Below are 57671 nucleotides of genomic sequence, written 5' to 3'. Positions count from 1 at the left end.
TCGAACTTGCGGATGTTGCCGGGGTTCACGCGCACCGCGCCGACACCGGCGTCGATGGCCGTGAAGACGTAGCGGGGCTGGAAGTGGATGTCCGCGATGATCGGGATCTGGCTCTTCTTCGCCAGGATGTGCAGCACGTCCGCGTCGTCCTGGTGCGGCACCGCCACCCGCACGATGTCGCAGCCGGTGGCCGTGAGCTCGGCGATCTGCTGGAGCGTCGCGTTGATGTTGGTGGTCTGCGTCGTCGTCATCGACTGGACGCTGACCTGGGCGTTCCCGCCCACCTTGACCTTGCCGACGCTGATCTGACGGGTCTTGCGGCGGGGCGCGAGGACCTCAGGGACCTTCGGCATTCCGAGATTGACTGCTGGCACGGGAAGAGCCTACGTCCGATTCCTGCGCGCCCGGTGCGTCGGGGGCGCGGACGGGTCAGGCGGTGGGCGGCGTCGGGCGCTGGGCGCAGTCAGGTGAGGCGGACGGGGTTCACCAGGTCGGCGAAGATCAGCAGGGCGCTCATGGCGCCGAAGACGATCACGACCACGAACGTCAACGGCATGAGCTTCGCGACGTCGACGGGTCCCGGGTCGCGCCGGCCGAAGGCCTTGGCGGACGCCCGGCGGATGCCCTCCACGATCGCGCCGAGCACGTGTCCGCCGTCGAGCGGGAGCAGCGGCAGGAGGTTGATCATCCCGAGCGCCACGTTGAGCGAGGCGACCAGGCCGATCATGGCCGAGGCGCGCGCGGCGACGGGCGTCTGGTCGAGGCTCGCGATCTCGCCCGCGACGCGGCCCACGCCGACGACGCTCATGGGGCCGTTCGGGTCGCGCTCGCCGCCGCCGAACGCGGCACGGCCGACGTCGACCAGGCGCTGCGGCAGGTGGAGGATCAGGTTGCCGACCGCGGCCATGTTCTCGCCCGTCGTCGTGAAGGCGGCGGAGAGCGGCTGCTGCTGCACGGCCTGGGTGGGGCTGAAACCGATGAGGCCGACCTCGCGCGTGACGGGCATCCCCTGCGCGTCGACCTCGGGCGCGCCGCGCTGGCCGATGACCGCCTGCTGCGTGAGCACGGGCGTGATGGCGAGCGTCTGGCGGGCGCCGTCGCGCTCCACGACGACGTCGAGCTCCGTGCCCGCGGAGACCTGGACCGTGCCCGTGACCTGGTCCCACGCGGTGATCGGCGTGCCGTCGATGCTCACGATCGTGTCGCCGGGCTGGAGGCCGGCCGCGGCGCCCGGTGCCTCGGGGGCGCCGGCGGGGCAGGTGGCGGCGTCGGCCGACGCGGTGGATCCGGCGGGCACGATGCACGCGTTCACCTGGCCGACCGTGGTGGTGGGCGTCGTGACGCCGAAGCCGCAGAGCACGATCGCGAACAGCACGATCGCCAGGAGGAAGTTCATCGCCGGCCCGCCGAGCATGATGACCATGCGCTTGAGCACGGGCAGCTTGTAGAAGGCGCGGTCCTCGTCGTCGCCGACGCTCTCGGCGCTGGCCTGGCGGGCGTCCTGCACGAGGAGGTCGAAGAAGCCGCGGCCGGCGCGGTCGTCGCCGTCGGGGGCGGCCGGGGATCCGGCGGCGTCGGCGCCGCGGCGGGCGTCGGGCCCGACGAGCTGCGCGATCCCCGTGCTGCTGGTGCCGGCGCGCGAGCTCTGCGGCGGGAACATGCCGATCATCGAGATGTAGCCGCCCAGCGGGATGGCCTTCACGCCGTACTCGGTCTCGCCCTTGCGGCGGCTGAAGACGGTCGGCCCGAAGCCGATCATGTACTGCGTGACGCGCACGCCGAAGAGCTTCGCGGGCACCAGGTGCCCGACCTCGTGGAGGCCGATGGACACGGCGACGCCGACCACGATGATGAGCACCCCGAGGATGTAGAGGAAGACGCCGTCCATGGTGGGAGAGGCTACCTCCCGCACCCTGGGCGGACGCCGCCGTGGCGCGGATCCGGAGGCGACGGGGGCGCGGCGCGTACGGAGGCGGGCGGGCCCCGCCCAGGAGCCCCGGGCTAGTCTGGGAGACCGTGACGAGAGGTGCGCCCATGCCCGGAGAACGGCCCGACCCGCTCGCCGGCACCCTGCTGGCCGGCCGCTACCGCATCAGCGGCCTGCTCGGACGCGGCGGCATGGCCACCGTGTACCGCGCATCCGACGAGACGCTCGGCCGCGAGGTGGCCGTCAAGGTCTTCGCGACCGACTCCGCCGACCCCGCCGAGGTCGAGCGCCAGGAGGGCGAGGTGCGCATGCTCGCGGGCCTCAGCCACCCGGGTCTCGTGACCCTCTTCGACGTGGGCGACGACCTGGTCGGCGACCGCGCGCTCGCCTTCATCGTGATGGAGATCGTCGACGGCACCACGCTCGCCGAGCGCATGGCGCAGGGTCCGCTGCCCGGTCCCGAGGTCGCGCGCATCGGCGGGATCCTCAGCGACGCGCTCGGCTACATCCACCGCCGCGGCGTCGTGCACCGCGACGTGAAGCCCGCCAACGTGCTGCTCGCGCGCCCCGAGGAGGACGACGAGCCGGCCGCCGCCAAGCTCACCGACTTCGGCATCGCGCGCCTCGTGGACGGCACGCGCCTCACGTCGACGGGATCCATCGTCGGCACCGTCAGCTACCTCAGCCCCGAGCAGGCGCTCGGCGAGGACGTGGGCGCGCCGACCGATGTGTACGCGCTCGGCCTCGTGCTCCTCGAGTGCCTCACCGGCCGCCGCACCTTCCCGGGCACGGCCGCCGAGTCCACCATGGCGCGCGTGGTGCGCGACCCGGAGATCCCCGCGCGCCTCGGCGCCTCGTGGGTGGACCTCCTCGGCCGCATGACCCGACGGGATCCGGCGACGCGGCCCACCGCGCGCGAGGTCGCCGCGGAGCTGCGGACCGGGCGCGCGCCCGGGTCCGCGGTGGAGGCGCCGACGGCCACGTCGACGCGCGTGATGCCGGCGACCGCGGCGGCCGGCGCGGCCGGCGCGGGTGCGGCCGCCGCGGCCCTCGCGCCGTCCGCGGATCGGGACGCCCGGACCGAGCGGTTCGCCGCCGCGTCGACGCCTCCCGCGCGCGGCGCCGACCCCACGGCGGTGGCCTCCCCCGCCGCCGGCTCCCCCGCGGATCGCGTCCCGGCGAAGCGCCGCGGCAGCCGGGCCCTCAGCATCGCCGTCGTGTCCGTGCTCATCGCGGCAGCCGCCGTCGTGGGCGTCGTGACCATCCCCCTGCTGTCCGACCGCGACACGTCGTACCCGTCCGTCCCCGGACCCCTCGGCGCCAGCCTCGAGGAGCTGCAGAAGAGCGTGGAGGACGCCCCGTGATCCGCACATCGACCCGCCGGACGCCCGGTCCCGGACGCCGCGCGCTCCGCGGGCGCGCCGCCCTCGGCCTCGCGACCGTGACCACCGCCGTGCTCCTCCTCGCCGGCTGCGCGGGATCGTCGACGCCGGCGGACCGCGCCCTCGACGACCTGCAGCAGCGCACGCAGTCGGTCACGCAGTCGTCCGCCGACGGCGACTACGCCAAGGCGCTCGCGCAGCTCGAGGAGCTGCGGGCGGCCGTCGAGGCCGACCTCGCCGACGGATCCATCGACCAGGCACGGCACGACGAGGTCATCGCGCGCATCGACGAGGTGCGCACGCAGCTCGAGGCGGCCCGGGACGCGGCGACGACCCCGACGCCCTCGCCCTCGCCGTCCGTGAGCCCGTCGCCGTCGCCGTCCCCCTCGCGGACGCCGACGCCGTCGCCCACCCCGAGCCCGACGCGGACCACGTCGCCCACCCCCTCCCCCAGCGCGAGCCCGACGCCGGGCGACGACGGACCGGGCGCCCCTGGCGCCGGGAACGGCGGCCCCGGCAACCCGGGGAACGGCAACGGCGGGGCCGGCAAGCCGGGGAACGGCTGAGCCGGGGATCATCGGACCCGGGCTCCGCGTGCGGTGCAGCCCGGGATCGCGGGCCGGATCCGGGGGATCCGCGGAGCCCGCGTGCGAGGTGGCGCCCTCGGATCGGGCGGGGCCCTCGGATCGGGCGGTGCCCTCGGGCGGGTCGGGTCAGACCCCGAGCACGCGGTCGGCCTCGGCGCGCGCCCACCGCTCCGCCTCGGCCAGCGACCCGCGCGTGAGCGGGCCGGACGCCGGCGCGTGGGCGTCGACGACGCGGCGGATGGTGTCGACGATGTCGAGGAAGCCCGCCCGCCCCGCGTGGAACGCCTGCACGGCCTGCTCGTTGGCCGCGTTGTAGACGGCCGGGTACGTGGATCCGGCCGCTCCCACCTGCTTGGCGAGCAGCACGGCGGGGAACGCCTCGTCGTCGAGCGGCTCGAAGGTCCACGTCGCGGCGCGGGTCCAGTCGATCGGCACGCCGACGTCGTGCATGCGGTGCGGCCAGTTCAGGCCGAGCGCGATGGGGAGGCGCATGTCCGGCGGGGACGCCTGCGCGAGCGTCGAGCCGTCGATGAACTCGACCATGGAGTGCACGAGCGACTGCGGGTGCACGACCACGTCGATCCGCTCGTAGGGCACGTCGAACAGGAGGTGCGCCTCGATGACCTCGAGGCCCTTGTTGACGAGCGTCGACGAGTTCGTCGTGATGACGAGGCCCATGTCCCACGTGGGGTGCGCGAGCGCCTCACGCGGGGTGACGTGCTCGAGCTCGGCGCGCGAGCGGCCGCGGAACGGGCCGCCGGACGCCGTGACGACGAGGCGCCTGACCTCCTCCGCCGTGCCTCCGCGGAGGGCCTGCGCGATGGCCGAGTGCTCCGAGTCGACGGGGACCAGCTGGCCCGGCGCCGCGAGGGAGCGCACCAGCTCGCCGCCGACGATGAGCGACTCCTTGTTGGCGAGGGCGAGGGTGCGGCCCTCCTCCAGCGCGGCGAGGGTGGGGCCGAGCCCCACGGATCCGGTGATGCCGTTGATCACCACGTCGGCGTCGACCGAGCGGATGAGCTGCTCCGCCTCGTCCGCGCCGAGGGCCGTGTGCTCGACGCCTGCGACGCGCGCCTGCTCGGCGAGCGCCTCGCGCTTGCTGCCGGCGCCGAGCCCCACCACCTCGAACAGCTCCGGGTGCCGCGCGACGACCTCGAGGGCCTGCACGCCGATGGAGCCCGTGGATCCGAGGATGATGACGCGGCGCACGGCTCCTCCTACTGGGCCGGAGCGGACTGGGTGCCGAGGATGTCGACGACGAACACGATGGTGTCGGTGCCGCCGATGTCCTCGCCGGAGCCCTTCTCGCCGTAGCCGTCGGCGGGCGGGATGATCGCGATGACCTGCGAGCCGACCTTCTGCCCGACGAGCGCCTTCGTGAAGCCGGGGATGACGCCGCTCGTCTGGAACGAGACCGGCTTGGCGCCCTTGTCCCAGCTCGAGTCGAAGACCTTCTTGGTGTTCCAGTTGATGCCCGTGTACTGCACCGTGACGTTGGCGCCGTCCGTGACCTCTGCGCCGTCGCCGACCTTGAGGTTCGCGATCTTCGTCTCGGTGGGCGGTGCGGCGTCCGGGATGGTGATGGTGGGCGCCCCGTTGTCCGCGAGGGTGACCGTCGGGAAGCCATCGGGTGCCGGCTGGTCCGCGCCGTCTGCGCGCGTGGGGACCTGGCTCAGCACGTCCACCACGATGACGATGGGGTCGTCGGCGCCGAGGCCGAGCGTGGTGGCCTGCTCGGCGGCGAAGCCGTCCGCAGCGGGGACCACCGCGACGATGCGCGATCCGACCGTGGTGCACTCGACCGCCCGGACGACGCCGGGGACCAGCGCGCTGTCGTCCAGCGTGGCCGGGAGCGGGGAGTCCGCGTTGTAGGCGAGCTGCGGGATGGCGTCGCCGGTCTTGCCGTTGTACGCGGCGAGCGCGATGTTCGCGGTGGCGCCGGCGGCGATCTCCGCGCCGTCGCCCTGGGTGACGACCGTGCGCTCGGTCGTGTCGACCGTGAGCGGGCCGTCCACCTTCACGTCCGGGGCCTTCCCGAAGTCCCCGGAGACCTTCACCGACTTCGACGCGTCGCCCGAGGGGGTGTCGATGCAGGAGGCCCCCGCGGTGCGGGCGCCGGCCGTCGGGCTCGCGGACGGATCCGCTACCGGCGTGCCGCTGCTGGAGCAGGCGGACAGCGCGAGGATGGCGGCCGCGGCCAGGGTGAGGGGGATGCGTCGCTTCACGTGAGTCGCTTTCATCGGCGCGCCGGACGCACCAGGTTTGTGGGAGGGACTCGCACAGTCTGCCCGACGCGGCCGGGGTCCGCCTGACAGGGCGCGATCAGGGCGGTGCGGTTCCGCCCCGCCGGGTGCGCGCCGCCGGGTGCGCTCCGCCGGGTCCGCGCCGCCGTGTGCGCTCCGCCGGGTGCGCTCCGCCGCGTGCGCGAGGAGACGCGTCCGGTCAGGCGCCCGCGTCGGCCGCGAGCACCGTGCGCGGCTCGTGGTGCACGGGGAAGTTGACGCTGGACGCGATGAAGCACCGTGCGGAGGCGCCCGGGTGCAGCGAGGTCGCGAGCTCGACGTGCGCGGGATCCCGCACGGTGACGACGGGCCGCAGGGTGACCTCGACGAAGTGCCCGCCGCCGTCGTCCGTCTGCCGCATGGTGCCGGTGGGCTCGTCCCGGTAGCCGACGACGACCACGCCCGCCATCGCGGCCGCGTGCAGGTAGCTGAGCAGGTGGCACTGGGCGAGCGCGGAGATGAGCGTCTCCTCGGGGTTCCAGCGGTCGACGTCGCCGCGGAACGGGCGGTCGGCGGACCCGAGCAGGTCGGGCTTCCCCGCGGCGCGCACGACGTGGTCGCGACCGTAGGAGCGGTGGTCGGACGTGCCGGATCCACGGTCGCCCGTCCACTCGAGGGACAGCGCGTACCGGTGCTCGATCTGCATGGGATCACGGTAGCGAACCGGGCCGCGGCCCTCCTGGTCGCGGGCGTCCGCGCGGGTAAACTCGCCGGATCATGACAGACACCCTGGACTCCGCCCGCGTCGGCACTCCTGCCGGCTCCGCCTCCGACTCCCCCGCCGCGTCCGCCCGCGACGCGCGCCCGCAGGTGCCGCAGGAGCGACGCATCGTGACGGAGATCCCCGGCCCGCTCTCGCGCGAGCTGCACGAGCGCCGGAAGCGCGTGGTGCCGCCCGGCGTCTCCTCCCTCCTCCCCGTCTACATCGCCCGCGCCCACGGCGCGATCGTGGAGGACGTGGACGGCAACCGCTTCATCGACCTGGGCGCCGGCATCGGCGTGACCACCGTCGGCCACACCCGCCAGGAGGTCGTGGACGCCGCGACCGCCCAGCTCGGCGACGTGATCCACACGCTCTTCACCGTGACGCCGTACGAGGAGTACGTGCGCGTGGCGGAGCTGCTGGCGGAGCACACGCCCGGCACGCACGAGAAGCGCACGGTGCTCGTGAACTCGGGCGCGGAGGCCGTGGAGAACGGCGTGAAGATCGCCCGGAAGCACACGGGCCGCCGCGCGGTGGCCGTGCTCGACCACGGGTACCACGGCCGCACTAACCTCACCATGGCGATGAACTACAAGGCGTCGCCCTACGGCACGGGCTTCGGCCCCTTCGCGGGCGACGTCTACCACGCGCCGAGCTCGTACCCGTATCACGACGGCCTCACCGGCGCCGAGGCCGCGGCCCGCACCATCTCGTACCTCGAGAAGCGCATCGGCGCGACCGACCTCGCGTGCGTCGTCGCGGAGCCCATCCAGGGCGAGGGCGGCTTCATGGTCCCCGCCGACGGCTTCCTGCCGGCGCTCCAGGAGTGGTGCACGGCGAACGGCGTCGTCTTCATCGCGGACGAGATCCAGTCGGGGCTCGCGCGCACCGGCCGCTTCTTCGCGAGCGAGCACCTCGGGCTCGTGCCCGACCTCGTGCTCACGGCCAAGGGCATCGCGGGCGGCCTGCCGCTCGCCGGCGTGACCGGCCGCGCCGAGATCATGGACTCGGCCCTCCCGGGCGGGCTCGGCGGCACGTTCGGCGGCAACCCCGTGGCCGCGGCCGCCGCCGTGGCCGTCTTCGAGGCGATCGAGACGCACGGCCTGCTCGCCGAGGCCACCCGCATCGGCGACCACCTGCACCGCGCCCTCACGGAGCTGCAGCAGGAGCACGACATCATCGGCGACGTGCGCGGCATCGGCGCGATGATCGCGATCGAGCTCGTGCAGCCGGGCACCGGATCCACCACCAAGGAGCCGAACGCGGACGCGGTCGCGGCGATCGCGGCGCACTGCCACGCGCACGGCGTGATCATCCTCACCGCCGGCACGTACGGCAACGTGCTGCGCTTCCTCCCGAGCCTCGCGATCTCCGACGAGCTGCTCGACGACGCCCTCGGCGTGATCGCCGACGCGTTCCGGGCGCTCTGATGGCGACGGCCGTCGAGACGATCCCCGTGCAGGGCGCCGTGGAGCTCGCGGTGCTCGAGCGCAGCGGCTTCGTGGAGTCGCGCCACATCGGCGCGGCCGTCGTGCTGTCGCCTGCGGGCGAGGTGCTGCGCGAGGTCGGCGACGCGACCACGCCCGTGTTCCCGCGCTCGAGCATGAAGCCGTTCCAGGCCCTCGCCGTGCTGGCGAGCGGCGCGGAGCTCACCGAGGAGGAGCACGTGCTCGCCACCGCGAGCCACGCGGCGACCGCGCGGCACGTGGAGGTCGTGCGCGGGATCCTCGCGAAGGCCGGGCTCGACGAGTCCGCGCTGCGCTGCCCCGCCGACTGGCCGCTCGACCGGGCTGCGCGCGACGAGCTCGTGCGTGCCGGGATCCCCGCGTCGCCGATCTACATGAACTGCTCCGGCAAGCACGCCGCGATGCTGCTGGCCTGCGTGACCAACGGCTGGCCGACCGACGACTACCTGCACCCGGACCACCCCCTGCAGGTGCGGATCCGCGACGTGGTCGAGCGCTTCACGGGCGAGCGGATCGCCACGACGGGCGTCGACGGGTGCGGCGCGCCCGTGCACGCGATGTCGCTGACGGCCCTCGCGCGCGGGATCCACCGCATCGCGACCTCCGCGCCCGGCTCGCCGTTCGCGCTGTACCGGCACGCGGCGGCGCTGACCGCGGCGGTGCGCGCCCAGGGCTGGGCCATCGACGGACCCGGCCGCGCGAACACCGTCGTGATCGAGCGGCTCGGCCTGTTCGCCAAGGGCGGGGCCGAGGGGATCATGATCATGACCGCTCCCGACGGCACGACGGTGGCCTCCAAGACCCTGGACGGCAGCCTCCGGGCGTCCACCATCGTGGCGCTCGAGCTGCTGGCGCAGACGGGCGCGATCGCGCGGGACGACGTGGAGCGCGTGCGCCCCGAGCTCGACCTCCAGGTGCTCGGCGGCGGCGTGCCGGTGGGCGAGATCCGCGTGTCGCCCGCGCTCATCGGCTGATCCCGGCGGGGCGCGCGGGGTCGTCGCGGGCCGCTGCTCCCGCCATCCGTGCGACGGGCGCCCCGGTCGTCGCCGGGGGCCACGAGCAGCGGCGGACGTCGCCGTCGGGGGTGATCCGCCAGGCCCGTCCGTGGACCGGAGCGAGCGGCGGCGGGACCACGCGGATGCGGAGGAGCGTGCGCGCGTCCCGCGGGGCGCAGCCCTCCAGGACGACGTCGCCCGTGCGGCGGAGGTCCGCGAGGAGCGGGCCGCGCAGCAGCCAGGCGTCGGGGTCCCCGACCACGACCCGGGGGTGCGGACCGCGGACGCCGCCGTCGTGCGCGCCGGGGCCGATCCCGTCGCGCGCGCCGACGCCGTCCGCGGCGGCAGCGGGGAATGCCTGATCCGACGACCAGCCCGGAGGGAGCCGAGCCGCCTCGACGGCGTCGATCCCGCTCTCCCGGAGTCGCGCGACCGCGCTGGCGGGTGACGACGTGACGAGCGCGTGGACGACACCGGCGGCGAGGACCACGCGGGGCGCGGGATCGGCGAGCCACGGAGGACCGGAGGCCTCGGCGGGCCGGCCCGATGCCTCCTCGACCGCGGGCGGCCGGGCGACCTGGATGCGCTCGCCGCGCCACTCCCCCGCACCGGGCGTCGCACGGGCGTCGAAGAGGCGGCTGTCGCCGCCCGCCAGCACGTGCTCCTGCCTGGTCGGGAGCGGCAGGACCACGGGCGGCCCCGCGGCAGCCGCCACCACCTGGAGCGGCCCGCCCGCGCGACGACCCGAGGCGGCGAGCGCCACCCCGGCATGCGGCCCCTCCCGGACGACGGCAGCCAGCCCCTCGAGGAGCGCGGCCTGGTGCTCGGGCTCCAGGCGGGAGACGGCGACGTCGAGGTCGTCTGCCAGCACGAGGAGGTGGTCGCGCGGGGCGCGCGGATCGCGGATGCGGGTGACGACGGCGGTGACCGCGTCCCAGCAGCCCTCCGCGTCCGCGGGCACCCGGAGCACCTCGACGCCGGCGGCCGCGGCCGACGCCCGGATGGTGCGCAGGCACGTGCTGCGGCCGGATCCGGGACCGCCGACGACGAGCAGGTGGCCGTCCGTCGCCGGGCACCACACGGCCGTGGCCCGCCGCTGCTCCGCGGGCAGGTCGACGAGGGCGAACGGGACGGCGGGCGCGGCGGCGTCGGGCGCGGCGGCGTCGGGCGCGGCCGTCGCGCGCCGCACGAGGGGCGGCACCGCGGCGAGGGCGGCGAGCGGGACCGCCGCGGGCAGCGGATCCAGCCACGGTCGCCGCACGGGCGCGGCCGTCGCCTGCGCGGCGGCGATGCGGGCCAGGTCGTCCGGCGTCGTGACCGCCACCTGGAACGGGCGCGCCGGCACGCCGTGCGCTCCGACGAGGCAGCGACCCACGGGGGCGTCGGCGAGGCGGGCCGCCTCGACGGTGCCGAGGAGCGCTCGGCTGTCGGCCTCGTTGTTGACGCGGAGCGAGAGGCGGAGGTCGCAGTTGGCGAGCACCGCGTCGCGCACGACGCCGGCGGGGCGCTGGGTGCACAGCACCAGGTGCATGCCGAGGGAGCGGCCCCGGGCGGCGATGTCGGCGACGACCTCGTGCAGGCCGTCCTGGTCGGCGAGGAGGGCGGCGAGCTCGTCGACGACGATGACGAGGCGCGGCAGGACGCCCGCCGCGGCGGGGTCGTCGATGTCGCGGGCCCCGGCGTCGCGGAGCACGCGCTCGCGGTGCCGGACCTCCGCGCGCAGGCTCTCCAGCGCGCGGCGGGCACCCTGGCCGTCGAGGTCGGTGACGAGGCCGACGGCGTGCGGCAGGACGAGCAGCGGGTCGAAGGCCGCGCCGCCCTTGAAGTCGACGAGGAGCACGGTGACCTCCTCCGGCGGATGCGCCGCGGCGAGCGCCGCCATCCACGTGACGAGGAGCTCGCTCTTGCCGCTGCCCGTGGTGCCCGCGACGACCGCGTGCGGGCCGTCCGCGACGAGGTCGACGGCCACGGGACCGGCGTGCCCGACGCCGAGGGTCGCCGCCAGCGTGCGGGGACGACGGACCGGGGCCGGGGGCGGGCTCGCATCGCGGCCGCTGCCCGACGAGGGTGCGGGCACGGCGGGGCCGGAGCGGCCGGCGGCCGGGAGCTCCGCGAAGGCCACGCGCGCCGGGAGCGGGGTCCGGGCCGCCGCCAGCCCGCGCCGCCGCGCGAGGTCGGCCAGCTCGTCGGCGAGGCGCTCCACCTCCGTGAGGGAGACGAGGTCGGGGCGCACGAGGCCCGTGCGGGTGAGCCGCGTGGACGGGACCCCGATGCGGCCGTCCCCGGGCCGGAGCGCGGGCACGACGGGCTCCGCGGCGGGCAGCGCGCCGAGGGGGACGTGCGCGTCCGCGGCCTCCGCCGCGGTGTCGGCCGCGAGGATCCGCGCCGCGCCGGGGCTGCGGACGTCGAGCACCGTGCGGCACGCGGCCGGGAGCGACTCGACCCGCGGCGCCGTGGCGAGCACGACCTCCCGCGTGCCGAGCACGAGGCGGATCGCCGTGGTCTCCGGTTCCCTCGGCGCGCGGCCCGACGGGGCCGGCAGGAGGGCATCGGTCCGCTCCTCGCGCAACCCGTCGGCCGCGTGCGGGAGCCGCTCGAGCCAGTCCCACTCGGGCCCGGCCGGGCGCGAGAGGACGCGCAGGTCGTCCGGGGGGACGGCGTGCACGAGCTGGACGACGACGCCGCGGAGCACCGGCGCGACGAGCGCGGGGGCGCCACGCAGCCCGAGGCCGCCCGCGGCGGAGACGAGGACGGGCGCGTCGGGGACCCAGCGGACGAGATCCGCCCACCGCCCGGGACGGTGCTCCGCGGCGTCGGCGCCGGGGGTGGCCGCCACCGACCGCGCTCGCGTCGACGCGCCGCGGGCGCGCGGCAGGGTGGAGCGCCGCAGCAGCACGCGCCGGAGGGCCCCGGATCCGGTGCGGCCGCGGGCGTCGGGCACGCGCGCGTCCGGATCTCCCCGCCAGACCATGCCGCTCGGCACGTCGCCCGTGCCGAGCGCGATCGGGAGCCCGCCGCCCCCGCCCGGATCCGCCCGCCAGAGGAGCGCGGGGTTGACGCTGCCGTCGAGGATCTCGCGCGCGGACGGCGCCCGCGCGCGCAGGGAGACGCGGGCGGCGGCGACGCGCGCCCGCACCTCGGCGTGCAGCCGCGCGACCGCGACGCGCGACGCGCGGTCGACGCGGCGGGCCGAGCGGCGACCGGAGATCCGCTGGTCCGCGACGCCCGCGATCGCTACCGCCGGGCCGAGCGCCGCGAACAGCAGCGCGTACGGCGAGCGCGTGACGGCCCAGACGGCGACGCTGACGACGAGGGGCGCCGCGACGCCGAGCACGGGGAACGGCGGCGGCGGCGCGGGCGCGGGCGACGGGGGCGGGGAGATGTCCACCGCGCGAGGACACCATGCGCGCGGTGCCGCCGCGGAGGGCCGGGCGCACGCCGGGGACGGACGGCGCGAGCGCGCCCTGGGGAGGAGCCCTCAGCGACGCGGGAGCCGCCGCCCGATCCGCGCACCCGGCCCGCGTCCACCGGCTCCCCGCGCACCCCGCAGCGACGCGAGCGACACCATCGCCCGGAGCCGCTGCCGGCGGGTCCGGCCCGCGTCCATGCGCACGGCCAGCTCGTCGACGCGGCGCCAGGCGGCGTCGGCCAGCGGATCCGGGACCTCGCCCGGCGCGAACGCCGACTCGTCGGCCACGTCCGCGAGCCCGCGGGCACCGCCGACGCCCACCAGCCGCGCCACCTCGCGCCGCGTGGCCGCGACGTGCGGCACGAGGCCGCGGTCGAGCGCGCCGTCGTGGAACTCGTCCCACGCGCCGCCCACCCGGTCGCGCGCCACGGCCGCCCGGCGCCGTCGATGCCGCCGCGCGGCCTTCGCGCCCACCACCGCGAGGAACGGCGAGACCGCGAGACCGAGCCCGAGGAGCGACCAGCCGGCGACGCGCACGGCGGCGAGCACGGCCTGGAGCGCGGGATCCGCCTCCGGCCGGTCGTCCCGGCCCGCGTCCGGCGGCGTGCGGTCCTCGGGCTCGGCCTGCTCCTCGACCGGCGGCGGCAGCACGGTCTGCGGGCGCGCGACCTCGGTGGGCTCGTCGGGCAGGGCGTCGGGGACGTCGCGGACGGGCGGGTTCGGATCCACGGCGACCCAGCCGGACGACGCCGTGTCGACCTCGATCCAGGCGGACACGTCGGATCCGCGGATCCGCACCGGCCCGCCGCGCGCCTCCCGCACGGCGGCCTCGCCGGGCGCGAAGCCCATCACGACGCGGACGGGGAAGCCGATGTCGTCGGCGATGAGCGCGGCCGCGACCGCGTACTGCTCCGCGTCGCCCAGCATGGGGCGGTTCGTGAGGAGGTCGGCGATCCGCTCGGCCGAGTGGCCCGACCGGCTGAAGGGCGCGTCGCCGACGCCGTGGCTCACGTACCCGTCGGCGCGGAGGGCCGAGACGGCGGCCACGAGCCGCGCACCGGGCGACGCGGACGTCCCGGCTCCGGCGTCGGTGCCGCCCGCCGTCGCGCCGTCGGGAGCGGCGGTGGACGCCTGCACGCGCGCGGCGACCTCGTCGGGCACGCCCGTGGGTCGCGGGGCCACCGCGTCGCCGGGGCGCTCGTCGGCGAGCGCGTCCAGGGGCGGCGTCGACGCGACGACGGCCTCGATCTCGTAGGCGTCGCCCGCGGCCAGCCCGCCGATCACGGCGCCGGTGGCGCTCGCGTCGTCGTAGTAGAAGGAGTCGGCGAGGCGTCCGCCGTCGTCGCCCGCGAAGGCGATGCGCTCGAGGCGGCCCGCGCCCGGCAGCCACACGCCGCGGTAGGCGTCGACGACCACGTCGAGGGTGACCCGGTCGCCGGCGACGCCCGTCTGGTCGAGCCGGTACGGCACGCGCGCGAAGGTGCCGGAGGCCTGGCCGGTGCGCGACGCGTCGTCGCTGCCGCGCGCGCCGCCCGTGCCGTAGACGACGCCGTCGTACGTGTCGAGCGCGGCGAGGCGCACCCGGCCGCCGGAGGGGAGGCCCGCGACCGTGAGCAGCGTGTCGTCCACCGTCGGCGTCTTCCAGTAGGTGCGGAAGGACGAGAGCGGGCTGACCTGCTCGCGGGGATCGAACGGCTGCTCGACCGTGGAGCGGAGGCCGGTGCGGGATGCGCCTGGCGGGGCCGCGGCCGTGGCGGCGACGCCCGCGACCAGGGCGGCCGCGAGCACGACGACCGCGGAGATCCCGGCGCGCGTGCCCGAGCGGCGCCGGTCGGACGCGGACTCCACCGGGATCCCCGACTGCCGGCCGAGCCGGCGGACCGCGCGGTGGCGCCGACGCCAGCGGCAGCGGGCGATCCACAGCAGCGCGGCCGCGAGCCAGGCGAGCGCGACCGGGACGAGGAGCCCCGCGGTGTCGGGCGCGTCGGGGCCCTGGCTGCGGTCGGGGCCGAGGGCGGCCGCGGCGACGAGGACCACGAGGGAGGGGATCACCGCGAGCTCGGGCCGCCGGGTGCGCAGCGCCACCGACACGCCGATCACGGATCCCAGCAGCACGAGCGCGAACGCGGGCACGAGCAGCGCCTGGTAGTCGCCGACCGGGAGCGCGATGGTCACGAGCCGCACGACGCCGAGGGACGCGCCCTCCACGAGCTCGCCGAGGCCCGCGAGCGTGGGGCGCCAGCCGTCGACCGCGCCGGTGGGCACCGCGAGCGGCACCCCGAGCGCGAGGAAGGCCACCAGGATCGCGCCCGCCACGACCGCGCTCCCCCACCGGAACCCGGCGCCCGCGACCGCGACGAGCGCGCCGACGACCAGCGTGACGGCGACCATGCGCACGAACGACGCGTCCCGGTAGACGGGCCAGAACGCGGCGGCCGCGAGGCCGGTGAGGAGCGTGATCGCGAGGACGGGGACGAGGGTGCGGCCGGGGTCGCGGGATCCGGCGGGGCCGCGGGGGCGGCGGGCGTCGCGGCCGGGGCCGCGGGGGCGGCGGGCGTCGCGGCCGGTGCGGCGGCGCGCGGCCGGGCGGCGAGCGTCCCCCGCGCCCCGCGGGCCCCCTGCGCCCCGCGCGCTCACGACGCGCTCCGCTGCAGGGCGCCGCGCAGGTCGTCGAGGTAGCCGATCGTGAGGACGGACAGGTCGCCGAGGCGCCGGAGGCCGGGCTCGACCTCGGGGTCGCAGACCACCGCGACCACCTGCACGCCGGGCGGGAAGCCGACGGCGGCCGCGCGGATCCGGGCGGGCGCCGCCCCCGTCCCGCAGACGAGGAACACGACCGAGACGCCGGCGACCTCGTCGGCGGCGGCGCGGGCCAGCTCCACGAGCGACGCCGCGCAGTCCGACGCGGCGATCTCGGCGAGGTCGTCGAGGAGCCGGTCGCGGGTGACGGTGGCGAGGCGGCGCAGGCGCGCGGAGCGGGATCCGGGCGGCCCGGAGCGCGCCACCGTGCGGGCGAGGCCGGGCAGCGTGGGCACGGTCGGCAGGCGGCGGGCCCTGGCGCGACCGGCGGCCCGGTCGGCGCTCGCGACGACCTGCACGGTGCGCGCGTCGACGATGGCGCGCGCGCCCAGGGATCCGACGACGCTCACGGCCAGCTCGAACTCGGCGTCGGCGGTGGATCCGGCGAGCGCGCCCGCCGCGGATCCGGCCGCGACCGTGGTGCCGCCGGCCGCGACCGCCGCGCCTCCCGCGTCCCCGGCCGCCGCGGCGCCGCCGTCGCCGTAGTCGCCCGCGTGCAGCGACAGCGCGACCATGATGTGGCTCCGCCGGGTCTCCTCGAACCGCCGCACCATGTGCACGCCGGTCTTCGCGGTCGACCGCCAGTGGATGTGCCGCACCGGGTCGCCGGGCACGTACTCGCGCAGCGACTGGAACGACACGTCGCTGTCGGTGAGGTCGCGCGTGGCGCGGCCCTCGAGGTCGCGGACGAAGCCCGTGCTGGTGCTGGGCATCGCGAGCGTGCGCGGGTGCACGAGGAGCCGGGTCGCGGCGGCCTCGGCGGACTCGCGGCGCACCAGGCCGATCGGGTCGCCGCGGACGATGCGCGCGGGGCCGAGCGCGATCACGCCGCGCCGCGAGGTGGGCACGACGAACACGTCCTCGTGCGAGTGGCCGTGCGCGAGCGAGGGCACGTGGACCTCGGCGAGACCGGATCCGACGGGCACCTCCACCGTGAGCCCCACGGCCCGGCGGCGCAGCGGGTTCCGCACGGCGACGGTCGCGGGCGCGCGCTCCCCCGCCACCACGCGGTCGCGCGGCAGGCGCAGCGAGACCTCGACGCCCGACGACCCGACGAGGTGCAGCAGCGCGATGGCCCAGAGGGCGGCGCCGGTCCACGCGACCGCGACGAGCTCGCGCCAGCCGAGCGCGTATCCGGCGGCGCCCGCGACGATCGCGGCCAGCGCGACGACGCGGCCGAGCGGCGTGACGACGGCGGCGAGGCGCGCGAGCGCGTTCCGCGACGGCACGGTGTCGGGGAGGGGCGGGAGCGCCCCGGGCGGGGCGGGGGCCGCGGGCGCGGCGGGGGGCGCCGGCACGGCGGCGGGATCCGGGTCGGCGGCCCGGCCGCGCGTCCCGACCGCGCTCATCCGCCCGGCCGCGCGCCCGCGGCGTGGGAGCCCGCGCCACGCGCACCGGTCGCGGACGCCGACGCCGTCGCCCCCGCGTGCCCGTCGCGCGGCGGCGCGGTCTCGATGAGGATCTGCGACAGCACGCTCGTGGGCGTCACGCCGTCGAACTCGGCCTCGGGATCCAGCAGCAGCCGGTGCGCGAGCACGGGCTCGGCGAGCGCCTTCACGTCGTCGGGCACCACGTAGTGCCGCCCGTCGGCGGCGGCCCACGTGCGGGACGCGCGCACGAGCGCGAGGGCGCCGCGCACGCTCGCGCCCAGGCGCACCTCCGGCGCCGTGCGGGTGGCGTCGACGAGCCGCACCACGTAGTCGGCGACCGCGGGATCCACGTGCACGGTCCCCGCGCGCTCCTGCAGCGCCCGCACGGAGGCGGCCGTCGCGACCGGCGCGAGCGTCACGTCGTGGGCGCTGACGGCGGCGCCCTGCAGGATCCGCAGCATCGACTCGTGGTCGGGGTACCCGATGGAGGTGCGCAGCAGGAACCGGTCGAGCTGCGCCTCGGGCAGCGCGTAGGTGCCGGCCTGCTCGATGGGGTTCTGGGTGGCGATGACCATGAACGGGTGCCCCACGTCGTGCGGCTCCCCGTCGACCGTGACGCGGCCCTCCTCCATCACCTCGAGGAGCGCCGACTGGGTCTTCGGGCTCGCGCGGTTGATCTCGTCGGCCAGCACGATGCTCGCGAACACCGGCCCGCGGTGGAACTCGAAGTCGCCCGTGCGCTGGTCGTAGACGCTCACGCCCGTGATGTCGCCGGGCAGCACGTCGGGCGTGAACTGCACGCGGCTGTGCGTGCCGTCCACGGTCTGCGCCATGGCGCGCGCGAGCGACGTCTTGCCGGTGCCGGGCACGTCCTCGAGCAGGAGGTGGCCGCCCGTGACCATGGCGGTGAACGCGAGGCGCACCACGTGGGACTTCCCGAGCAGCACCTGCTCGACGTTGCGCACGAGCCGCGCGAACTCGTCCTGGAAGGCGCGGGCCTCGTCGGCGGTCATCGTCATGGGTTCGTGCCTCTCGGGTGCGGCCTCGGGTCCGGCGTCGGAGCCGCGGGAACGGCCGTCATCCACGGTGGGCGTACGTGTACAGCGTGCCCGAGTTCGCGGTGACGCGCACCTCCAGGATCCGCTCGCCGCCCGCCGGGACCCGGCAGGATCCGGCCGCGCCGGACGACGCGTCGGTCCAGGCGCCCTGTCCGCCGCAGCGCCACTCGCTGCGCGCGTACCCGCCGCCGTCCGCGACGCGCGCGCCGCGACCGGCGGCCGGCGGCATCGAGGTCCAGGAGAAGGTCGTGACGCCGGCCTCGTCGGTGGCCGAGCGCACGTCGCCCGCGCGCGCGTCCACGGCGGTGCCGACGGGGACGGGATCCGACCAGCCGCTCGAGCGCTGGCGCCCGTCGCCCGAGTCCTCCAGGACGCGCACCTGGATGGTCGCGCCCGTCCCCGTGCGCGGCAGCGCGAGCGCCTGGCCGACGCCGATCGGCACGCCGTCTCCCTGGCCGTCGACCCGGTACAGCAGCTGCGCGGACGCGGACGGGTCGCCCGGCCGGTAGCGGGCGTCGGCGAGGACCGCGCGGAAGACCCCGTCGGCCGAGCGGTCGGGGCTCGGCAGGTCGACGCGGACGACGGGCGTCGACGGCGCCGTGCGGGGGGTGAGCTGGCCGGCCTCGACGACCGTGCAGCCCTGGCTGTTGGCGGCGAGCACCGCGAACGCGACGGGCTGGTCGGCCGCGAGGCCCGTGAACTCGTGGCTGGTCGCGCCGCCCACCTCGATCGCGGGGCCGTGCTCGGCCGCCCACGGGGACACGCCCTCGGTGGGCACGGAGCAGCCGGGCGCGGATCCCGGGGCGTACGCGGCGACGAGGTAGCGGATCCCGTCGACGCCCGGGCCCTGGAACGCCGGCCACGACACGGTCACGCGCGTCTCGTCGGCCGGGTCGGCCACCGCGGCGGGCGCGCCGGTCGCGGTGGGGGCGCCGCGCGGCGTGCCGGTCGCGGTGGCGGCGAGCCACGCCGACGCGTCCTGCACCTGGGCGCTGTTGCGGGCGGCGACCGAGACGGCGACGGGCACCTCGGCGACGAGCGACGGATCCCGCACCTCGACGCTCGTGGCGTCGGCGGCGACCTGCCGGGAGATGCCGCCCACGCCCACCACGTACTGCGTGACCGGGCTCGACGAGGAGGGCACGGCCGACGGCTGCCACGAGAGGCGCAGCCCGTCGACGAGCGGCTCGACGGCGAGGCCCGCGGGCGCGGCCGGGAGCACGTCCGACCACAGGCCCGAGATCGACACCGGGTCGGAGGCGCCCACGCCGTTCACGGCCGCCACCTCCACCTGCACCCCGCTCGCGGGGCCGTTGCCGGGCGTCGGCACGGTGCAGGTCGTCGACGGGCACGTGACGGTCGCGGTCGCCGTGCCGCCGCGGAGCACGCGCACCTGGTAGCCGGTGATGGCGGATCCGTTGAACGCGCCCGGCTCGAACGCCACCGTGACGGAGCGGTCGGCGAAGCCGGTCGCGCGGAGGGCCGACACCGGTCCCGGGCGGTCCTGCACGTGGATCACGACGGTGCCGAACGCGGCCCGCCCCGCGTCGCCCGTGGCGTCGCGCACCTCGTACTGCACGCGCACGTCGCCGGGCTCCGCCTCCGCGGTCGCGCGCACGGCGAGCGTGGCGCGGTCCTCCGACGGCGTCACGGTCACGCCCGTGGGCAGGCTCGCGCCGTCGGCGCCGCGGATGGAGGCGACCGTGAGCGGCGTGCCCGGGAAGGGGTTGCCCGCCTGGTCGTTGGCGAGCACGTCGATGGAGGTGGAGGATCCGCGGGTCACGGTGCCCTCGTCGGTCGCGGGCTGGGCGAGGGGGCGCGTCGACGGCACGACGCGCAGGTCCACGCGGCCGGCCCGGCCGGTCTGGGTGGCGTCGCGGACGCTCACCGGGAAGGACGCGGCCGCGCCCGTCGCGACGCCCTCGTCGGCCGAGATGCGCAGCGTGCCGCCGTCGACCGAGGCGCGGAACCCGGCCGCGACGGCTCCCTCCAGCGCGAACGCGAGCTGCCCCCGGTCGTCCTGGTACGGGTAGGTGGTGAGGCGGCCGAGGTCGACGTCCTTCGACTGCCCGGGCTCCAGGTCGATGACCGCGCCCGTGAACACGGGCGGCTGGTTCTCGGTGGGCGTGACCGTGATCGGGAGCACGAGCGCGGCCGTGCGCCCGCCCGCGCCGGATCCGTCGGTCACCGTGAAGGAGATCGCCGCCGGCCCGAAGTACCCCGGCTCGCTGCGGTACGCGATGGTGTCGTCGTCCACGAGCTCCACGGGCCCGTCGGCGTGCGTGGCCGACAGCGCGTTCGGATCCGCGATGCGCACGGCGCGCCCGCCCGCCGCGACCACCTGCTGGTCGAGCTCGACCACGAGGCGCTCGCCGCTCGCCACGGTCGGCCGCGGCGAGCCGACGCGGAGCTGCGGCAGTGTGTCGGCGAAGCCGGGGACCCAGACGAACGCCGTCGCGGAGATCGACGGGTCGTCCGGCTGCGCGACGGTGAACGGGACGATGCGGCGCGCGTCGCCCACCTCGACGCGGATCCGGCCGTCGGCCGTCACGCGCGCCACGTCCTCGTAGCCCGCGCCGACGGAGAGCACGAGCGACGACGCGTCGCCCTCCGCGGAGAAGACGTTGCGCATCACGTCGACGTCGACGCTCGACCGGTCGAGCACGTCGGAGAGCTGGAGCACCGTGTCGCGCGCGATGGGCCGGGTGGGCGGCGCGGCGGGATCCACGATCACCGTGAGGAACGCCTCGTCGCTGCCGCCGCGCGCGTTGCGCACGCCGTAGACGAAGCCGTAGCGGCCGGCGGCGTCGGGCGCGACGACGCGCACGGTGTCGCCGTCGAGCCCGGCGACGAGCCCCTCCGCCTGCGGCTGCACCGAGACGAGCGAGAGCGCACCGCCGTCCGGGTCCGTGTCGTTCGCGAGCACCTGCACGCGGAGCACGCGGCCGGGCCGGACGGTGACGGTGTCCGCGGTCGCGACGGGGTTCCTGGCGCCCTCGACGCGCGTGCTGATGCCCACGCGGATCGTGCCGGTCGCCCGCGCGCCGAGCCCATCGACCACGGCGTACGCGAACGCGTCGGTGCCGGTGGAGTAGTCGCCCGCCTGGTAGTCGATCCAGTCCGGCCCGACCTCGACGACCTGGCCCTTCTCCGGCCCGGCGTCCTGCCCGAGGAGCCGCACCGAGTCGCCGTCGGGGTCGATGCCGGTGAGCGGCACGGGGATCCGCACGGTCTCCCCCGCGAGCACGCGCGCCGTCAGCGGGCGCGGCACGGGCGCCGCGTTGGTCGCGACGTCGGCCTCGCGCACGGAGACGGTGAGCGTCGCGGTCGCCCACTGGCCGTCGGGCGCGACGGCGCGGTAGACGGCGGTGTAGTCGCCCGTGCGGTCGGGCGCGAGGTAGCGGAGCCGGTCCTCGCTCGCGACGAGGAGGCCGGCGCCCTCGGGGAGCGGATCCACCAGCACGGGGTCGAGGCGCAGCCGGTCGCCGTCGGGCTGCTCGTCGTTGGCGAGCACGGGGATGTCGACGGCGTCGCCCACGCGCACGGCCACGCGGTCGTCGGTCGCGACGGGCGGCTGGCGCTGGGCGGGCTCGGGCACCTCGATCACCGTGATCACGCCGGTCGCCTCCGCGACGCCGTTGCTGACGCGGTACGCGACGTCCACGGGCCCGTCGAGCGGCCGGGTCAGGCTGATCCGCACGAGCCGCTGCCCGACGACCTCCGCGCGCACGCCCACCGCGTCCTCGGGCGAGACCGCGTCGGTGATCACGAGCACGCCGCCCGCGGGGTCGAAGTCGGCCTGGAGCACGTCCACGTCCTGGGTCTGGAGCGCGCGCACGAACACGGTGTGCGGCACGGTCACCGGCCGGCCGTCGGACGCGGGCGCGCCGCGCACCTCCACCCGGACCGCGCCCGTGGCGCTCGTCCGCCCGTCGGTCACGGTGTACTCGAGCAGGTGCGTGCCCGCCTGGCCGCCCTGCAGGCGGAACGTGCCGGCCTCGAGGTCGGGCGTGATCTGCACCCCGGCCCGCGCGGGCACGGCCGCCAGCCGGATCGCCCCGCTCCCGCCGCGTGCGTGCGTGAGCGGCTCCACGGTGATCTCGCGCCCGACGGACGCCTGCACGACGAACCCCTCGGCCACGAGCGGCACGTCCCCGGCGCGGCGCACCGTGACGACCAGCGCGCCCGATCCCTCCTCGCGTCCGTCGGACACCTGCAGCGCGACGGTCCGCGTGTCGCCGCCGGCCCCCGCGTCCGTGTAGACGACGCGGCCCTCGGGCTTCCAGCTCACGGCGTCGGGCGCGGCGACGCTGGCGCGCGTGAGGTACATCGGATCCCCGTCGGGGTCGTACCAGCCGCCCAGCACGTCGGCCTGCAGCCGGTCGCCCTCCGCGACCGTCCCCGTCGCGGGCTGCACCTGCACGGGCGCGGCGTTCGCGTCGGGCGCGCGGACGGCGACGCGCACGTCGGCGCTCGCGGTCCCCCCGCGCCCGTCGCTCACGACGTAGGAGAACCGCACCGTGCCGGAGGCTCCCGCTGCGAGCGCGAGCTGGAGGCCCTGCCCCTCGTCCACGATGTCGACCGCGCCGACGCCCGCGTCCACGGGCGTGACGGAGTCGATCACGAGCACGTCGCCGTTCGGGTCGTGGTCGTTGAGGAGCACGGGCAGCGCGGTCGTGCGGCCGGGGCGCGCGCCGAGGTCGTCGTCGACCGCGACGGGCGGCTGCTGCACGCGGTCGGTCTCGGGCGGGGTGTCCGCCGTGTTCTGCTCGACGACGGTGTCGGAGCGGTCGCGGTCGATGAGGTCCGACCAGTTGTCGATGAGGCCCGCCTCGCGCTGCACGGCCCAGGCGGCGCCTCCGCGCGTGTCGTTGAGGACCACGCGCGTGCCGTCCACGACGAAGCGGAGGGCGGCCCGCGCGGGCATGGATCCGAGCCCGCTCGTGGATCCCGCCGCCGTGCGGCGCGCGTCCTGCGCGACCTCGCCCGCCATGGCCGCCGGCGCGAGGCACCGCTGCCAGCCGGATCCGTCGGTCCAGCCCGCGTACTCGCAGCCGGCGACGCGGACGGGCCGCGCCGGCTCCCCGCGCACGTCGCCGGTCACGACGACCGGGTCCCCGCCCGCGACGGGCACGTCCACGAGGCCGCCCGAGTGCGCGACGAGCACGCCGCTCCCACCCGACGACCCGCGCTGGAGGGCGACGCGCGCGTCGGCGGCCACGGATCCGGCGAGGTCGACCGCCCGGCCGTCGACGAGGAGGGCGCGCGCGTCGGCGTCGTACAGCGCCCAGTGCCCGCCGACGGACGTGAGGGCGAGGCGCTGCCCGGCCGGGCGCCCGGGATCCCCCGCCTGCACGGTCTCGCCGGCGAGGGCCGCCGCCGGGTCGAGGGTCGCGTCGGCCGCCGCGCCCGCGGGCGCCCCGACCGGGCCGACGTCCACCGTCGCGCGCACCGTGTCGTCGGTGGCGGCATCGATGCGCGACAGCGCGCCCGTCGCGGCCGAGTACACGAGGAGCGTGCCGTCGTCGCCCATCGACGCGACGGCGTCGGCGCCGAGCGTGAGCGTGGGCGGGCTCGCGGCGTCGAACGCGGCGAGGCCCGCGACCGGCACCAGCCACAGCTGGCCCGTCGCGGGCACGAGGATCGCCGCGCGGGTCCCCGCGAGCATGACCTCGGCGCCCGCGGGCAGCGGCGCGGTGTCGACCACCTGGCTCGTCGCGTCGTCGACCACGTCGAGGCGCGAGCTGCCGCGGTCGGCGAGCAGCACGGTCGATCCGGCCTGCAGCACGTCGATGTCCTCGCTGCGGGAGTCGACGACGCTGTCGAGCTCGAGCACGGCCGTGTTGGCGCGGCCGATCGCCTGCTGCGCGGAGTTGACGACCCACACGGATCCGTCGTCGAGGTCGACGCGCTGCGCCTGGTAGCCGTCCGAGACGAGCGCGAAGCCCGTGAGGAGCGCGAGCACGACGGCGCCGCCGGTGACGGTCGTCGCGGCCTGGCGGTGGCGGCGGATCCACTCGCGGATCATCGCGGGAGCTCCGCGCACTTCTCGGTCGACGCGTCCCCGGCGATGCCGTCGCGCGTGACCGTGACGCGGATGCAGGCGCGCTCGCCCGTGCCCGCGGCGCCGCCCGCGCCGGCGGCGCCCGCCGTCACGCGGAACGTCGTGTCGCGCTGCGTGCTCGGCAGCCCGCCGTCGCGGACCACCTGGTACGCGTCCTCGGCGCCGAGCCCGGGGTCGCTCCAGGAGAACAGCACGCCGTCGGCGGCGGGGGACGCCTGGATCGCGCCCACGACCGGGATGTCGCGCGCCGCGGTGCCGCCGGATCCGCCGAGCGCCATGCCCACGGCCACGCTCGCGACGACCGCGCCCGCCGCCGCCGCCACGATCGCGACCCGGTGCCGGGCGAGGAACGCGCGCCGGCCGGGGACGCCAGGTCGCGCCGGGGTCGACGCGCCGACGGGCCCGGATCCGGACCGGCCGAGGGACGTGGACGCGGACCCCGCGCGCACGGGCTCGGACGCGGTCGCCGGCGCACCGGGACGCGCGGCGCCGACGGTCGCGCGCACGCCAGCGGGCGCCGCCTTCCGCCGGGCACGCCGCGGGGCGGCCGTGCCGCGCGGCCCGGTCGTCCCCGGATCCACCTGCACGATGCCGCGCACGCGCGTCGGGTCGTCGTCCTCCTCGGCGGCCGCCGCCACGGCCGACGCCCACTCCTCGCTCGCGACCTCGAGCGGCGTCTGCGCCAGCCGCAGCTCCGCCTCCACCGCCTGCAGCTCGCGCACGAACGCGAGCGCCGACTCGGGCCGCGCCTCCGGCTGCCGCGACATCGCGCGGCGCAGCGCCAGCTCGAGCCGCTCGGGCACGTCGGCGCGCCCGGTCGGCAGCGGACGGGCGCGCTGGATCCGGGCCACGAGGTCCGCGGGCGCGTTCTGCCCGCCCGGCACCTCGAACGGGCTGCGCCCGGCGAGCAGCGAGTACACGGTCGCGGCGAGCGACCAGACCTCGCTCCGCACGGTGCCGGGGCTCTCGTCGGCGAGCACCTCGGGCGCCGACCACGGGATGGAGAGGCCGACCGCGTCGGTCGCCGCGGCGTCCTCGAGCGTGGAGGCGATGCCGAAGTCGCTGAGCACGGGGTGCCCGAACGCGGTCGTCAGGATGTTCGCCGGCTTGATGTCGCGGTGCAGCACGCCCGCGCGGTGGGCGGTCTCCACGGCGCTCGCGATGCGGATCCCCACGCGCAGCACCTCGGCCACGCCGAGCGGCTCGCGCCGGTACCGGTCGCTGAGGCTCGACGAGCACAGCTCCATCACGAGGTACGGGCGGCCGTCGGCGGCGACGGACGCCTGGTGCACCGTCAGGACGGACGGGTGGGCGCTGAGCTGCGCCATCAGGTCGGCCTCGGCGCGGAACATCGCGCGGAGGCGGTCGGTCACGATCTCGGCCAGCATCACCTTCACGGCGACCTGGCGCCGCGGCATGTCCTGCTCGTAGAGGAACACGTCGGCGAAGCCCCCTGACCCGAGGACGGTGACGTACGTGAATCCCGGCAGCACCGGCGGGGAGGACGGCAGGCGTCTGGCCATGGCCCCCTCTTCGGGTCGGGACCGACGGCAGGGGCTGTTGCGGGCGGCGGATGGATCTCTCGCTGTCACACGAGTCTAGGTCGCCGATCCGCGCGGGTACACGGGTCGGCGGCCTCCGGACGCCCCCTCTTCGGGAGCGAGGGTGGTGCTCGGCGGGCTAGTCGCGCGGCGGCAGGTCGCGCGCGCGCTGGCCGATGTAGAGCTGCTGCGGACGGCCGATCTTCGTGGCCCGGTCCTCGTTCATCTCGCGCCAGTGCGCGATCCAGCCGGGCAGGCGCCCGATGGTGAACAGCGCCGTGAACATGCGCGTGGGGAAGCCCATCGCCTTGTAGATGACGCCCGTGTAGAAGTCCACGTTCGGGTAGAGCTTCCGCTCGATGAAGTAGTCGTCGGCGAGCGCCACGGCCTCGAGCTCCTTGGCGATGTCGAGCAGCGGATCCTGGATCCCGAGGGCCGCGAGCACCTCGTCGGCGCTCTCCTTCACGAGGCGGGCGCGCGGGTCGAAGTTCTTGTAGACGCGGTGCCCGAAGCCCATGAGGCGGACGCCGTCCTCCTTGTTCTTCACGCGCTCCACGTAGCGGTCGACGCCCTCGCCGGAGTCGCGGATGCGGCCGAGCATCGCGAGCACGGCCTCGTTCGCGCCGCCGTGCAGCGGCCCGAAGAGCGCGCCGATGCCGGCGGAGACGGAGGAGAACATGTTCGCCTCGGTGGATCCGACGAGCCGCACGGTCGACGTCGACGCGTTCTGCTCGTGGTCCTCGTGCAGGATCAGCAGGCGCTCGAGCGCGCGGCTGACGACGGGATCGACCTCGTAGCGTTCCGCGTTGTTGCCGAAGTTCAGGCGGAGGAAGTTGTCGACGAAGCCCAGCGAGTTGTCCGGGTAGAGGAACGCCTGGCCGAGGCTCTTCTTGTGCGCGTACGCCGCGATGACCGGCAGCTTCGCCAGCAGGCGGAGCGTGGAGATCTCGACCTGCTCGGGGTCGTGGACGCTCAGCGAGTCCTCGTAGTACGTGGAGAGCGCGGAGACCGCGCTCGACAGCACCGACATGGGGTGCGCGTTGGTGGGCAGCGCGCGGAAGAGCCCCTTGAAGTCCTCGTGGAGGAGCGTGTGGCGACGGATGTCGTCCTCGAACCCCGCGAGCTCGTCGCTCGTGGGCAGCTCGCCGCGGATGAGGAGCCAGGCCACCTCGAGGTAGCTCGACTGGCGCGCGAGCTGCTCGATCGGGTAGCCGCGGTAGCGCAGGATCCCCTGCTCGCCGTCGATGTACGTGATGGCCGAGCGGGTCGACGCGGTGTTCACGAAGCCGTTGTCGAGCGTCGTCAGCCCGGTCTTCTTCGTGAGCGCCGAGATGTCGATGCTGGACGCGCCGTCGACCGCGGGGAGGATGGGGAACTCCACCCGGCCGCCGGGGTACGTCAGCGTCGCCGTGGGCTTCTCCTGCGGCTGGGGCTCGTCCGCCTTCGGCCGGTCGTCCGCCTGCTGCCCGCCATCGGTCACGGCGCCTCCTCGAGTCTGGGTGGATGGCCCGGGGGGATGCGCGCCGCCGGACGCTCGTGGCGTCGTCGCGGCGTCGGGTTCCGAGCCGACTACAGCCTAAAGGGCCGACCGGGACACTGTCGCCTCCGCCAGCATCCGGCCGGATCCGTTGGAGGTCGTGCTACGCGGGGGATGCCGCGGTCGCGCTCGCGCGGAGCCGCGCCGCCGCCTGGGCGATGCGCTCGTCCGTCGCCGTGAGCGAGAGGCGCACGTGCTCGGGCGACGCGTCGCCGTAGAAGGGCCCGGGCCCGGCGAGGATCCCGAGGTCGGCGAGCTCGGCGATCCCCTCCCAGGCGTCCCGCCCGCGGGTCGCCCAGAGGTAGAGGCCGGCCTCGCTCGAGTCGATGCGCCAGCCGGCATCCTCGAGCGCCGGTCGGAGCGCCGCGCGGCGGGCGCGGTACAGCTCGCGCTGGGCGCGCACGTGGTCGTCGTCGCCGAGCGCCACCGTCATGGCGTGCTGGAGCGGCGCGGGCGGGAGGAGGCCCGCGTGCTTGCGCACGCGGATCAGCCGGGCGATGAGCTCCCGGTCGCCCGCGACGAGCGCGGCCCGGTACCCGGCGAGGTTCGACTGCTTGCTCAGCGAGTAGAGCGCGAGGACGCCCGCGTGGTCGTCGCCGACGACGCGCGCGTCGAGGATCGAGGGCGCCGGCCCCTGGGCCCACTCCCCGTCCCAGCCGAGCTCGGCGTAGCACTCGTCGCTCGCGATGACGGCGCCGAGCTCGCGGGCCCGGGCGACGGCCGCGCGCAGCTCGTCGACGCCGAGGACGCGGCCGTCCGGGTTGCCGGGCGAGTTCAGCCAGACGAGGCGCGTGGTGGCCGGCCAGTCGGCCGGGTCGTCCGCGGGCACGGCGTCCGCGCCCGCGAGGGCCGCGCCGATCGCGTAGGTCGGGTACGCGACGCGCGGGTGCACGACGGCGTCGCCCGCGCCGAGGCCCAGCATGAAGGGCAGCCAGGCCACCATCTCCTTCGACCCGATGGTCGGCAGCACCTGGTCCGTGCCGAGGGTCGCGTTCCGGCGGCGTGCGTGCCAGTCGACCATCGCCTGCCGGAGCTCGGGTGTGCCCACCGTGGTCGGGTACGCGTGCGCGTCGGTCGCCCAGGCGAGCGCGTCGCGGATGAGCGTCGGGGTCGGATCCACGGGCGACCCGATGCTCAGGTCGACGATGCCGTCCGGGTGCCGCCCGGCCCGCTCGGCGTACGGGGCCATCAGGTCCCAGGGGTAGTCGGGGAGCTCGCCCAAGGCCACGCGCTTCAGCCGTTCTGCAGCGGGAGGGCGGCGATGACGGGGTGGTCGCCCGCGGTGACGCCGACCTTGGTCGCGCCGCCCGGGGATCCCATCTCCGCGAAGAACTCGACGTTGGCCGTGTAGTAGTCCGACCACTTCTCCGGCAGGTCGTCCTCGTAGTAGATCGCCTCGACCGGGCACACCGGCTCGCAGGCGCCGCAGTCCACGCACTCGTCCGGGTGGATGTAGAGCGACCGCTCGCCCTCGTAGATGCAGTCCACCGGGCACTCGTCGATGCAGGCGCGGTCCTTGACGTCGACACAGGGCAGGGCGATGACGTAGGTCACTTCGGGCGGGTCCTTCCGGGAGCGGTGTGGCCCGACGAGTCTACGCGGGCCGCGAGGGCGTGCCGGCCGGGGCCGGGGCGTCGGATCCCGCGGCGCCGGCGGCATCCGGGCGCGCGTCGGCGGCGGGCGCCCGCGCCGGGAACCGCGGCCACACGACCACCGCCGCGACGAGGATCGCGGGCGCGACGGCCCAGATCTGGCTCATCGCGTCGTCGGGGAACAGCACGGATCCGCTCGGCCCGCGCGAGCGGAGCACCACGGTGGCGGCGACCACGCCGAGCCCGAGGCAGAGCGCGTGCAGGCGGTCGACGAGCAGCAGCCGGTACGCGACCAGCAGGCACGCGAGGGTCGCGAGCGCGAGGACGAGGCCGACCGGCAGCGCGATCCCGGCGACCGGGAGCGTCGCCCGATGCGCGGCCGTGCTCACCGCGCCCACCAGCAGGCCGAGCGCGAGCGACGCCACCGCCGTGCCCGCGCGCTGCAGTCCGCGCGGGGGCCGCGGCGCCCCGTCGTCCGCCGCGGCGCCGGCCGGCCGGTGGATCCGGAACAGCTCGACGGCCGCGATGGGCTCGCCGATCCCGTGGGAGAGCGCGAACTGGTCGCCGTCGACCACGACCTGCGTGCGGTGCGAGGCGATGGCGCGGGTCTTGGCGTCGAGCGCCTCCGCGACGTCGACCGTGACGTCGACGGCGTCGTCCGGCAGCACGAGCATGCCCGCCGGCCGCGGATCCGGCGCGGGGAACCGGCCGCGCGCCGCGACGCGCTCGTGGGCCTCGCGGGCCGAGGACTCGGTCGTGGTGATGAGGTACGCGGGGATCCCCGCCTCCTCGGCCGCCCAGGTCGCGATGACGTGCGTGCGCACGTGGTCCGGGTGGCCGTAGCCGCCGTGGTCGTCGTAGGTGATGAGGCTCGTGGCGTCGACGTCGGCGATGACCGCGAGCACGTCGCGCGCCTCGTCGGCCTCGTCGCCCGCGCACAGCGAGTCGGGATCGAGCGGACGCAGCGCCACGGGCACGCCGTCCTCCCCCCACTCCATGCCGGAGTCGACGTAGCGGCGGGGCGCGAGGCCGCGCCAGCGCGCGTCGGGATCCCCGAGGAAGCGGTGGTCGGTGACCCCGAGGGCCGCCATGGCGTCGGCCAGCTCGGTCTCGCGGTGGTCCGCGAGCGCGCGCAGGTCGCCCTCGAGGTGGCGGAGGTCGTCGGGGATCACGTCGCCGCGCTCCCCGCGCGTGCAGGTGACCACGGTGACGGGCACGCCGTCGCGCACGAGCTTCGCGATGGTGCCGCCCGTGACGATGCTCTCGTCGTCGGGGTGGGCGTGCACGACGACGACGTGCTCGCGCGCGGGGCGGTCGATGCGGGCGGCCCGATCGGGGCGTCGGGACGTGCCGGAGGTCATCCGGAGATCCTAGCCGCGGGCCGCGCGCCGCTCCCTGGGCGCGCACCGGGACGGCCGACTGGACGCGCCCCCGCCCCCGGCGTTACCCTGCACGAGGTAAGGCAAGCCTCACCTTAATTTCCCCACAGCCAGCAATAGGGCGCGTCCCCCGCGCCCGCCGCCCGGAGAGGCGCACCCGTGTTCGCGAACTACCTGATCGGCCTGCGCGAGGGCCTCGAGGCCGCCCTGGTCGTCACCATCCTCATCGCCTACGTCGTCAAGATCGGCCGCCGGGACGTCCTCGGCCGGCTCTGGCTCGGCGTGGGGCTCGCGGTCCTCCTCGCCCTGTCCGTCGGCGCGATCCTCACCTACGGCGCCTACGGCCTCACGTTCGAGGCGCAGGAGGCCATCGGCGGATCCCTCTCCATCGTCGCCACCGGCCTCGTGACCTGGATGGTGTTCTGGATGCTCCGCACCGCGAAGGACATGCGCTCCGAGCTGCAGGGCGCCGTCGACCGGGCCATCGCGGGCGCCGCGTGGGGACTCGTCGCCGTCGCGTTCCTCGCCGTCGGCCGCGAGGGGATCGAGACGGCCCTGTTCCTCTGGTCGGCCGTGCAGGCCACGGGCGCCACGACCATGCCGCTCGTCGGCGCGGGCCTCGGGCTCGTCACCGCGGTCGCCCTCGGCTGGCTCGTCTACCGCGGCGTGCTGCGCATCGACCTCGCGCGCTTCTTCACCTGGACCGGCGCGCTCCTGATCGTCGTGGCCGGCGGCGTGCTCGCGTACGGCGTGCACGACCTGCAGGAGGCGGGGATCCTGCCCGGCATCGGCGCTCTCGCGTTCGACGTCTCCGGCGCCGTCCCGCCCGGATCCTGGTACGGCACGCTCCTGAAGGGAACGGTCAACTTCTCCCCCGCCACCACGTGGCTCGAGGCGATCACGTGGACGCTCTACGTGGTGCCGACGCTCGCGACCTACCTGACGCTCGCGCGCCGCGGTCGGGGGGCGCGTCCGTCGGCGGTCTCCGCCGCCCCGGCCGCCCCGGCCGCCCCGGCCGCCCCCGCGGTCGGCGACCCGGCCCGCGTCGCCGACGCGACCGCCGCCCGCTGACCCGGCGCACCGCCGCCCCTTCCGCCTCCCCCGCTCCATCCACCGCCCGGCACCGCCGGCCCGCTCCCCCCGAGGACCCATGAAGCGCTCCACCCTCCCCGCCGCCGCCCTGCTCGCCGGCGCCGCCCTCGCCCTCTCGGGCTGCGTCGCGAACACCCCGACCGGATCCGCCGGCGCCGGTGCCGGCGCCGCGGCCGCCGACTCCGGCGTCACGCAGCTCACGGTCGACAGCTCCGCCGACGCGTGCACGGTGTCGGCCGCGACCGCCCCCAGCGGCACGGTGTCGTTCCACGTCACGAACTCCACCGACCAGGTGACCGAGTTCTACCTGCTCGCGGACGACGGCCTCCGCATCGTGGGCGAGGTCGAGAACGTGAGCCCCGGCATCGAGCGCGACCTCGTGCTCACCGCCCAGCCCGGCAGCTACTTCACCGTCTGCAAGCCGGGCATGGTGGGCGACGGCGTCGGCCGCGCGCCCTTCACCGTCACGGGCGACCAGGTGGCGCTCGCGGGCGACGCCGAGCAGCAGGGCCAGGACGCGGCGGCCGCGTACCTCGCGTACGTCAAGGACCAGGTCGGACGCCTCCTGCCGGCCACGCAGGAGTTCGCGGACGCGTACCTCGCGGGCGACGACGACAAGGCGCGTTCTCTCTATCCCACGGCACGCGCGTACTACGAGCGCGTCGAGCCCGTCGCGGAGTCGTTCGGCGACCTCGACCCCGAGATCGACTTCCGCGAGGCCGACGTCGAGCCCGGCACCGAGTGGACCGGGTGGCACCGGATCGAGAAGGACCTCTGGCGGCCCTCGCCCGACGCGAACGGCGGCGACGTCTACACGCCGCTCGACGCCGGGGATCGCGCGCACTTCGCCCAGGAGCTGACGGCGGACACCCAGAAGCTCTACGACGCGGTCCACGCGGACGGCTTCGCGGTCGACATCTCCACCGTCTCCAACGGCGCCGTCGGGCTGATGGACGAGGTCGCCTCCGGCAAGATCACCGGCGAGGAGGAGATCTGGTCGCACACCGACCTCTGGGACTTCCAGGCGAACCTCGAGGGCGCCCGCGTCGCGTACGAGGGCGTCCGCGACATCGTCGCGGCCAAGGACCCGCAGCTCGTGTCCACGCTCGACGCGCAGTTCGCGTCGCTCGAGAAGTCGCTCGCGGCGTACGGATCGCTCGAGGAGGGCTTCACGACCTACGACCGCCTCACCACGGACCAGGTCAAGGGCCTCGCGGACGGCGTCAACGCGCTCGCCGAGCCGCTGTCGAAGCTCACCGGCGCGCTCGTCGGCTGATGACGGACCACGACACCACGCCGACCGCGGACGCCGCGGCCCCGTCTGCCCCTGCGGCGCCCGCGGGGCCCGCCGGCATCTCCCGCCGCGGGATCCTCGGCCTCCTCGGCGCGGGCGCGCTCGGCGGCGGCCTGGTCGGCTCCGCGGGCGGCGTCATGGCCGACCGCGCGTTCGCGGGCGCGCGCCGGGCCGCGGGCGGCGCGACCTACGCGTTCCACGGGGCGCACCAGGCGGGCATCACGACCCCCGCCCAGGACCGCCTGCACTTCGCCGCGTTCGACGTCGCCGACATCGACCGCGCGGGCCTCATCTCGCTCCTCCAGGACTGGAGCGCCGCGGCCGCCCGCATGACGGCGGGTGGATCCGCGGGCGCGCTCGGCGCCGTCGACGGCCCGTACGACTCCCCGCCCGACGACACGGGCGAGGCGCTCGACCTGCCGCCGGCCGGCCTCACCATCACGTTCGGCCTCGGCCCGACGCTGTTCACGACGGCCGACGGCGTCGACCGCTTCGGCATCGCCGACCGCCGCCCCGCCGCGCTCGTCGACCTGCCGCGCTTCCCCGGCGAGGCCCTCGTGGCGCAGGCCACGGGCGGCGACCTCTGCATCCAGGCGTGCAGCGACGATCCGCAGGTGGCCGTGCACGCGATCCGCAACCTCTCGCGCATCGCGTTCGGCCGCGCGTCCATCCGCTGGTCGCAGGTCGGCTTCGGCCGCACGTCGTCGACGAGCCGCGCGCAGGTCACGCCGCGGAACCTGTTCGGCTTCAAGGACGGCACCGCGAACGTCAAGTCGGAGGACACCCGCGAGGTCGAGGACCACGTCTGGGCCGACGCGGGATCCGCGCCGACCGAGGCGTGGATGCAGGGCGGGTCGTACCTGGTGGCGCGGCGCATCCGCATGACCATCGAGACCTGGGACCGGTCGTCGCTCCGCGAGCAGGAGCGCGTGGTCGGCCGGACGAAGGGATCCGGCGCGCCCTTGAGCGGCGGCATCGAGACGACCGCTCCCGACTTCCACGCCACGGGCCGCGCCGGCGCCCCGCTCATCGACCCGGCGTCGCACGTGCGCCTCGCGCATCCGGACCAGAACGACGGCGCGGTGCTCCTCCGCCGCGGCTACAACTTCGTCGACGGCAACGACGATCTCGGCCGCCTGAACGCGGGCCTGTTCTTCCTCGCGTTCCAGCGGGATCCGCGCACGCAGTTCATCCCCATCCAGCGGAGCCTCGCCCGCGACGCGATGAACGAGTACCTGCGTCACGTGGGCAGCGGGATCTGGGCGGTGCCGCCCGGCGCCTCGCGCGACGGCTACGTCGGGGAGACGCTCTTCGCCTCCTGACCCGGCGCCCGGCGCCCGGCGCCCTGCGCGCCCGCCGGCCGGCGCGCCCGCCGGCCTCAGCCCGCGGGCAGCACCACGTACGTGGCGACCGGGGAGCCGAGATCGGCGGAGACCGTGACGATGACCGAGTACGCGTCGGTCGTGAACCGCCCGTAGCCGCTCTGCGCGTCGCTGGCGACCTCGCTCGACGCGTAGCCGGCCGCCTCGAGCCGCGCCTTTGCGTCGGCGAAGCCGCCCTCCACGTCCGGCACGGCGACCTGCGCCACCCAGCCGGCGTCGTCGGGCGCCGCTCCCCCGCCGAGGAGCTTGCCGTCGGCGAAGGGCACGGCGTCCGACGGGAACGAGGGCGGCACGTGGCCGTCCGTGGACACCTGCACCTTGCCGAGCGTGTCGCCGATCACGTCCTCGACGCTGTGGCGCACCTGCTTCGCGCCCTCATGGGCGGCCTCGCGGACGACGTCGCCCACCTGGCTGCATCCCGAGAGCACCAGGCCCGGCACGAGGACGAGCCCGGCCGCCAGCCCCCTCCTGCGGAGGGACCGGGCGGACGGGCTCGTCGGGGTCATGCTGCGCTACGCGTTCTGCTTCTTCAGCCGCGAGGTCTTGCGCTGGCGCGCGTTGGCGTCCAGCTCGACCTTCCGGATCCGCACGAACTCGGGCGTGACCTCCACGCACTCGTCCTCGCGGGCGAACTCGAGGCACTCCTCGAGCGTCAGGCGCCGCGAGGGCGTCATGCGCTCGAAGGAGTCGGAGGTGGACTGACGCATGTTGGTCAGCTGCTTCTCCTTGGTGATGTTCACGTCCATGTCGTCGGCGCGCGAGTTCTCGCCGACGACCATGCCCTCGTAGACCTCCTGGGTCGGCTCCACGAAGAACGACATGCGCTCCTGCAGGGCCACCATGGCGAACGGGGTGGCGACGCCGGAGCGGTCCGCGACGATCGAGCCGTTGACGCGGGTCGTGATCTCGCCCGCCCACTGCTCGTAGCCGTGCGACACGGCGTTGGCGATGCCCGCGCCGCGCGTGATCGTGAGGAACTCCGTGCGGAAGCCGATGAGGCCGCGCGACGGGACGACGAACTCCATGCGGACCCAGCCGGTGCCGTGGTTCGCCATGCCCTCCATGCGGCCCTTGCGGGCGGCGAGGAGCTGCGTGATCGCGCCGAGGTACTCCTCGGGCGAGTCGATGGTGAGGTGCTCGAAGGGCTCGTGCACCTTGCCGTCGACCTGCTTGACGACCACCTGCGGCTTGCCCACGGTGAGCTCGAAGCCCTCGCGGCGCATCTGCTCCACGAGGATCGCGAGCGCGAGCTCTCCGCGGCCCTGGATCTCCCAGGCGTCCGGGCGACCGATGTCGACCAGCTTGATGGAGACGTTTCCGATGAGCTCGCGGTCGAGGCGGTCCTTGACCATGCGGGCGGTGAGCTTGTGGCCCTTGACCTTGCCGATCATCGGCGAGGTGTTGGTGCCGATGGTCATCGAGATGGCCGGGTCGTCCACCGTGATGGTGGGCAGCGGGCGGACGTCGTCCGGGTCGGCGAGCGTCTCGCCGATGGTGATGTCCTCGATGCCGGCGACGGCGACGATGTCGCCGGGGCCCGCGGACTCGGTCGGGAAGCGGTCGAGCGCCTTCGTGATGAGGAGCTCGGTGATCTTCACGTTCTTGACGGATCCGTCGTGCTTGACCCAGGCGACCTGCTGGCCCTTCTTGAGCGTGCCGTTGAAGACGCGCAGGAGGGCGAGGCGGCCGAGGAACGGCGACGCGTCGAGGTTGGTGACGTGGGCCTGCAGCGGGTGCTGGTCGTCGTAGGTGGGCGCCGGGACGTGGTCGAGGATCGCCTTGAAGAGCGGCTCGAGGTCGTCGTTGTCGGGCAGCGTGCCGTTCTCCGGCTTGTTGGCGCTCGCGGCGCCGTTGCGGCCGGACGCGTAGACGACGGGCACGTCGAGGATGGCGTCGAGGTCGAGGTCCGGGTGCTCGTCCGACATGTCGGAGGCGAGGCCGAGGAGGAGGTCCTGGCTCTCGGCCACGACCTCGTCGATGCGCGCGTCGGGACGGTCGGTCTTGTTGACCAGGAGGATCACGGGCAGCTTCGCCTCGAGCGCCTTGCGGAGCACGAAGCGCGTCTGGGGCAGCGGGCCCTCGGACGCGTCGACGAGGAGCACGACGCCGTCGACCATGGACAGGCCGCGCTCGACCTCGCCGCCGAAGTCGGCGTGGCCCGGGGTGTCGATCACGTTGATGACGATCGGCGTGCCGTCGGCGTGCTTCCCGTTGTAGAGCACCGCGGTGTTCTTCGCGAGGATCGTGATGCCCTTCTCGCGCTCGAGGTCGTTCGAGTCCATCATCCGGTCCTCGCCCTCGAAGTGGGCGTCGAACGAGTTCGTCTGCTTGAGCATGGCGTCGACCAGGGTCGTCTTGCCGTGGTCCACGTGGGCCACGATGGCCACATTGCGGAGGTCGTTGCGCGCGACTAGCGCCATAGTGCTGTCCTTCAGTGGAGAGGGTGCCGGCCTTGTCATCAAGGGAGGAGGGCGAAGAGCCGCCGTCTGCTATTCCCAGCGACCTACAGCCTACCGTGCCGATGCAAGCCGGGCTCAGGGAGCGTCGGGTGACAGGGTCCAACGCCAGGCGTCGTCGAGGATCCCGGCCTGGTGCGGCGAGACCTGCACCCCGCCCACGGTGTCGCGCATGGCCGCCAGCGCGGGCAGCTGGTAGAGCGGGAGGCCCGCGCGGTCGCCGTACATGCGGCGGTCCAGGCGCAGGAGGAGCTCGTCGCGCGCGTCCTGGTCCTCGGTGCGGCTGAGCGAGGCGAAGAGGGACGCGACGTCGGGGTCGGCCGTGGACTGCCCGTCGCGCGCATCGGCGCGGGCCTCGTGCGCGGCGCGGATCCCGGCGACGGACGGGTACGCGTCCTCGGAGGAGAGGAGCGCGACGTCGTAGGCGCCCGGCTGGTCGATGACGCTCTCCCACTGCGGGGTCGAGCAGTCGGTCACGACGAAGCCGGCCTTCTCCGCGGAGTCGCGGATGGCCGCGAACGCGGCCGCGCGCCGTGCGTCGGCGGGATCGAAGAGCACGCAGACCTCGGGGGCGGCGCGTCCGACCGAGGCGAGCAGCTGCCGTGCCTCGTCGAGGTCGACGTCGTCGAACCGGCTGGATCCGTTGGCGCGCACCTGGTCGGCGTACCCCTCCGCCCCGGGCGCGAGCACGAAGGAGTCGCGCGTCGCGGCGTCGGGATCCGCCGGCAGAGCGGCCGCCCGGACGATGGCGTCCCGCGGCACGGTGGAGAGGAACGCGGTGCGGACCGCGGCGTCCGACATGGCGGCGTCGCGCGCGCCGAGCGTCTGCAGGTCGAGCCGCTCCCAGGTGTCGGAGGCGCCGCGCACCACCTGGACGCCGGCCATCCCGGCCAGCGCGTCGGACACCTCGGCGTCCGCCGGGGGCGCGATGACGTCCAGGTCGCCCGCCTGGAGCGCGGCGACGGCAGCGGCAGGATCCTCGATCGTGGACACGACGATGCGCTCGACCGACGGACGGTGCAGCCCGGTGTAGAAGCGGTTGGCGCGCAGCGTGATGGAGGTCCCCGGGTCGATCGACTCGATGGCGTAGGGCCCCGAGCCCACCGCGCGGTCCGGGTGCGCCGCGATCTCCGCCACGCCGAAGCCGCGGTTCCAGGCGTCGGAGATGGGCGAGAGGAGCTCGGGCGCGCGGTCCTGCACGGCGTCCACGAGCGTCTGCTTCGCCCGGCCAGGGCTCGACATGTCGAGGCCGAGCTGCACCACCGCGTGCGCGGGCAGGCCCACCTCGAACGCGAGGCGCCAGTCCGGCGTGTACTCGTCGAAGACCATGGTGATCGACCGGCCGCCGTCGCCGATCTCGGGCGTGCGCGTGACGTGCGTCAGCGTCTCGTCGGCGGCCGCGTCGAAGTAGACGGTCTGGTCGGGCAGCGGGCCCGTGTAGCCGCCCGTCGCGTCGTCCACGTACCCGGCCGGGTCGAACCCGGGGGTGTCGAGCGCGCCGGATCCCGCGGCCCAGGCGAGCAGGAGGTCGGCCGCGTCGACGGGCTCGCCGTCCGACCAGCGGACGCCCTCGGCGACGGTGTACTGCACCGTGAAGGGATCGCGCGAGACGACCTTCGCGGATCCGTAGCCCGGGTCGGCGGCGACGGTGCCGTCGGCGGAGACCTCGGAGAACCGGGAGTTCGTCGCGTGGACGATCTCCTCGTTGCCCGCCGTTCCGCCCGTGCGGGAGGCCGTGTTGTAGGAGGTGAACGAGGTGGGCACCGCGGCGCGGATCTCCGTGTCGGCGACCATGCCCGTCGTCGGCGAGCAGGCGGCCAGACCGGCGACGAGCGCCAGCGCGACGGCGGCGGAGGCACCGCGGACGGCCCGGCGGATCCCTCGCGGGCGCCCGGCTCGAACGGCCCCGGGGCCTCGCGTGTCGCTGTCCATCGCCGTCGATCCTACGCGAGCGGCACGACGAGGCCCGCCGTCCGACGCGCCCCCGCGAGGGGGTGCGTCGGACGGCGGGCCGGGTCGTGCAGGCGCGGATCAGGCGGCGGGCGGCTGCTGGTCGCGCAGCGCCTCGCGGAGCTCGCGGCGCTCCTTCTGCTGGTCGGGATCGGGCAGGGGCACCGCCGCGATGAGCTTCTGCGTGTACGGGTGCTGCGGGTTCCGGAGGATCGACTCGGTCGGCCCCTGCTCCACGAGCTTGCCGTGGTTCATCACGACGATGCGGTCGGCGAGGAGGTCGACCACCGCGAGGTCGTGGCTCACGAAGAGGCACGCGAACTGGAGCTCCTTCTGGATCTCCTGCAGCAGCGCGAGCACGCGGGCCTGCACCGACACGTCGAGCGCCGAGGTGGGCTCGTCGGCGACGAGCACCTTCGGCCGGAGCGCGAGCGCCCGGGCGATGCCCACGCGCTGGCGCTGACCGCCGGAGAGCTCGTTCGGGTACCGGTTGCGGAAGCTGCGCGGCAGCTCCACCTGCTCGAGGAGCTCCTCGACCCGGTCGCTCTGCTGCTTCTTCGAGAACTGCCCCGAGAGCTCGAGCGGTTCGCCGATGCTCTGGCCGATGGGCCAGCGCGGGTTCAGCGAGGAGCCCGGGTCCTGGAACACGATCCCGATCTCGCGGCGCACGGCCCGGAGGTCCTTCGCGGAGATGCCGGTCATGCGGCGACCCGCGACGGTCAGCTCGCCGCCCGCGACGGGCAGGAGGCCGACCGCGGCGCGCGCGATGGTGGTCTTGCCGGATCCCGACTCCCCCACGACGCCGACGACCTCGCCGGGGTGGATGTCGAACGACGCGCCCGAGACCGCCCGGAACGCCGGCACGCGGCCGAGCTTCGGGTAGTCGATGTCCACCTCCTTGAGGGAGATGGCGGGCTCCGTGGTGCGCTCGACGATCTCGACCTGCGAGGCCTCGCCCGTGCCGAGGTGCGGCACCGACGCGAGCAGCTGCTTCGTGTACGGGTCCTTCGGCGATTGGAAGATCTCGCGCACCGAGCCGCGCTCGACGATGCGGCCGCTCTTCATCACGATCACGTTGGTCGCGAGGTCGGCCACCACGCCCATGTCGTGCGTGATGATGACGATCGCGCTGTTGAGACGCTGGTGGAGCCGGCGCAGCAGGTCGAGGATCTCGGCCTGGATCGTCACGTCGAGCGCCGTCGTGGGCTCGTCCGCGATGAGCATGTCGGGGTCGCACGAGAGCGACTGGGCGATCATCGCGCGCTGGCGCTGCCCGCCGGACAGCTGGTGCGGGTAGGAGTCGAACGCCTTCTCCGGGTCCGGCATCTCGACGAGCTTCAGCAGCTCGAGCGCGCGCACCTTGGCGGCCGACGGGATGATCGAGTTGTGGACGCGCAGGGCCTCCACGATCTGGAAGCCCACCGTGTAGACGGGGTTGAGCGCCGTCATCGGCTCCTGGAAGATCACGGCGATGTCGTTGCCGCGCGCCTTCCGCAGGGTGGCCTGGTCGGCGCCGACCATCTCCACGCCCTTGAGCTTCGCGCTCCCCCGGACCCGGCCGTTCTTGGGCAGGAGGCCGAGCAGCGACATGGAGCTGACGGACTTGCCGGAGCCGGACTCGCCGACGATGGCGAGGACCTCGCCCGGGTTGACCTTGTAGTCGAGGTCGATGGCCGCCGGGATCCACTCGTCGCCGACCCAGAAGTCGACGCCGAGTCCGGAGACCTCGAGGATGGGGACGATCGGGTCCGCCCCGTTCGCGTGAGCGCTCATGCTGCGGCCTCCTGGCTGCTGGAAGTGGGGGTGTCGAGGGGCGCCCATGCGGGCCGTGGGACGATGTGGCCATGGATCAGCCCGTCGTCATCCGCCCGTCGTTCGGACGCCTGCTGACCGTGATCGTCTCGGCGATCGTGGTCTTCGTGCTCGTGAGCACCGTGGTGGGAGGTCGTGCCGACCTGCTCCCGACGGCCGTGTGGGGCCCGCTGCTGCTGGCCTACGCGTCGTGGCTCGTCTTCTGGGCGCCGCGCGTGCGCATCGCGACCGAGGGCGTCGAGATCCGCAACGTCTTCCGCACGCACGAGATGTCGTGGCCCGCGATCCGCGAGGTCGACACCAAGTGGGCCCTGAACGTCACGACCGCGCACGAGCGCGTCACGGCCTGGGCCGCTCCGGCGCCCGGCCGCCGCTCCAACGCCTACATCACCACGAAGGAGGAGAAGGTCCACCCCTACCTCAGCGCCATGATGCAGGACGCGCGTCGGGGCGACCTCCCGCGCACCGACTCGGGCGACGCGGCCACGGTGATCCGCAGGCGCCTCGCCGACCTCGCCGAGGCGGGCCACCTGGGCGGCCCGGTCGAGGAGGAGGGCCGGCGCGTGCGCACGCACTGGGCGGAGATCGCCGTGCTCGCGGTGCTCGTCGTCGCGACGGTGGTGACCGGCCTCATCTGAGGTCCGTCCCGCGGCGGGTCCGCGGCGGAGCTCCCGGCTCGCCGCCGGGACCGTCATCGGCCGTCCGTGGCGTCGGGCGCCTGGCCCTCGGCGGGACCGTCGGCCTGCGCGTCGGGCCGGGCCGAGCCGACGGGCGGCGGGACGCGGACGCCCTCGGCGCCGGAGCCGGTCGTCGGGCCCTGCTCGCGGCGGGTGCGACCGGTGAGCATGGCGAACATCTGCTGGTAGGGCCCCTGTCCGCCCGGCATGCGCCGCTGGCGCGGGTCGAACGCGTCGCGCAGTCCGTCGCCGATGAAGTTGATCGACAGCGCGATGATGATGATGAACAGGCCCGGGAACCAGAACAGCCACGGCCGGGTGGCGAACGCGCCCTGGTACTCGTTGATGATCTGGCCGAGCGAGACGTCGGGCTTCACGATGCCGAACCCGAGGAAGGACAGCGCCGCCTCGAGGAGGATCGCGGCGCTCATCAGCAGGGTCGTGGACACGATGACCACGCCGATCGCGTTCGGCAGGATGTGCCGGAACACGATGCGGCTGTTCGAGGCGCCCGCGACGCGCGCGGCGTCGACGAACTCGCGCTCGCGGAGGCTGAGGAACTCGCCGCGCACGAGGCGGGCGAGCGACGGCCAGCCGATGAGGCCGAGGACGATGCCGAGCACCACCGCGCCGAGACCGCCGAAGGTGCGGCCGAGCACGGCCGCGATGACGATCACGGGGATCACGATGATGAGGTCGGTGAAGCGCATGAGCAGCGAGTCGATGCGCCCGCGGAAGAAGCCGGACACGGCCCCGATCACGATGCCGATGAATGCGGCGATGATGCCGTACAGCACCATCACGACGATGGACTGCTGCGTGCCGCGCATGACGCGGGCGAAGATGTCGCGCCCGATCTCGTCCTGGCCGAAGGGGTGCACGCCGAACTGGAACGGCAGCTCCCAGGTGGGATTGCCGCCGTTGACGATGGGCGCGACGTCCTCGTAGTTCCACATCCACCAGCCGGGGATGCGGAGGCCGAAGAACTGCACGCCGACCGACGAGTACACGAGGATCGCCATCAGCACCAGCACCACGAGGGCGCTCATCGCGCCCTTGTGGCGGAGGAACCGGCGGCGGACGACGGTGCCCTGGCTGAGCCCCTCCACCTCGCGCTGCTCGATCGTCAGCTCGGAGTTCGCGCCGCCCTCGGGCAGGTGCGGGTCGTTGTGGGGGTCGTTGGGGTTCCCCATCAGTGCGTTGGACATGTGTCAGCTCACCCGGATTCGAGGATCGAGGACCGAGTACAGGATGTCGGCCAGCATGTTGAAGATGACGGTCAGGATGCTGGTGATCAGGATGAATCCCATCAGCGGGTTGAGGTCGGTCTTGGTCAGGGCGTCCTGGAAGACGGATCCCATGCCCTTCCAGGCGAAGATCGTCTCCGTGATCACCGCGCCGCCGATGAGGCCGCCCACGTCGAAGGCGATGACGGTGGCGACGGGGATCATGGCGTTGCGGAACGCGTGGCGCATGATCACGGTGCGCTCGGTGAGGCCCTTGGCGCGCGCGGTGCGCACGTAGTCCTGGTTCATCACCTCGAGGAGGCTCGCCCGCGAGTAGCGGGAGTAGCTCGCGACGGAGATGAGGAGGATCGCGATGGTGGGCAGCAGGAGGTGGGTGTAGCTGTCGAGCATGCCCTGCCACACGGATCCGTTGAGGCCCGGCGTGACGGCGCCGACGGTGGCGATGGGGCGTCCGCGGGTGTTGGTCACGTAGTCGGGCCACACCTGCATGACGCGGTCGACGATGATCAGCAGCGCCACGAGGCCGCCCGTGATGCCGGCGCCGCGGGCGACGATCGGCTTGTCGTTCTGGCCGACCACGTAGCCGACCACCACGCCGATCACGACGAACGCGACGATGAGCACGATCGTGATCCACCAGGGGGCGGAGACGGTCAGCACGTACTGCAGCGGGTACCAGAGCGCGGCGCCGAGGACCGCCATGGCGAGCGCCGAGTAGAAGGCGCGTCGGTTGCGCAGGCCCGTCGAGAGCGAGGTGATGAGCACCGCGACCAGGGCGCCCAGGGCGCCGATGAGCACGATGCCGAGACCGGGGCGCGTGAACCAGTCCGTGGCGAGCAGGTAGATGAGCACGACCGCGGTGATGACCGTCGCCGAGCCGAAGACGATGAGGCGGGGCTTCGGATCGCCGCCGATGATGCTCATCCAGACGAAGCCCGACACGAGCGACAGGACCACGATCAGGACCGGGGGTATCGACGGGTTCACGAGGAAGTCGTTGAAGCCGATGGCGACGTACTGCTTGAGCAGCACGGCGACGAAGAAGATCGGCAGCGAGAAGAAGAGGAACGACGCGAAGGTGACCGTGTAGTCGTAGCCGCTGTACTGGCGGAGCGCGGTCGTCATGCCGATCGAGACGCCGATGAGCACGGCGATGATCGTGGCGATCGTGACCAGCTGGATCGTCTGCCCGGCGGCGTTGGCGATGATCTCGTTGACCTCGCGGCCGTCGATGGCCTTGCCGAGGTCGACCTGGCCGATGAAGACCTTGAACACCCCGCCGAGCCAGATGAAGTAGCGCAGCGGCGACGGCACGTCGAGGTCGAGGAGGTCGACGCGAGCGGCGATGAGCGCATCGCGGTTCGGCGACGGGTTCTCCCGCAGATCCTGCAGGGGATCACCCGAGTTGGCGGCGAGGTTGTAGATGATGAAGCTGGCGCCCAGCAGGACGAAGAACGACGCGACGAGGCGTCTCAAGACGAAGGTAAGCACGGGGCGACGACGTCCCTTTCTGTGTTCGGCCAGGGCTCGTGACCCGACCCGACGAGAGCATACGCGGCCGGATCCGCGGATCACGAATCGGCAACGGACATGGAGAGGGTGCCGAGGCCAGAAGACCTCGGCACCCTCGCACCCTCCCGTTCAGGGGACGGCGCTCACGTGTCGCGCTACTGCGCGGCTGCCTGGGCCGGAGCCCACTCCCAGTAGTTCCAGAACCAGTTGGGCGACAGGAACGCGGGCTTGACGCCCGACACGGTGTCGCTCCAGGCGGTGAGGCCGGGGAACTGGTAGATCGGCGTCGTCCAGCCCTGCTGCTGGATGAGGGTCTCGGCCTGGATGACCAGCGCGAGCTGCTTGTCCTTGTCCGTCTCCGTGTCCAGCTGCTTGAACAGCGAGTCAATCTCGGGGTTCGACCAGCCGTAGTAGTTGTTGATGCCGCCGGTCTGGTAGTTCGGGCCGGACTCGCCGACACCGAGGCTCACCGACTGCCATCCGAAGAGGGCGATGTCGTACGAGCCCGTCTTGCTGGACAGGTCGGCACCCCACGTCGCGCTGTTCACGTCGATGAGGTTGAAGCCGGCCAGGGCGGCCGACTGGCGCATGAGCTCGAACTCCTGCTGGCGGCGCGTGTTGCCCTGGCCGTAGATGACGCGGGCGTCGATCGTGCCCGTGACGCCGGCCTTCGCGAGGTCCGCCTTGGCGCCCTCGATGTCGACCGCCTGGTCCTTGTAGCCGTTCTTCTCGACGGACGCCTGGTACTCGGGCGTGCCGGGCACGTAGACGTTCGAGTTGCGGAGCTCGGCGTCCTCCTGCAGGGGCTTGATCAGCTTGTCGAGGATCTCCTCGCGCGGGAGCGTCTTGAAGAACGCCTGGCGGATGAGCTTGGCCTTGTCGGCGTCGCCGCCGTACTTCGTGGGGTCGAACGGTCCGCCGTTGGTGACCTGGAGGTCGACGTGCTCGTACGTGCCCTCGGCCTGGCCCTTGTACTCGATGCCGCTGAGTCCCTGGACCTGCTGGAGGAGGTCGGCCGTGGGCTGGCCGGACGCGATCTGGACCTCGCCGTTGGAGAGGGCCTGGATCTGCGCCTGCGGGTCCGCGATGAAGCGGACCGTGATCTTCTCGTACTTCGGCTTCTTGGTGCCGGTGTACTCCTTGTTGGCCGTCAGGGTGACGTACTGGTCGGCCTTGAGGTCGGTGATCGTGTACGCGCCGTCGCCCAGGGTCTTCTGCGGCTCGCTCGGCATGTCCGAGTAGCGGTAGCCGTCGTTCCAGACCTTGGAGACCGGGGCGAGGACGCTGGCGTCCTTGTCCTGGATCGCCGTGATGAGCTTCTTCTTCGCGTCCTCGGGCGAGAGGTTCTGGTCGGGGAACGCGAGCTGCGTGGTGCCGTGCGCGGAGACGCCGACGCCGTTGCCGGTCGCGATCTCCCAGTCCACGTAGGGCTGGTCGTACGTGTACGTGAGGCTGCGGCCGTCGTCGCCGATCTCGGGGGTCTTGGTGACCAGGCCGAGGCGGGTGTCCTTGACGGCGCCCGAGTTGAAGAAGACCTGGTCGTCGCCGGTGGAGACCGTGCCGTCGTCGTTCGTCTTCACGTCCTCGGTCGTGTTCACGTTCGTCGTGTTCGCGGCCCAGTTGAGGAGCATGTCCGCGGCGTCGACGGGGGTGCCGTCGCTCCACTTGACGCCCTCGTTGATCGTGAACTTCACGACCAGCGGGTCGTCGGAGACCTTCTCGTAGGTGCCGAAGTCCGTGTTCTTGACGAGGGACGGGCCGTCGTCGTAGTAGTTGAAGGACTGGTTCGTCAGGTACACGATGTTCGTGTTGGCGGACGCGTTGCCGGTCGCCGACGCGTTGTTGTACTCGAGGAACGGGTCGTTCCAGGCCACGGTGATCTCAGTGCCGGCGATGACCTCGGACTTCTGAGCGGGCGCAGAGCAGCCGCTGAGAACGAGGGCACCGGAGACGATGACGGCACCAGCCGCTGCGAGGCGTCTGATTTTCAAGGTTCCTCCTGTGCATGGGAATGGCGCGGACCCACCGTGCGTGCGGTCGACCGCGCAGATAAGAATGACCCTAGGTTCGGCTGGGAGTCTTTGCAAAAACTGGGCCCAAACGTTACATACCGGTAACTCAGACGCGCGGATCCACGCGTCGCGGTCCGGATCCGTGCGTCCCGACGGTCGGGATCGCGCGTTCCTGCCGCCCTCGGCGACGGATCGCGTCGTCAGGGCCCTCACCGGCCACGTCCGGCCGGCGGGCGGCCGGTCGACATCGCGCGCCTAGGATCGGCCCGTGCCCGACGCTCCCGCCCTCCTCGACGATCCCCGCCCGCAGCTCGGGCGCGCGCAGCGGACGCGGCTGCGGTGGGAGATCGCGATCGTGCTCGGGCTGTCGCTCGGGGCGAGCGCCGTGTACTCGGTGCTCCGGATCGTCGACCTGTCCACGCGCCGGGAGGCCCTCGGCTCGCAGAGCGCCACCATCAACCGCAGCCTGAACGACCGGCAGGCGTTCGACCTCCTGTACCAGCTGCTCGACATCGCGACCGCGCTCGTGCCGGTGGCCCTGGTGCTCTTCCTGCTGTGGCAGCCGGGGCGGAGCGCGTTCCGCCGGATCGGGCTCGACCTCGCGCGCCCCGGCCGGGACGTCGCCGCCGGGTTCGGCCTCGCGGCGCTCATCGGCGTGCCCGGCCTCGGCCTGTACTTCGCGGGCCGCGCCCTCGGGATCACGGTCGACGTCGTGCCGACCGCCCTGGACTCGTACTGGTGGACCGTGCCGGTGCTCGTGCTCGTGGCCCTCCGCGCCGCGCTGCAGGAGGAGGTGATCGTGGTCGGGTACCTCTTCACGCGGCTGCGCGAGCTCGGCTGGGGGCACGGTCGGCTCGGCGCGTGGAGCGTCATCGTCGCGGCGGCCGTGCTGCGCGGGAGCTACCACCTGTACCAGGGCTACGGGCCGTTCTTCGGGAACGTGGCGATGGGGGTCGTGTTCGGCTGGTGCTACGTGCGCTTCGGCCGGACGGCGCCGCTCGTGGTGGCGCACCTGATCCTCGACGTCGTCAGCTTCGTGGGCTACCCGGTCGCCCTCGCGCTGGTGCCGGGGCTGTTCGCCTGACGGGTGGCCGCGCCCCCGCGGGGGCGCTGCCCTGGTGAATCACCCGCGCCTGTGCCTAACCTGGGAACGCCGCACGACGAGGTGCGGCCGTATCTCGAGGAGATCACATGGGCGACGCCGCTCATCCGCCCGGGGACCCCCGGCCGGCCGTCGACTACCGGGAGGTCGAGGACTCGGCCCGGTTCCAGGAGCTGAAGCGGGCGCATCGCAGCTTCGTCTTCCCGCTCGCCGTGGCGTTCCTCGTCTGGTACGCCGCGTTCGTGCTGCTGTCGGACTACGCGCACGAGTTCATGTCCACGCCGGTCATCGGGAACGTGAACCTCGGGATCCTGCTGGGCCTCGGCCAGTTCGTCACGACGTTCGCGATCACCACCTGGTACGTGAGCCGCGCCAACTCGCGGTTCGACCCCATCGCCGCGGAGATCCGCGCCGACCTGGAGGAGCGGGAGCGCGGGGCGCTCGACGGGGCGGGCGGATCCACTCCCCCGGAGCGCCGGAAGGGCGGCGGACGGTGATCGCGCCGGGCACGGCCGTCCTGGCGACCACGCCGACGACCGACACGGGCGATCCCGCCATCAACATCTCCATCTTCGGGGCGTTCGTGGTCATCACGCTCGTGATCGTGTTCCGCGCGAGCCGCGACAACTCGACCGCGGCCGACTACTACGCGGCGGGTCGCTCCTTCACCGGCCCGCAGAACGGCACCGCCATCGCGGGCGACTACCTCTCGGCGGCATCGTTCCTCGGCATCGTCGGCGCCATCGCCATCAACGGGTACGACGGGTTCCTCTACTCGATCGGGTTCCTCGTCGCGTGGCTCGTGGCGCTGCTGCTCGTGGCGGAGCTCATGCGCAACACGGGCAAGTTCACGATGGCCGACGTGCTGAGCTTCCGGCTGAAGCATCGGCCCGTGCGGTTGGCTGCGGCGACCACGACGCTCGCGGTGTGCTTCTTCTACCTGCTCGCGCAGATGGCGGGTGCCGGCGGGCTCGTCTCGCTGCTGCTCGGGATCGAGGACCGGCTCGGGCAGTCGCTCGTGATCGCCGTGGTGGGCGCGCTCATGATCGTCTACGTGCTCGTGGGCGGCATGAAGGGCACCACCTGGGTGCAGATCATCAAGGCCTGCCTGCTCATCGCGGGCGCCGCGGTCATGACCGTGTGGGTGCTCGCGATCCACGGGTTCGACGTGTCCGACCTCCTGGGCGCCGCGGCCGCCGCGGCCGACAAGCCCGTGCTCGAGCCCGGCAACCAGTACGGGGCCACGGGGATCACGAAGCTCGACTTCCTTTCGCTCGCGCTCGCGCTGGTGCTCGGCACGGCGGGCCTCCCCCACGTGCTCATGCGCTTCTACACGGTGCCGACCGCGAAGGAGGCGCGTCGCAGCGTCGTGTGGGCGATCTGGCTCATCGGGATCTTCTACCTCTTCACCCTGGTGCTCGGGTACGGCGCGGGCGCGCTGCTCGGGAGCGAGCGGATCCTCGCGGCCCCCGGCGGCGTGAACTCGGCGGCGCCCCTGCTGGCGCTCGAGCTGGGCGGGCCGATCCTGCTCGGCATCATCGCGGCGGTCGCGTTCGCGACGATCCTGGCGGTGGTGGCGGGGCTCACGATCACGGCCGCGGCGTCGTTCGCGCACGACGTGTACGGCAGCGTCATCAAGAAGGGGCAGGTCTCGGCGAACGGCGAGGTGCGCGTCGCGCGGATCACGGTGGTCGTGATCGGCATCGTCTCGATCATCGCGGGCATCGGCGCGAACGGGCAGAACGTCGCGTTCCTCGTGGCGCTCGCGTTCGCGGTGGCCGCGAGCGCGAACCTGCCGACCATCCTCTACTCGCTCTACTGGCGGCGCTTCTCCACGCGGGGCGCGGTGCTGAGCATGTACGGCGGGCTCGGGACGGCGCTCGTGCTGATCGCGTTCTCGCCCGTCGTGTCGGGCGCGGAGACGTCGATGATCCCGGGGGCCGACTTCTCGTGGTTCCCGCTGAGCAACCCCGGCATCGTGTCGATCCCGGTCGGGTTCCTGCTGGGCTGGATCGGGACGGTGACCTCGACCCGCACGGAGGATCCGCTCGTCGCGGCGGAGATGGACGTGCGGTCGCTCACCGGGCACGGCGCCGAGAAGGCGACGGAGCACTAGGGGCTCGTGCCGGGCGCCCCCGTCGAGGCGCCCGGCACGCGGTCAGTCGCTGAGCGCGTCGCTGAGGATGGCGAGCACGCCCGCGCGGGTGTCGGCCGCGGTCGCGCCCAGCCGATCGGCGACGATCTCGACGAGCGACTCCAGGACGATGACGTGCGGGATGCGCGACGTGTGCTCCACCTCGTGGCGGAAGCCGGCCTTCGCGGGCGCGACGACGAGGGCGACGTCGGCGATGGCGCCGATGGGCGAGGTCGCGAACGAGGTGACCGCGACGATCCCCGCGCCGGCCGAGCGGGCCGCGCGCGCGGCCCGGAGGCTCAGCTCGTTGGCGCCGCTGCCGCTGATGACGAGCACCACGTCGTCGGCGCCGAGGCGGCTGACGGCGATCTGCTGGCCGATGGGATCCGCGACGTGCTCCGTCGGGCGCCCGACGGCGGTGAGCCGCATCGAGAGGTCGAGGGCGAGCGGCGAGGACAGGCCGCTCGCGACGATCACGAGCCGGCGGGCCGCGACCACGCGCGCGACGGCGTCCTCCACCTCCGCCTCGGTGAGGACGCTCGCGACCCGGGGCAGGGCGGCCGCGAGCGCGTCGAGGTCGGAGCGGATCCGGCCGAGGGCGCTGGTGCCGTGCGCGCCGTCGCCCGCGGCGGTCGACGCCCGCGCCGAGCTGCGGGCCAGCTCGCGCGTGAGGGCGACGCGCAGCTGCGGGTAGCCGCGGTAGCCGAGGCTCTGGCAGGAGCGGATCACGGTCGACCGCGCGACGCCCGCGCGATCGGCGAGCTCCTGCGCGGTGATCTCCACCACGCCCTCGGTGTCGTCGAGGATGAGCTCGACCACCCGGCGCTCGCTCGGCTGCAGGGCGTTGACCACGGTCGCGATGCGCGTGGTCGGCCCGACGTCGTCACTCCACTGCACGGACCCTCGCCCCCTCGGTGATGCGGCGGCGGATCGCTCCGGAGATCGCGTCGATCGACATGGTGACGGCGACCACCACGATGAGGAGCACGCCGACGGTGGACCACTCCCGGTACTGAGTGTAGGAGGTGAGCATGTCGCCGATCCCGCCGACGCCGATGAGGCCGAGGACGGCCGACGCGCGCACGTTGATCTCGAACCGGTACAGCCAGAAGGAGAGGAACTCGCCGCTCGCCTGCGGCCACACGCCCCAGCGGATGATCGACCACGCGCCGCCGCCGGCCGCGCGCACCGCCTCGATCGGGCCCCGACCCACGCCCTCGACGGACTCGTAGCCCCACTTGCCGAGGGTGCCGACGCTCGAGACGGCGAGCGCGAGCGCGCCCGTGAGCGGCGTGAGCCCGGTGACGGACAGGATGATGATCGCGGTGATGATCTCCGGGACCGCGCGGATGGCGGAGAACAGGATCCGCAGCGGCCAGCGCACGCCGGCCGGAGCGAACCCGCGGGCCGCGACGAACGCGAGCGGCACCGACACGACGACGCCGATGACCGTGCCGACCCAGGCCATGAGCACCGAGACCCAGGTCTGGGCCAGGGCCTCGGGCAGCTTCGACCAGTCGGGGCTGGCGAACATGAGCCAGAGGTAGCGGACGACCTCGGCGGGCAGGTCGGCGAGGCGGTCCCACGCGATGTCGGCCGACCAGCAGGCGACGACCACGACGACGGTGACGCCCGCGGCGGCGACGACGCGGCCGGGGCGGCGGGGGCGGACGGGCACGGCGAGGCTCATGCGATCCTCTTCCTGATCTCGTTCGAGACGAGGTCGATGACGATGACGATCACGAGGATCTCGAGCACGATGAGCGCGAGCTGGTCGTAGCGGTAGAAGGTGCGCACGGCGTCGATGAGGAGGCCGATGCCGCCCGCTCCCACCAGGCCGAGCACGGTGGACGCGCGCACGTTGAGCTCGAGCACGTAGAGCGTCTGCCCGATGAAGCCGGGCAGCACGTCCGGGAGCGCCACGGCGCGGTCGACCTGCATCCGCGTCCCGCCCGCCGCGCGACCGGCCTCCAGGGGACCGGCGTCGTTCGACTCGATGGACTCCGACACGAGCTTCACGATGATGCCCACGTTGAACAGGACGAGCGCGATGATGCCGGGGAGGGCGCCGACGCCCACCATGGCGACGAGCAGCGAGGCGTAGAGCAGCTCGGGCACCGCGCGCACGACGTTGAGGATCGCGCGGAGGATCCCCCGGCTCACCGGGTGGGGGTTGGTGAGCCGCGCCGCCCACAGGCTGAGCGGCAGCGCGACCGCCGCGCCCGCGACCGTCGCGATGACGGCCATGGCCAGGGTCTCGAGCATCGGCGCGACCGTGCGCGGGAAGAAGGCCCAGTCCGGCTGGACCAGGCGCACCAGCTTGTCGGCGCCGTTGCGCCAGTTGCGCGCGATGGCGTCGAACCCGAACGCGACGCCCAGCTGCGGGCTCATCGCGACCGCGGTGATGACGAGCACCACGGCGAGCGCGACCCAGGGCCGCCAGCGGCCGGCCGGCCGCGGCGGCAGCTCGCGGACGCTCATCCGAGGGTGTCCTCCGGCCGGATCGACCGGCCGTAGATCGCCTCGAAGACGTCGTCGCCCGCGGTCGCGGCCGGTCCGTCGTAGACGACCTCGCCCGCCCGGAGGCCGATCATCCGGTCGCCGTAGCCGCGCGCGAGGTCGAGCAGGTGCAGGTTCGTGAGCACGGTGATCCCGAGCTCCCGGTTGATCCGACGCAGGTCGCCCATGACGCCGTGCGCGGTCGGCGGGTCGAGGCTCGCGACCGGCTCGTCGGCGAGGACGAGCCGGGGCCGCTGCGCCAACGCCCGCGCGATGGCGACGCGCTGCTGCTGGCCGCCGGACAGGGTGGACGCACGGTCCCAGACCTTGGCGAGTATCCCCACGCTCTCGAGGGCCTGGAACGCGATCTCGCGGTCCGCCGCCGTGTGCAGGCCGAGGAAGGTGCGCCAGCCGGGCGTGTGCGCGAGGCGTCCGACGAGGACGTTGTTCAGCACGCTGGTGCGGGAGGCCAGGTTGAAGCCCTGGAAGATCATGCCGATGTCGCCGCGGAGGGCGCGCAGCCGCCGACCCGCGAGGCCGTCGACGCGCGTGCCGCCCACCTCCACCTCGCCCGAGGACACGGGGACGAGGCCGTTGATGGTGCGGATGAGGCTCGACTTCCCCGATCCGGACAGGCCGACGATCGAGACCATCTCGCCGCCCGCGATGTCGAGGGAGACGTCCTTCAGCGCGACGACGCCGTTGGGGTACCGGACCGTGACGCCGCGGAGGCGGACGGCCCACGGCGCGGAGGCCGGCGCGAGCGCGTCGGCCTCCGCGAGGGAGCGGGTGGCGGGCATGCGCTACTGCAGACCGAGCGACTGCGCGGCGCGGGCCACGACGTCGAGCGAGGACGGGTCGGCGGGCGCGAGCTTCGTGATCGAGTAGATGGCGGTGAGGGCCGCTGAGCCCTCGGGCGTGGCCGAGTAGTCGGCGAGCGCCTTCGTGATCTTGTCCTGCAGCTCCGGCGAGAGCGAGCCGGAGACCGCGACGCCGTCGTTCGGGATCTCGTCCGTCATGGCGAAGACGACGACCTTCTGGCCCACGTCCGGCTTGTCCTTCTTCACGATGGTGCGGGCGTCCCAGAAGCTGAAGCCGACCTCCGCGTCGCCGTTGTAGACGGCGAGCACCGAGGCGTCGTTGGCCGTGACGGGGATCCGCTGGATGTCCGAGTCGATGTCGAGCCCGGCGTCCTTGAGCGCCAGCATCGGGTAGATGTAGCCGGCGGGCGAGCCCGGGCCGAGGACGGCGACCTTCGCGCCCTTCACCTTCGTGATGGAGTCGAGGCCCTGCGGTCCCGCGAGCGCGTCCGCGCCGTTGCAGAACAGCATGCCGTCGCGCTCGACGGGCGCGTCGTCGCAGTACTTGTCGGGGTCGTTCGTCATGAACTGGGCCGGGTACGTGATGTTGCCGTTGCGCTCGGTCTGCAGGACGACCTTGGCCTTGTACATGTCGCTCGCCTGCCAGAGCTGGAGCGACGGGAGGAAGCCGATCTGCGCCTGGTCGGCGCCCATCGCCTCCACCGCGGCCTGGTAGTCCTTCGACACCACGCCGGTGACGGGGATGCCGAGCGCCTTCGTGAGCATGTCGGTGAGCGGCGCGGCCGTCTGGACGAGCCCGTCCTGGTCCTGGGACGGGACGAGCGCGAGCGTGAGGGAGGTCGGATCCGCGGCGGCCCCGGGGGTGCCGGACGCGTCGGCGCCGGATCCGCTGGAGCAGCCGGTGAGCGCGAGGGCGGCCACGGCTCCGAGGGCCAGGACCTGGATGGCGGTCTTCTTCATGGGGTCATCTGCTTTCGGTGGGGAGCGAGGAGGGGCGGGCGGAGGAGACGGGGGTGGCGGCGGCCCAGGCGCCGATGTCGGCGTAGAGGTCGGCGAGGGTGGCGGCGCGGAAGGTGGCCCGGGTGTCGTCGCGCGCGCCGGGACCGACCAGCGCCGTGCTGAAGCCGCGCGCGTGGGCGGGCTCCAGGTCGTTGACCCAGAGGTCGCCGACGCTGAGCAGGCGGGCGGCGGCGGGACCCGCGGCGGGACCGGGGTCGACGCGTCCGAGGACGGCGGGCATGCCGGCCGGCTTGCCCGCGCCCGTGACGACCTCGTCGAACGCGCCGTCGAGGCCGAGCGCGGCGAGCGCCTCCGGGATCCGGACGGCGGGCGAGTTGGTGACGAGGACGCGGCGGGCCCGACCGGCGAGACCGCCGAGGAACGCCGCGAGGCCGGCCGGGGGCAGGACCGGCGCATGCGGACCGCCGAGCTCGGCACGGCTGGCGAGGAACGCCGCCGAGAGGAGACGGGCGGGCACGTCGTGGTCGGCGGCGAGCCGCTGCACGAGCGCGTAGCCGTCGATGGCGCCGGAGGCTCGGCCGACGTCCCCGAGCCCGGCGGCGACGGCGTCGTCGAAGCGGGCACGGGCGTCCACCGCCAGGGTCTCGGACACGTGGTGCGCGTAGCGGAGGACCGGTCCGTCGCCGAGGGACACCGTGCCGTCGAAGTCGAACACGATCGTCCGGCCGGGGGTGGTCACGGGTGGCGCTCGTCTCCGCGTCCGGGTCGCGGATCCCCGTTCGGGATCCTGTGGACGCAGCGTCCACGATAGGCATCCACCGTCGACGCTTCGACCATCCCCGGTGGACGGCAGGTGAACGCGGGCGGACGGGCAGGGGCGGGACGACGCGAGGGCGGCGGGACCGGGTGGTCCCGCCGCCCTCGGCGGTGGTGCGGTGCGGCGCGCGGGCGCGCCCGCGGATCAGGCGAAGGCCTCCGGCGGCGGGCAGGCGCAGAACAGGTTGCGGTCGCCGTAGGCCTGGTCGATGCGGCGCACCGGCGGCCAGTACTTGTCGCGCACCAGGGTCGCCACCGGGTAGACGGCGCGCTCGCGCGTGTACGCGTGCGTCCACTCCCCCGCGATGACCGACTCGGCCGTGTGCGGCGCGTTCCGGAGTGGGTTGTCGTCCGCCGGCCACTCGCCCGCGGCGACCGAGTCGGCCTCCTGCTTGATGCCGATCATCGCCGCGATGAAGCGCTCGACCTCGGCGAGGTCCTCGCTCTCGGTCGGCTCGACCATGAGGGTGCCGGGGACCGGGAAGCTCATCGTGGGCGCGTGGAAGCCGTAGTCGACGAGGCGCTTGGCCACGTCGTCCACCGTGATCCCCGTCGCCGCGGTCAGCGGCCGCAGGTCGAGGATGCACTCGTGCGCGACGAGGCCGTCCTCCCCCGCGTAGAGCACGGGGTAGTGGTCGCGGAGGCGCGCGGCGATGTAGTTCGCCGACAGGACCGCGGCGCCCGTGGCCTGCTTCAGGCCCTCGGCGCCCATCATGCGGACGTAGGCCCAGCTGATCGGCAGGATGCTCGGCGACCCGTAGGGCGCGGCCGACACCGGGGCGCCGCCGTGCTCGATGGTGGACACGACGCCGTCTTGCACGAGCGCGTGCACGTTGCGCTGCGCCTGCGGGTGGCCGGGCAGGAAGGGCGCGAGGTGCGCCTTCGCCGCGACCGGGCCGACGCCGGGTCCGCCGCCGCCGTGCGGGATGCAGAACGTCTTGTGCAGGTTGAGGTGCGAGACGTCGCCGCCGAAGTCGCCGAACCGGGCGAAGCCGAGGAGCGCGTTGAGGTTCGCGCCGTCGACGTAGACCTGGCCGCCCGCCTCGTGCACGGCTGCGCAGATCGCGCCGACCTCGTGCTCGTAGACGCCGTGGGTGGAGGGGTACGTGATCATCAGCCCGGCGAGCTCGTCGCGGTGCGCGGCGATCTTCGCGCGCAGGTCGTCGAGGTCGACGTTGCCGAGCTCGTCGCACGCGACCACCACGACGCGCATGCCGGCGAGCACGGCGCTGGCCGCGTTCGTGCCGTGCGCGCTCTGCGGGATGAGGCAGACGGTGCGCGCGTCGTCGCCGTTCGCGAGGTGGTAGCCGCGGATCGCGAGGAGGCCCGCGAGCTCGCCCTGGCTGCCCGCGTTCGGCTGCAGGCTCACGGTGTCGTAGCCGGTGACGTCCGCGAGCCAGGTCTCCAGCTGGAGGACCAGCTCGAGGTAGCCCTCGACATCGTCGGCCGGGGCGAAGGGGTGGATGGCCTGGAACTCGGGCCAGGTCACCGCCTCCATCTCGGTGGCCGCGTTGAGCTTCATGGTGCAGGAGCCGAGCGGGATCATGCCGCGGTCGAGCGCGTAGTCCTTGTCGGACAGGCGCTTGAGGTAGCGCATCATGCCGGTCTCGGAGCGGTGCGTGGAGAAGACGGCGTGGGTGAGGTACTCGCTCGTGCGGACGGATCCCTCGGGGATGGAGGAGAGATCGCCCGCGGCGCCCTCGTCCTCCGCGAGCTCGGCGCCGAACGCGCGCGCGACGGCGGCGAGGTCCTCGGGGCGCGTGGCCTCGTCGACGCTGAAGCCGAGGGTGTCGGCGTCCACGCGGAGCAGGTTGACCCCGCCTCGGGCGGCGGCCGCGAGGATCTCGTCGGCGCGGCCGGGCACGGAGACGCGCACGGTGTCGAAGAACGCGGCGTGGATCGGCGTGACGCCGACCGTGGCGAGCGAGCGGACGAGGCGGCGGGCGCCGCGGTTCGCCTGGCGCGCGATCACGCGGAGGCCCTTCGGCCCGTGGTAGACCGCGTACATCGAGGCCATGACGGCGAGGAGCACCTGCGCCGTGCAGATGTTGCTGGTGGCCTTCTCGCGGCGGATGTGCTGCTCGCGCGTCTGCAGCGAGAGGCGGTAGGCGGGGTGGCCGGCCGCGTCCTGGCTGACGCCGACGAGGCGGCCGGGCATCTGGCGCTCGAGGCCGGCGCGCACCGCCAGGTATCCCGCGTGCGGGCCGCCGAAGCCCATCGGCACGCCGAAGCGCTGCGAGGTGCCGACCGCGATGTCCGCGCCGAGCTCGCCGGGCGACGTGATGACCGTGAGGGCGAGCAGGTCGGCCGCGACGACCGCGAGGCCGCCCGCCGCGTGCACGCGCGCGATCACGGCGCTCGGATCCCAGACGCGGCCGGAGGCGCCCGGGTACTGGATGAAGGCGCCGAACGCGTCGGGCAGCTCGGCCGGATCCACCGAGGCGAGGTCGTGCGCGACCAGCTCGATGCCGAGCGCGGCGGCCCGGCTGTCGAGGAGCGCGCGCGTCTGCGGCAGGGCGTCGGAGTCGATGAGGAACACGTTCGTCTTGGCCTTCGAGGCGCGACGCGCGAGCAGCATGCCCTCGACCACGGCGGTGGACTCGTCGAGCATCGACGCGTTCGCGGTCGCGAGCCCGGCGAGCTCGGCGACCATCGTCTGGAAGTTGATGAGCGCCTCGAGGCGGCCCTGCGAGATCTCCGGCTGGTAGGGCGTGTAGGCCGTGTACCAGCTCGGGTTCTCGAGCACGTTCCGGGTGATCACCGCGGGCGTGATCGTGTCGTGGTAGCCGAGGCCGATCATCGAGGTGCGCACGCGGTTGCGGCTCGCGATGCGACGCAGCTCGGCGAGGGCGTCGCGCTCCGTGGCCGCCTCGGGCAGCACGGAGTCGCCCTCGGTGCGGAAGCGGTCGACCTGGATCGTCTCGGGCACGGCCTTCGCGAGGAGGGACGGGATCGAGTCGTGGCCGAGGAGGGCGAGCATGGTGGCGCGGGCCTCGGAGTCGATGCCGATGTGGCGGGCGCCGAACGCGCCCGGCGCGAACGTCGAGGACTCCTCCGCGATGTCGGGCGCGGCGGCGGGCGACGGCGTGGCCGGGCGCGTGCCGGCGTCGACGGCGGTCACTCGCCCACCAGCGCGACGTACTCGTCGTGGCTGAGGAGCGCGGGGAGCGCCTCGAAGCGGACCTTCACGAGCCAGCCGGCGCCGAACGGGTCGCTGTTGACGAGGTCGGGCGAGGCCACGACGTCGTCGTTGACCTCCGTGACCGTGCCGTCGATGGGCGCGAAGAGCTCGCCGACCGACTTGGTCGACTCGATCTCGCCGACGACCTCGCCGCCCGCGAGCTCGTCGCCCACGGCGGGCAGCTCGACGAAGACGACGTCGCCGAGCTTGTCGGCGGCGTAGGCCGTGATGCCGACGGTCGCGACGTCGCCGTCGACCTGCACCCACTCGTGCTCGGCGGTGTACTGGAGGCTGGTCTGGTCGGTCATGCGAGGGCCTTTCGCGAGTAGAAGGGGAGGGTCACGACGGTGGCGGGCACGCGCGTGCCGCGGACGTCGACGGTCAGGCGCGTGCCGGGGGCGGCGAGCGCGGGATCCACGTACGCCATGGCGACGGGGTGGCCGAGCGTGGGCGACAGGGCCCCGCTCGTGACGATGCCGACAGGCGCGACGGCGCCTTCGGTGGCGTCCATCACGGCCTCGAGGGCGGCGGCGGAGTCGCCCGCGGCCTCCTCGGCGTAGACGGGGTAGTCGGCGCGGGGCGCGCGGCGGCCCTCGGTGACGAGGCCGACGAGCACGCGGGCGACGGGATCCG

Annotated in this window: 42 protein-coding genes (2 of these 42 cut by a window edge); 11 read left to right on the top strand and 31 right to left on the bottom strand. The window is 74.4% G+C overall.

All coding sequences use genetic code 11. From position 1 onward, the window contains the following. Both ispG and ITJ44_RS12535 read right to left on the bottom strand, forming a co-directional pair. A protein-coding gene (gene ispG / locus ITJ44_RS12540; RefSeq protein ID WP_172405931.1) for a flavodoxin-dependent (E)-4-hydroxy-3-methylbut-2-enyl-diphosphate synthase crosses the window boundary here: on the bottom strand, positions 1-374 show its 5' end (the start). It extends 772 nt beyond the left edge of the window; 374 of the gene's 1146 nt are visible here — the first part of the coding sequence; its start codon is at positions 372-374; its stop codon lies beyond the left edge, outside the window. Between the two features lie 89 nt (positions 375-463). Next, positions 464-1888, bottom strand: a complete 1425-nt coding sequence (locus ITJ44_RS12535; protein ID WP_194635885.1) for an RIP metalloprotease — start codon at positions 1886-1888, stop codon at positions 464-466. Between the two features lie 146 nt (positions 1889-2034). Between ITJ44_RS12535 and ITJ44_RS12530 the strand changes: the two genes are divergently transcribed. Further along, positions 2035-3291 (top strand): serine/threonine-protein kinase, encoded by a 1257-nt coding sequence (locus tag ITJ44_RS12530; protein ID WP_194635884.1) that lies wholly within the window; start codon positions 2035-2037, stop codon positions 3289-3291. After that, positions 3288-3875: a hypothetical protein gene (locus tag ITJ44_RS12525; RefSeq protein ID WP_194635883.1), complete on the top strand. Its 588-nt coding sequence runs from the start codon at positions 3288-3290 to the stop codon at positions 3873-3875. Before ITJ44_RS12530 ends, ITJ44_RS12525 begins: the two co-directional genes overlap by 4 nt. Before the next feature lie 147 nt (positions 3876-4022). Here ITJ44_RS12525 and ITJ44_RS12520 read toward each other — a convergent pair whose 3' ends face one another. From ITJ44_RS12520 to ITJ44_RS12510, 3 genes are all read right to left on the bottom strand, one after another. Further along, positions 4023-5105 (bottom strand): 1-deoxy-D-xylulose-5-phosphate reductoisomerase, encoded by a 1083-nt coding sequence (locus ITJ44_RS12520; protein ID WP_194635882.1) that lies wholly within the window; start codon positions 5103-5105, stop codon positions 4023-4025. A gap of 8 nt (positions 5106-5113) precedes the next feature. Beyond that, complete coding sequence (locus ITJ44_RS12515) at positions 5114-6121, bottom strand: FKBP-type peptidyl-prolyl cis-trans isomerase (RefSeq protein ID WP_370551692.1); 1008 nt, start codon at positions 6119-6121, stop codon at positions 5114-5116. Positions 6122-6338: 217 nt separating this feature from the next. Continuing rightward, positions 6339-6824: an OsmC family protein gene (locus tag ITJ44_RS12510; protein WP_194635880.1), complete on the bottom strand. Its 486-nt coding sequence runs from the start codon at positions 6822-6824 to the stop codon at positions 6339-6341. Positions 6825-6895: 71 nt separating this feature from the next. On the opposite strand from ITJ44_RS12510, the gene gabT reads away from it, so the two are divergent. Both gabT and ITJ44_RS12500 read left to right on the top strand, forming a co-directional pair. After that, positions 6896-8311, top strand: a complete 1416-nt coding sequence (gabT, locus tag ITJ44_RS12505) for a 4-aminobutyrate--2-oxoglutarate transaminase (protein WP_194635879.1) — start codon at positions 6896-6898, stop codon at positions 8309-8311. Further along, the gene (locus tag ITJ44_RS12500) at positions 8311-9321 is read left to right on the top strand and encodes an asparaginase (protein ID WP_194635878.1); all 1011 of its coding nucleotides are present in this window, start codon (positions 8311-8313) and stop codon (positions 9319-9321) included. Before gabT ends, ITJ44_RS12500 begins: the two co-directional genes overlap by 1 nt. Here the strand turns inward: ITJ44_RS12500 and ITJ44_RS12495 are convergent. From ITJ44_RS12495 to ITJ44_RS12450, 10 genes are all read right to left on the bottom strand, one after another. Continuing rightward, positions 9311-12730, bottom strand: a complete 3420-nt coding sequence (locus ITJ44_RS12495; RefSeq protein ID WP_194635877.1) for an FtsK/SpoIIIE domain-containing protein — start codon at positions 12728-12730, stop codon at positions 9311-9313. The two genes, ITJ44_RS12500 and ITJ44_RS12495, sit on opposite strands and share 11 nt — an antisense overlap. Positions 12731-12820: 90 nt before the next feature. Continuing rightward, positions 12821-15388, bottom strand: a complete 2568-nt coding sequence (locus ITJ44_RS12490; RefSeq protein ID WP_370551691.1) for a transglutaminaseTgpA domain-containing protein — start codon at positions 15386-15388, stop codon at positions 12821-12823. Continuing rightward, positions 15385-16899, bottom strand: coding sequence for a DUF58 domain-containing protein (locus ITJ44_RS12485; protein ID WP_194635876.1), 1515 nt, complete (start codon positions 16897-16899; stop codon positions 15385-15387). Before ITJ44_RS12485 ends, ITJ44_RS12490 begins: the two co-directional genes overlap by 4 nt. Beyond that, on the bottom strand, positions 16896-17939 hold the full coding sequence (locus tag ITJ44_RS12480; RefSeq protein WP_194635875.1) for a MoxR family ATPase: 1044 nt from the start codon (positions 17937-17939) through the stop codon (positions 16896-16898). Before ITJ44_RS12480 ends, ITJ44_RS12485 begins: the two co-directional genes overlap by 4 nt. Before the next feature lie 58 nt (positions 17940-17997). Then, positions 17998-24006 carry an Ig-like domain-containing protein gene (locus tag ITJ44_RS12475; RefSeq protein ID WP_194635874.1) on the bottom strand — a complete coding sequence of 2003 codons (6009 nt, stop codon included), beginning with the start codon at positions 24004-24006 and terminating at the stop codon, positions 17998-18000. Beyond that, positions 24003-25565: a serine/threonine-protein kinase gene (locus tag ITJ44_RS12470; protein WP_194635873.1), complete on the bottom strand. Its 1563-nt coding sequence runs from the start codon at positions 25563-25565 to the stop codon at positions 24003-24005. Before ITJ44_RS12470 ends, ITJ44_RS12475 begins: the two co-directional genes overlap by 4 nt. 157 nt (positions 25566-25722) lie before the next feature. After that, complete coding sequence (locus ITJ44_RS12465; protein ID WP_194635872.1) at positions 25723-27063, bottom strand: citrate synthase; 1341 nt, start codon at positions 27061-27063, stop codon at positions 25723-25725. A 160-nt stretch (positions 27064-27223) separates the two neighbouring features. Beyond that, complete coding sequence (gene dapC, locus ITJ44_RS12460) at positions 27224-28348, bottom strand: succinyldiaminopimelate transaminase (protein WP_370551690.1); 1125 nt, start codon at positions 28346-28348, stop codon at positions 27224-27226. A 5-nt stretch (positions 28349-28353) separates the two neighbouring features. Further along, entirely contained in the window at positions 28354-28674 is a 321-nt protein-coding gene (gene fdxA, locus ITJ44_RS12455) for a ferredoxin (RefSeq protein ID WP_045528705.1), read from the bottom strand. Between the two features lie 40 nt (positions 28675-28714). After that, positions 28715-30073, bottom strand: coding sequence for a PIG-L family deacetylase (locus ITJ44_RS12450; RefSeq protein ID WP_194635870.1), 1359 nt, complete (start codon positions 30071-30073; stop codon positions 28715-28717). Positions 30074-30250: 177 nt separating this feature from the next. Here ITJ44_RS12450 and efeU point away from each other — a divergent pair, with 177 nt between their 5' ends. The 3 genes from efeU to efeB all read left to right on the top strand — a co-directional run bounded on the left by efeU (position 30251) and on the right by efeB (position 33799). Next, on the top strand, positions 30251-31162 hold the full coding sequence (gene efeU, locus ITJ44_RS12445; RefSeq protein WP_194635869.1) for an iron uptake transporter permease EfeU: 912 nt from the start codon (positions 30251-30253) through the stop codon (positions 31160-31162). A 79-nt stretch (positions 31163-31241) separates the two neighbouring features. Next, positions 31242-32459, top strand: a complete 1218-nt coding sequence (efeO, locus tag ITJ44_RS12440) for an iron uptake system protein EfeO (protein ID WP_194635868.1) — start codon at positions 31242-31244, stop codon at positions 32457-32459. Beyond that, complete coding sequence (gene efeB / locus ITJ44_RS12435) at positions 32459-33799, top strand: iron uptake transporter deferrochelatase/peroxidase subunit (protein WP_194635867.1); 1341 nt, start codon at positions 32459-32461, stop codon at positions 33797-33799. The genes efeO and efeB overlap by 1 nt, the downstream gene beginning before the upstream one ends. A gap of 56 nt (positions 33800-33855) precedes the next feature. Here efeB and ITJ44_RS12430 read toward each other — a convergent pair whose 3' ends face one another. From ITJ44_RS12430 to ITJ44_RS12415, 4 genes are all read right to left on the bottom strand, one after another. Then, the gene (locus tag ITJ44_RS12430; protein WP_194635866.1) at positions 33856-34365 is read right to left on the bottom strand and encodes a hypothetical protein; all 510 of its coding nucleotides are present in this window, start codon (positions 34363-34365) and stop codon (positions 33856-33858) included. Positions 34366-34371: 6 nt separating this feature from the next. Next, entirely contained in the window at positions 34372-36279 is a 1908-nt protein-coding gene (gene typA, locus ITJ44_RS12425) for a translational GTPase TypA (RefSeq protein ID WP_194635865.1), read from the bottom strand. Between the two features lie 114 nt (positions 36280-36393). After that, positions 36394-38247, bottom strand: coding sequence for an ABC transporter substrate-binding protein (locus ITJ44_RS12420; RefSeq protein ID WP_194635864.1), 1854 nt, complete (start codon positions 38245-38247; stop codon positions 36394-36396). 99 nt (positions 38248-38346) lie between these two features. Further along, positions 38347-40038, bottom strand: coding sequence for an ABC transporter ATP-binding protein (locus ITJ44_RS12415; protein ID WP_194635863.1), 1692 nt, complete (start codon positions 40036-40038; stop codon positions 38347-38349). A 71-nt stretch (positions 40039-40109) separates the two neighbouring features. Here ITJ44_RS12415 and ITJ44_RS12410 point away from each other — a divergent pair, with 71 nt between their 5' ends. After that, the gene (locus ITJ44_RS12410; protein ID WP_194635862.1) at positions 40110-40715 is read left to right on the top strand and encodes a PH domain-containing protein; all 606 of its coding nucleotides are present in this window, start codon (positions 40110-40112) and stop codon (positions 40713-40715) included. 53 nt (positions 40716-40768) lie between these two features. Here ITJ44_RS12410 and ITJ44_RS12405 read toward each other — a convergent pair whose 3' ends face one another. The 3 genes from ITJ44_RS12405 to ITJ44_RS12395 form a co-directional block, all read right to left on the bottom strand. Next, complete coding sequence (locus ITJ44_RS12405; RefSeq protein ID WP_194635861.1) at positions 40769-41962, bottom strand: ABC transporter permease; 1194 nt, start codon at positions 41960-41962, stop codon at positions 40769-40771. Between the two features lie 3 nt (positions 41963-41965). Further along, on the bottom strand, positions 41966-43492 hold the full coding sequence (locus tag ITJ44_RS12400) for an ABC transporter permease (RefSeq protein ID WP_194635860.1): 1527 nt from the start codon (positions 43490-43492) through the stop codon (positions 41966-41968). 176 nt (positions 43493-43668) lie between these two features. Beyond that, positions 43669-45504, bottom strand: coding sequence for an ABC transporter family substrate-binding protein (locus ITJ44_RS12395; RefSeq protein WP_194635859.1), 1836 nt, complete (start codon positions 45502-45504; stop codon positions 43669-43671). A gap of 289 nt (positions 45505-45793) precedes the next feature. Here ITJ44_RS12395 and ITJ44_RS12390 point away from each other — a divergent pair, with 289 nt between their 5' ends. From ITJ44_RS12390 to ITJ44_RS12380, 3 genes are all read left to right on the top strand, one after another. Further along, positions 45794-46609: a CPBP family intramembrane glutamic endopeptidase gene (locus tag ITJ44_RS12390; protein ID WP_194635858.1), complete on the top strand. Its 816-nt coding sequence runs from the start codon at positions 45794-45796 to the stop codon at positions 46607-46609. 107 nt (positions 46610-46716) lie between these two features. Continuing rightward, complete coding sequence (locus ITJ44_RS12385; protein ID WP_194635857.1) at positions 46717-47124, top strand: DUF485 domain-containing protein; 408 nt, start codon at positions 46717-46719, stop codon at positions 47122-47124. Next, positions 47121-48743: a cation acetate symporter gene (locus ITJ44_RS12380; protein ID WP_194635856.1), complete on the top strand. Its 1623-nt coding sequence runs from the start codon at positions 47121-47123 to the stop codon at positions 48741-48743. The genes ITJ44_RS12385 and ITJ44_RS12380 overlap by 4 nt, the downstream gene beginning before the upstream one ends. A gap of 42 nt (positions 48744-48785) precedes the next feature. On the opposite strand, the gene ITJ44_RS12375 is transcribed toward ITJ44_RS12380, so the two are convergent. The 9 genes from ITJ44_RS12375 to gcvT all read right to left on the bottom strand — a co-directional run. Next, positions 48786-49658 carry a MurR/RpiR family transcriptional regulator gene (locus ITJ44_RS12375; protein ID WP_194635855.1) on the bottom strand — a complete coding sequence of 291 codons (873 nt, stop codon included), beginning with the start codon at positions 49656-49658 and terminating at the stop codon, positions 48786-48788. Continuing rightward, a complete protein-coding gene (gene phnE / locus ITJ44_RS12370) occupies positions 49645-50451 on the bottom strand; it encodes a phosphonate ABC transporter, permease protein PhnE (RefSeq protein WP_194635854.1) in 807 nt (268 codons plus the stop codon). Before phnE (ITJ44_RS12370) ends, ITJ44_RS12375 begins: the two co-directional genes overlap by 14 nt. Next, positions 50448-51242 (bottom strand): phosphonate ABC transporter, permease protein PhnE, encoded by a 795-nt coding sequence (gene phnE / locus ITJ44_RS12365; protein WP_194635853.1) that lies wholly within the window; start codon positions 51240-51242, stop codon positions 50448-50450. The genes phnE (ITJ44_RS12370) and phnE (ITJ44_RS12365) overlap by 4 nt, the downstream gene beginning before the upstream one ends. Next, complete coding sequence (gene phnC, locus ITJ44_RS12360) at positions 51239-52060, bottom strand: phosphonate ABC transporter ATP-binding protein (protein WP_194635852.1); 822 nt, start codon at positions 52058-52060, stop codon at positions 51239-51241. Before phnC ends, phnE (ITJ44_RS12365) begins: the two co-directional genes overlap by 4 nt. Positions 52061-52063: 3 nt before the next feature. Next, positions 52064-53041 (bottom strand): phosphate/phosphite/phosphonate ABC transporter substrate-binding protein, encoded by a 978-nt coding sequence (gene phnD / locus ITJ44_RS12355; RefSeq protein WP_194635851.1) that lies wholly within the window; start codon positions 53039-53041, stop codon positions 52064-52066. Positions 53042-53045: 4 nt separating this feature from the next. Then, positions 53046-53780, bottom strand: a complete 735-nt coding sequence (locus ITJ44_RS12350; protein ID WP_194635850.1) for an HAD family hydrolase — start codon at positions 53778-53780, stop codon at positions 53046-53048. Between the two features lie 222 nt (positions 53781-54002). Beyond that, positions 54003-56978 (bottom strand): aminomethyl-transferring glycine dehydrogenase, encoded by a 2976-nt coding sequence (gcvP, locus tag ITJ44_RS12345; protein ID WP_194635849.1) that lies wholly within the window; start codon positions 56976-56978, stop codon positions 54003-54005. After that, positions 56975-57346, bottom strand: a complete 372-nt coding sequence (gene gcvH, locus ITJ44_RS12340; protein ID WP_086521930.1) for a glycine cleavage system protein GcvH — start codon at positions 57344-57346, stop codon at positions 56975-56977. Before gcvH ends, gcvP begins: the two co-directional genes overlap by 4 nt. Then, positions 57343-57671, bottom strand: partial view of a glycine cleavage system aminomethyltransferase GcvT gene (gcvT, locus tag ITJ44_RS12335; RefSeq protein WP_194635848.1) — the end only. The gene runs 892 nt beyond the window's last position; only the last 329 of its 1221 coding nucleotides appear in the window; its start codon lies beyond the right edge, outside the window — the gene reads right to left on this strand; it ends in the stop codon at positions 57343-57345. The genes gcvH and gcvT overlap by 4 nt, the downstream gene beginning before the upstream one ends.

This window comes from Clavibacter sp. VKM Ac-2873, from assembly GCF_015351075.1.
In the GTDB taxonomy this organism is placed as follows: Bacteria; Actinomycetota; Actinomycetes; order Actinomycetales; family Microbacteriaceae; genus Clavibacter.
Note: the sequence above shows the minus strand (reverse complement) of the source record. Positions and strands in the feature narration are given on the sequence as shown.

Excerpts from the sequence above, each read along its gene's own strand:
- ITJ44_RS12485 (WP_194635876.1), bottom strand. The coding sequence starts at position 16,899 with ATGAGCGCGGTCGGGACGCGCGGCCGGGCCGCCGACCCGGATCCCGCC.
- phnD (WP_194635851.1), bottom strand. The coding sequence starts at position 53,041 with ATGAAGAAGACCGCCATCCAGGTCCTGGCCCTCGGAGCCGTGGCCGCC.
- ITJ44_RS12385 (WP_194635857.1), top strand. The coding sequence starts at position 46,717 with ATGGGCGACGCCGCTCATCCGCCCGGGGACCCCCGGCCGGCCGTCGAC.
- phnC (WP_194635852.1), bottom strand. The coding sequence starts at position 52,060 with ATGCCCGCCACCCGCTCCCTCGCGGAGGCCGACGCGCTCGCGCCGGCC.
- ITJ44_RS12535 (WP_194635885.1), bottom strand. The coding sequence starts at position 1,888 with ATGGACGGCGTCTTCCTCTACATCCTCGGGGTGCTCATCATCGTGGTC.
- ITJ44_RS12420 (WP_194635864.1), bottom strand. The coding sequence starts at position 38,247 with ATGGACAGCGACACGCGAGGCCCCGGGGCCGTTCGAGCCGGGCGCCCG.
- ITJ44_RS12510 (WP_194635880.1), bottom strand. The coding sequence starts at position 6,824 with ATGCAGATCGAGCACCGGTACGCGCTGTCCCTCGAGTGGACGGGCGAC.
- ITJ44_RS12430 (WP_194635866.1), bottom strand. The coding sequence starts at position 34,365 with ATGACCCCGACGAGCCCGTCCGCCCGGTCCCTCCGCAGGAGGGGGCTG.
- ITJ44_RS12410 (WP_194635862.1), top strand. The coding sequence starts at position 40,110 with ATGGATCAGCCCGTCGTCATCCGCCCGTCGTTCGGACGCCTGCTGACC.
- typA (WP_194635865.1), bottom strand. The coding sequence starts at position 36,279 with ATGGCGCTAGTCGCGCGCAACGACCTCCGCAATGTGGCCATCGTGGCC.
- ITJ44_RS12415 (WP_194635863.1), bottom strand. The coding sequence starts at position 40,038 with ATGAGCGCTCACGCGAACGGGGCGGACCCGATCGTCCCCATCCTCGAG.
- gabT (WP_194635879.1), top strand. The coding sequence starts at position 6,896 with ATGACAGACACCCTGGACTCCGCCCGCGTCGGCACTCCTGCCGGCTCC.
- efeO (WP_194635868.1), top strand. The coding sequence starts at position 31,242 with ATGAAGCGCTCCACCCTCCCCGCCGCCGCCCTGCTCGCCGGCGCCGCC.
- ITJ44_RS12530 (WP_194635884.1), top strand. The coding sequence starts at position 2,035 with ATGCCCGGAGAACGGCCCGACCCGCTCGCCGGCACCCTGCTGGCCGGC.
- ITJ44_RS12470 (WP_194635873.1), bottom strand. The coding sequence starts at position 25,565 with ATGGCCAGACGCCTGCCGTCCTCCCCGCCGGTGCTGCCGGGATTCACG.
- ITJ44_RS12480 (WP_194635875.1), bottom strand. The coding sequence starts at position 17,939 with ATGACGATGACCGCCGACGAGGCCCGCGCCTTCCAGGACGAGTTCGCG.
- phnE (WP_194635853.1), bottom strand. The coding sequence starts at position 51,242 with ATGAGCGTCCGCGAGCTGCCGCCGCGGCCGGCCGGCCGCTGGCGGCCC.
- ITJ44_RS12500 (WP_194635878.1), top strand. The coding sequence starts at position 8,311 with ATGGCGACGGCCGTCGAGACGATCCCCGTGCAGGGCGCCGTGGAGCTC.
- phnE (WP_194635854.1), bottom strand. The coding sequence starts at position 50,451 with ATGAGCCTCGCCGTGCCCGTCCGCCCCCGCCGCCCCGGCCGCGTCGTC.
- ITJ44_RS12405 (WP_194635861.1), bottom strand. The coding sequence starts at position 41,962 with ATGTCCAACGCACTGATGGGGAACCCCAACGACCCCCACAACGACCCG.
- ITJ44_RS12475 (WP_194635874.1), bottom strand. The coding sequence starts at position 24,006 with ATGATCCGCGAGTGGATCCGCCGCCACCGCCAGGCCGCGACGACCGTC.
- ITJ44_RS12450 (WP_194635870.1), bottom strand. The coding sequence starts at position 30,073 with ATGACCTCCGGCACGTCCCGACGCCCCGATCGGGCCGCCCGCATCGAC.
- gcvH (WP_086521930.1), bottom strand. The coding sequence starts at position 57,346 with ATGACCGACCAGACCAGCCTCCAGTACACCGCCGAGCACGAGTGGGTG.
- efeB (WP_194635867.1), top strand. The coding sequence starts at position 32,459 with ATGACGGACCACGACACCACGCCGACCGCGGACGCCGCGGCCCCGTCT.